This window comes from Acinetobacter sp. Res13-Abat-PEC15-P4-01, assembly GCF_015676285.1.
Lineage (GTDB): Bacteria > Pseudomonadota > Gammaproteobacteria > Pseudomonadales > Moraxellaceae > Acinetobacter > Acinetobacter nematophilus.
On sequence record NZ_JADAIN010000052.1, the window covers coordinates 1 to 57671 of the forward strand.

Sequence of the window (57671 nt, forward strand, 5' to 3'; positions counted from 1 at the left end):
TTATTTTTGATTTTAACGCTTGGTTGTATTTTTATTAACCATATTTTAAAATTTTTATTTAAATTTTGAGCTGTTTATATTTGGATTTTTTCTTTAAACTATTTCAAATGATTTTATCATTAAATAAATTAAGTAGAATATGGCCCTTCTTATAAATAGAAAAACATTCTGTTTAGGAATTTTGCTCTTTTGCTGCAATTATTCCTGGGCCAACTCGTCGCATAATATTTTTGTGATGACCTTATCCATTTTGAGTTATGCAAAGTGGAATACACCCTCACCTGAATTATGTGTTGCAGACAATCCAAATTATGCTACTCAATTTTCCAATTACGCAAAATCAAACAAATCATCTTTTAATGTAAATGCTATTCATGCAACAGATTTAAAAAGTCGTCACTGTGATGCTGTATTCTTTTCCAATATCACCGCACAAGCCGAACAGACACTCATAGATAAATCATTAAACTCCACGATTTTATCATTTAGCTCAAATAATACAGACTGTGAGATAGGAAGTGTTTTTTGTCTGTCCACAAACAAAACAGGGAATACTATTTTTAAAGTTAATTTAGATAGCTTAGCTCGATCTAAAATACATGTTGATCCGCGTGTTTTGTTACTCGCAAAAAATTCGGATTAAGATCATGATCAATAAGTTTTTTAAATCGAGCTCTTTGCAGACATTATTTCGTAAGTCACAGTTTACGACTTTTGCGATTACGCTATTCATTTGTACATCTACTTTTGTCACGATTTCAGTATTTACTGTTGAGTCTTATGCAAAGCAAAACCTATTATTAATTAGCCGCACCGTTTCAGAGCGTGTTCAACCCGCACTTGTCTTTTCAGATAAAATTGCGATTTCACAGATTATCAATGAATATACCTTCCAACATTCCGTTCGCCTTATTGAGGTATACGATGCGCAAGGACATAAAGTTTCAGAAAGTCTAAAAAATGTTGAACATTATTCTTATATTCAAAATATTTTCGACCATATTTTTTTAAAAGATGCAGTTAAGTTAAATGTACAACATCAAGGTCAATTCGTTGGGCAAGTTGTTCTTTATGGCAGCTCTAATGAAATTTTAATGTTTATCTTTAAAATTTTTATAGGATTAGCTTTTGGGATGCTGTTTATGGTTTTCGCAGTATGGTGGTCGGTCAATCTCACCTACCGTCATATCATGGGCTCAATTTCTCCAATTATTCAAATTGCGCAACTGTTAAGGAATCAAAAAGCCTATAACTTGAGATTTCCTAAAAGTGATGTTAAAGAATTTCAAGAGTTAAATAGTGTTTTCAACCAACTCCTTGATGAAATCCAGTCTTGGCATACTCATCTTCAAAATGAAAATAGCGAGCTTTCATATCAAGTTCAGCATGATCATTTAACCGAACTACCCAATCGTAGTTATTTTTATCAAGTTTTATGCAGTCTCTTTGAAGATACTCACCAACGTCAAAATTTAGCTTTACTGTTTATTGATAATAATAATTTTAAAGCCATTAATGACCAATATGGACATCTGGTGGGTGACGAAGTTTTAAAGGAAATGGCTATACGCTTAAGACGCCATATTCGCCAAGATGATTTTGTTGCGCGTCTTGCTGGTGATGAGTTTGCTATTATTTTACGTTCGATTTCTAAAATTGAGCATTTAATTTCCATCGCTGAAAACCTCATTAAATGTTGTGAAGATCCTTTAATTTACAAGGGACAAGAGATTTATTTTAGTTTCAGTCTAGGGATTGCTATTTCAAGTAAAGCCTCTAGTCCAGAAGATTTAATTTCTCAAGCAGATCAAGCGATGTATAAAGCAAAATCGCTGCAACACCATTGGTTTATTTATCATTCTTAATGTTTAGAGGATTATTATGATTACAAAAAATATACGCCTTTCTATCCTTGCTTTCGTCTGCCTAGCGCTCACAGGCTGTATGAACCTAGGTGGTCTAAGCTATAAGCAAGCACGTGTACTCAAGAAAGAAGGTTTTGTATTGACGGATGAAGGTTGGAGCTTAGGCTTACCTGAACGCTTATTGTTTGGCTTTAATGAGTCCAATATTCAACCGGAACATCAAGTTGAGTTGATTCGTTTAGCCAAACAACTCAATAAATATCACTTGGATAAACTAAAAATTGTAGGTCATACTGATAATGTAGGTAATCCTGAATACAATTTAAAATTATCCAAAGAGCGTGCTCAAAATGTCTCTGATATTTTTATTGCAGAAAAATTTAATCCTGCAAATATTCAAATTATTGGTAAAGGATCCGATCAACCCCTTAAATCCAATGATACTGAAGAACATAAGGCTGAAAATCGTCGTGTGGCCGTGATTATTATTCCTTAATCTTCTTCAATTCAAAATAGATCTCTACGGAGGTCTATTTTTTGTCTCCACTTTTAATATGAATTGAAGCAAGATAAATTTCAGGCATAAAAAAACCGCATTTAAGCGGATAATTTATATTTAAGTTTAAACTTAAATGGTCGGAGCAGTAGGATTCGAACCTACGACCCCCTGGTCCCAAACCAGGTGCACTACCAGGCTGTGCTATGCTCCGATTTTACAACAAACTCAATGAATTGGGGTGAATGATGGGGCTCGAACCCACGACAACCGGAATCACAATCCGGGGCTCTACCAACTGAGCTACATCCACCGTCACATTAAGTTTTTTAGGCTCTATAATATCAAGCAACATATGGTGCGCCTGACAGGATTCGAACCTGTGACCATCCGCTTAGAAGGCGGATGCTCTATCCAACTGAGCTACAGGCGCATGACCAATGATACAGATATCACCGTTACCTTGCCTTGAAGAATTGGTCGGAGCAGTAGGATTCGAACCTACGACCCCCTGGTCCCAAACCAGGTGCACTACCAGGCTGTGCTATGCTCCGTTCATCTCAGCTTTAGCGTATCGCACATCGTGCGGTACGGTGTGCATTCTAGGCGTGACTCCACAAGACGTCAACACCTATCTTGAAAAAAAGTTAAAAAAACAAGTCAAATGTATATTAATCAAGCATTTCAGGTGTTTTTTATACAATTTTTACCGTTTCAGTTGTGCGCTGAAGTTCAACATGCGATCTAATGGCAATTTTGCACGTTCTGCTAGAGCAGGATCAACAAATATTTCTTGATCAGCATTTTGTAAAACGGCCAAAATTCCATCGAGCTCATTCATTGCCATCCAAGGACAATGCGCACACGAACGGCATGTTGCCCCTTCACCTGCTGTTGGTGCTTCAATCAATGTTTTATTGGGTACCGCTTGTTGCATTTTATAGAAAATGCCTCGATCTGTCGCCACAATCAAGGTGTCTTGCGGTAGTGTTTGAGCTGCTTTAATTAATTGTGACGTACTGCCTACAGCATCAGCAATATCAATCACCGACTCTGGTGACTCAGGATGCACCAAAACAGCAGCATTTGGATACAGTGCCTTCATCTTGTCTATACCACGCGCACGAAACTCCTCATGCACGATACAGGCACCATCCCACAGCAGCATGTCAGCGCCCGTTTTCTTTTGAATGTAGCGCCCTAAATGTTGGTCTGGCGCCCAAATTATCTTCTCACCGAGACTGTCTAAATGTTCAATAATTTCAACAGCACAACTTGAGGTCACAACCCAATCTGCACGTGCTTTAACAGCAGCTGATGTATTGGCATAAACCACAACGGTATGCTCAGGATGTGCATCACAAAATGCAGTAAACTCGTCCACGGGACAGCCCAAATCGAGTGAGCATGTTGCCTCCAATGTTGGCATGAGCACCCTTTTTTCGGGAGAAAGTATTTTTGAAGTTTCCCCCATAAACTTTACTCCTGCGACCACCAGTGTAGATGCCTCATGATCTCGACCAAAGCGCGCCATTTCCAAGGAATCTGAAACACAACCACCTGTTGCTTCTGCAAGCTCTTGTACATCTGGATCACAGTAATAATGCGCCACTAAAACAGCATTTTGCTTTTCCAGTTCAGCCTTGATTTGATTAAACTTGTGTTGTTTCAGCTCAGGACTTAAACGATTGTCCTTTGGTTCACCTAAACGATCTAAATGCGCTTGCACAATCGATTTTGCTTCGTTGGCAATTAAATTATTCGCATCATTCATAAGAGGTCTTCTCATCCCTTGTCGCTGGCATCATGCTAGCGGTATACCTTTGTGAATTTATTGTACTTTTTACTGCACATAAATTCACCTCGAAAAATGTTTTGTTATAAAAAAGCCTCACGAATGAGGCTCAATTCAAATATCAATGCTTAAGAGCGATAGTCTGCATTAATTTTTACATAGTCATAGGATAAATCACAGGTATAGACGGTATCTTTGGCTTGTCCTCGCCCAAGATCTACACGAATTGTCATCTCAGTTTGTGACATCACGCGCGCGCCTGCTTCTTCTGTATAATCTTCTGCAGCACCACCATCTTTACAAATCTGTACGTCATCCAACCAGACTTGTATTTTTTCGACCTCCAAGTCTTTCACACCGGCATAGCCTATAGCTGCAAGAATACGCCCCCAGTTTGGATCAGATGCAAAAATTGCTGTTTTCACAAGTGGGGAATGCGCAATACTATAAGCAATATCACAACATTCCTGGGTATCATGTCCACCTTCGACAGCAACAGTAATAAACTTTGTTGCTCCCTCTCCATCACGGATGATCAGTTGCGCCAAACGCTTCATCACTCGGGATAAAACATCCAGTACCACAGTATAACGGACATCATCTTCCGTCTTGATTTCTACACCACCGGCACATCCAGTCGCTGCAAAAATACATGAATCATTGGTTGAAGTATCACCATCTACCGTAATACGGTTGAATGACTGGTCTGCACTGACTTTCAACATTTTCTGTACAAGTGTTCGTGCAATAGGCATATCTGTTGCTACAAAGCTCAACATGGTCGCCATATTCGGACGAATCATACCTGCACCTTTAGAAATGCCAGTCATGGTATAAGTAATGCCATCAAGCTCAAATTGCTCTGAAGCACCTTTGGGTGTGGTATCCGTGGTCATGATTCCAGTTGCCGCATCGTTCCAAGCATCATCCCTTAAACTTGTCAAAGCAGGCTGTAAACCCTGAGTTAAACGCTCTATCGGTAATTGCTCACCAATCACGCCTGTGGAAAATGGCAGAACTTCAAATGCTTGTACTTGTGCCAATTCAGCAAGCTTTGAGCAGGTCAATTGAGCATTCTGCATGCCCAACTTTCCCGTGCCCGCATTAGCATTACCAGTATTAATCACAAGATAACGAGGATTCGCCTGCGCCAAATGCGCTTTAGAAACATGAACAGGCGCTGCACAAAATGCATTTTGAGTAAACACTCCTGCAACATTTGTACCTTGTGAAAATTCAAAAATAACTAAATCTCGTCGATTCGGATAACGGACATACGCCTCAGCAGAGCCAATTTTTACACCTTGCACCACATGCATATGCGGCATAGACACGTCACCAACAGCCATTTTTAAATGTCCACATGAATTAAATGAGAACCACAGCTTATTAGAATTCTCGCTAAAAATCGAGCTTATTAAAAAGCTTATTTATTTTTACTATAAGAAATGCTTATTCATTTGAATATAAAATAAAAAAGCCAGTAAATTTACTGGCTTCAAACTCTGCTATCGCTGGTTATTGTTGTACTGGGGCTGTAGTATCCACAGCCAACAACGCTTGTTTTACTTTTTCTTGACTAGATGCTGAAAGTGCTGGATTTGATGCAACAACTCGATTTACTGTCGCTGGTGTTACTGCTGCAATTGCTGCCGTTTTAAGAACAATTGGACGCCCACCCGTATTTCCCAAAGTATAACGAATCCCCGTACGTGGGCTAATCACTGTGGTTGTTTCATTTTTAACTTCTGCTTGTGCTGTTACCGCACCTGTCGCTGCTTGTACTTTTTCTACGGTGGTTGTTTGTGGTGCAGTATCTGCAAATGCCAATACTGGAAGGGCTAGGGCTGCAACAAATAGAGGTTGTAATCGTTTTTTCATTGTCTTTCCGAATATCTATTCAATTGAGCAACTTAATACCATTTTATTATATTTCCTGCAATCAAAATTAACTCACGGTAATAACTTGTAAAAAAAGCAGAACAATTGTTCTGCTTTTTGGTTAATTTTCAGTTGGCTTAATTAATTTTACCGTGACACTGTTTATATTTCAGACCAGAACCACATGGACATGGTGCATTGCGACTTTCAGGCGGTTCGATCACCACATCATCTGCAAATTGTGCATCAACCACATCATGGTTGATGCTTGCACTTAAGCCATCTACATCTTCATGCGCAAAATTAAGACGCATTGCATCTGCTTGTGCTTGTTGTTGAGCTTCCATTTCTGCAAGTTCTTCCGGTGTCGGGATATGAACACGAGAAATATCAGTCACCACATCTGACTTAATCACACCTAACATATTAACGAATAAGTTAAATGCTTCTTTCTTGTATTCCTGCTCAGGATTCTTTTGCGCATAACCACGCAAGTGAATGCCTTGACGTAGATAATCCATCGCTGCCAAATGATCTTTCCAGTGACGATCTAAGGAACCCAACATAAAATGACGTTCTAATGTTGCTGCTGTTTCAGCACCCATTTGCTCACGACGACCACGATAACGCTCTACAATCTCATCCGAAATACGCTCAACCAAAGCTTCTTCATCAAGACGACGGTCTTCTTCCAACCAACGATTAACAGGAAGATCAATACCCAAGTCTTCTTTCAATGCATTTTCCAACCCATCGATATCCCATTGATCGTGGATCGACTCAGGTGGAATATAGGTCTCAATTAAACCTTTTACAACTTCGCGATGCATTTCTTCAATATAATCTTGAAGTGAACTTTCTTCTAAAATCTCATCCCGTTGAGAGTAAATAATCTTACGCTGTTCGTTATTGACATCATCATATTTCAATAAGTTTTTACGAATATCGAAGTTACGTGCTTCAACCTTACGCTGCGCATTTTCAATCGAACGCGATACCATCTTATGTTCAATGGCTTCATTCTCTTGCAGCCCCATTGCACGCATCATTGCAACAACCCGATCACCTGCGAAAATACGCATCAAATCATCTTCTAAAGACAAGAAGAAACGTGAAACACCTGGATCACCTTGACGACCGGAACGACCACGCAACTGATTATCAATACGGCGAGATTCATGACGCTCAGAACCGATGATATGTAAACCACCTGAACTCAACACCATTTCATTGTTGTGTTCCCATTCTGCTTTTAGACGTGCTTCATCTTCAGCAGTAGGGTGTTCAATTTTCGCCAGTTTAGCTTTCCAGTTACCACCCAACAGAATATCTGTACCACGACCTGCCATGTTTGTCGCAATGGTAACAGCGCGTGGTGAACCTGCTTGCGCAATAATGTCCGCCTCACGTTCATGCTGTTTAGCATTCAGCACTTCATGTGCAATGCCTGCTTCTTTCAACTTATCCGATAAAATTTCTGAAGCTTCAATCGTTGCAGTACCGATCAGAATTGGAGCAACACCCGCCTCATGGATCTTTTGAATCTCTTCAATAATCGCGTTGTATTTACCATTACGATTTAAATAAATTAAATCATTTTGGTCATTTCGGATCATTGGACGATGTGTCGGAATAAGTACAACATCCAAGCCGTAAATTTCTTTCATTTCCGCAGCTTCAGTATCAGCGGTACCTGTCATACCTGAAAGCTTTTTGTATAAACGGAAATAGTTCTGGAAAGTTGTAGTCGCTAAAGTCTGGTTTTCAGGTTGAACATCCAAGCCTTCTTTCGCTTCAACTGCCTGATGCAGACCTTCAGACCAACGACGTCCTGGCATGGTACGACCTGTATTCTCATCGACAATAATCACTTCGCCATCATGAACGATGTAGTGAACATTGCGTTGATACAGGAAATGCGCACGAATAGCGGCTGACACATGATGAACAAGATTAAGATTTGATGGTGAATATAAACTTTCACCTTCAGCCAACAAACCCATTTTGATTAATTCATCTTCTACAGTTTCATAACCGACTTCGGTCATTTCTACTTGACGTTGTTTTTCATCAATCCAGAAATGTCCACCATCAGCGACTTTTTCTTCTTTCTGCGCATGGAGTTTGGGTGGAATACTATTGATTGCGACATACAATTGTGACGAGTCATCACTTTGACCAGAAATAATCAACGGGGTACGCGCTTCATCAATCAAGATCGAATCGACCTCATCGATAATCGCATAAATCAAACCACGTTGCTTTTTCTCCGCCATTGAGAAAACCATGTTATCGCGAAGATAATCGAAACCAAATTCGTTATTGGTACCATAGGTAATATCTGAACGATAAGCTTCAGCCTTTTCGATCGGTGATTGCATTGAATAAATCACCCCGACCGTTAAACCGAGGAACTCATAAAGCGGGCGGTTTAATTCAGCATCACGTTGCGCCAAATAATCATTGACCGTAATAACATGTACACCCTGCTCACTAATCGCATTGAGATAGACAGCCAAAGTTCCCATGAGGGTTTTACCTTCACCTGTACGCATCTCTGCAATTTTACCTTCGTGCAAAGTAATACCACCAATGAGCTGCACATCATAATGACGCATGCCCATAACACGCTTTGCTGCTTCTCGACATACAGCAAACGCTTCTGGCATCAATTTATCTAGGCTTTCACCATTCTTATATCTTTGTTTGAATTCTTCAGTTTTTGCAGATAAGTCTGCATCGCTGAGTGCAGATATCGTCGGCTCGAGCGCATTGATCTTATCGACAATTTTACGCATACGTTTTAGTTCGCGCTCGTTTTTAGTACCGAAGATTCCTCCGATCAGACTTGCCAACATATAAACTCTCTAAATCTTGTAAAATAAATTTTTCTCAGACGATATTATGGTGTTAGAAATTTGAAGTACAAGGGTTTTGCACAAATCCTATCAAAAAAATCTGACGACCAGTTCGGTACGCATGAGTTAAAGCGCCTTAATGTAGCAAATTTAACCGATATTTACAGCGCAGTTGTGCGCAATTCCATGTTTTTTTCACATCCTAATTCTTTATATCTATTTTTTTCATAAAGAAATAAAAAAACACTATTTTTAATTATAAAAAAACTGCGCAATAGTATTTTGGACGAGCTAAATAACAGATGACTTTTCTTAATTTTGAGGTTTTATCATGACTCTACGACTAGGTGACATCGCACCAGATTTCACACAAGAATCCAGCGAAGGTCCCATTCATTTCTATGATTATTTGGGCGACAGTTGGGGAATTCTTTTTTCTCATCCAGCGGACTATACACCAGTATGTACCACAGAACTTGGCTATACGGCAAAATTAAAGAATGAGTTTGATAAGCGCGGAGTTAAAGCAATCGCACTTTCAGTAGATGATGTTGAATCTCACCGCGGTTGGATCAATGACATCAATGAAACACAGAACACGCAGGTTAATTTTCCAATTCTGGCCGATAAAGATCGTAAAGTTTCAACACTATATGATTTTATCCACCCCAATGCCAGTGAAACGCTGACTGTACGTTCTTTAATTATCATTGACCCAAATAAGAAAGTCCGCTTAATTATTACTTATCCAGCATCAACAGGACGCAACTTCAATGAAATATTACGTGTGGTTGATTCATTACAACTCACAGATAACTATAAAGTTGCAACACCTGCGAACTGGCAAGATGGGGAGGATGTAGTTATCGTACCATCCCTTAAAGATGAAGCAGAGTTAAAAGAACGCTTCCCAAAAGGCTATACGGCGGTTAAACCCTATCTGCGTCTTACGCCACAACCAAATAAATGAAACGACAAATCCATAAATAATGTGTTGCCATGATTTTTAAAAGATCACATTCGATATGTGGTCTTTTTTCTATACTATTTCACACTTAAAATCCAACACCCTGCACATTGGCAATGGCACTTAAATTTAAAACAAAAAAAGGCACCGAAGTGCCTTTGACTTAATTAACCTTCAATTAGGCTGGAATACGTAAAACCTGCCCTGGGAAAATATCATCTGCGTTTTTCAATAATGGGCGATTGGCTTCAAAAATTTTATTATACTGATTTGGATCACCATAAAATTCTTTTGAAATCTTAGATAAGTTATCACCCGATTTCACCGTATAGAATTTACTTTCCGGTTCTGGTGTGGCAACAGTCATCTGATCATCTACTTGAGCAACATGATCCACATTACCAATCGCAAGCACGATTTTCTCTTTATCTGCTTGGCTTTGCACTTGACCGCGTACTGTCGCTAAATCTGTCTGAGAGTTATAGCTTACAGATAAGCCCTCTATAGATAAGCCCAGGCTTTTAACCAAACCTAATAGTTTATTGGCAACTTCTTGTGCAGAAGGTTCTGCTGGTGTTGCTGGCGCTGCTTGTGGCTCAGCAGGGGCTGTGTTTTTTTTACCAATACCTTTTACAAAATCAAAAAGACCCATTTATGTTCTCCATATTTATTGGAACTTGTTTTACTGTGAACTTTTATAAAAATTTATAAACTCTATTTTTATAACTAAAAAACCGATAAAAAAACGTTGTCATTGGTGACAGAAAAGTAACGGTATGTAACCACTATTTTTTTGATTTTTAAAGTTCTTTACCCATTATTTTATGTATAAAAGATTTCAAAGAAAATCTCCTCCTACTATACATTCACACATAAAAAAACCACCTTTACGGTGGTTTTTACGCATAACAACGACATGTTATACAATCAATGCATTAACCAAGTTTTTTAGTTACATAGTCGATCGCTGATTGAACAGTCGTGATTTCGTTAGAATCTTCATCAGGAATAGTGATGTCGAAGTCATTTTCGAAAGACATAACAAGTTCTACTAAGTCTAGAGAATCAGCACCCAAATCATCCATGAAAGATGCTTCGTTTTTGATTTCTTCAGCTTTGATACCTAATTGTTCTGCAACAGCTTGTTTAATGCGTTGTTCGATATCGCTCACAGGAATTCTCCTCATTGCTTGTGGCGGCTTTTAATTGCCTGATAGTTTAATTGAATATTTACTTTTTTCAAAGTTTATACATCGCATTACGCCATGTATAAACCACCATTTACGTGTAATACTGTGCCTGTAATGTAACTAGCTTTGTCCGAAGCTAAGAAACTCACCGCATCTGCAATATCTTTTGGCTCACCAAAACGACTTAAAGCAACTTGATCACTCATTTTTTTACGAATGTCTTCGCTTAATTGTTCAGTCATTTCAGTCGCGATAAAACCCGGAGCAATGCAATTAACGGTAATCTGACGACTACCCATCTCTTTTGCAAGGCTACGACTAAACGCTTCAATGCCTGCTTTTGCAGCAGAATAGTTGGCTTGACCTGGGTTAGCAAAATGCGCAACCACTGAACTAATATTGATAATACGTCCAAAACGAGCTTTGGTCATACCTTTCAATACCCGTTTAGACAACCGGAAAACAGCTTTTAGATGAATGTTGAGAATATCGTCCCAATCATCTTCCGACATACGCAATAATAAATTATCTTTGGTAATACCCGCATTATTGACCAGCACCATCACTGAACCATATTTTTGCTCAATGTCAGATACCAATGCATCGATGGCTGTACCATCACGTACATCAAGTACTGCACCAACACCCTGCTCAGCAAATGCTGTAGAAAGTTTTTCTGCACCTGCTTCAGATGTTGCCGTACCGACAACAAAATAACCATCTTGAATTAACTGTTGAGCAATGGCTGCCCCAATCCCTCGGCTTGCGCCTGTCACTAATGCGACTTTACGTTCTTGTGTCATGCGATTTTCCCTTCAGCCACTAAGATGGCATTTAGTGCATCTTCCATACGTGCTTGCGTATCAAGTGGAAATGCCTTTTCAATATTAGGTAAACGTTTTGCTAAATTTGCCAGTACATTACCCGGTCCACATTCTGCAACATACTGAATGCCTTGATCTTGTATGAACTGCATGGTTTTGGTCCATTGCACAGATTGGTACAACTGCGCTGTAAGCGCCTGACGCAACTGTGTGGTATCTGTAGCAATTTCAGCGTTGACATTTTGTATTACAGGAATGCTTGGAAGCTCAATGGCAGTTTGTTCCAAAGCTTCTGCAAACTGTTCAGCAGCGGGCTTCATCAACGAACAATGGGAAGGTACGGATACAGGTAATGCGATCGCTTTGCCACCGTTTTCTTTTGCCGCGACCATAACTGCTTCCACCAGCGTCTTATCACCGGCAATCACGACTTGCCCCTGTGCATTGTAGTTTGCCGCTTCAACTGAGCCACGCCCTTGCACATTGGCTTGTTCACACAGTTCAATGACTTTTGCATCATCCAAACCAAGAATCGCAGCCATTGCACCTTGCCCTTGAGGCACTGCTGACTGCATCAACTGACCACGTAGATTGACCAGTTTAACAGCATCGACCAATGTCATTGCATCTGCGGCAACCAACGCGCTGTATTCTCCCAGGGAATGACCTGCAAGATACTTTGGTGCAACACCACCTAAATCCAACCATACGCGCCAGAGCGCAATACTTGCTGTTAACAATACAGGTTGAGTGTTTTCAGTTTGATCTAAACCCTCACCACTTTGCGCAATGTGCCATAAATCAAAACCAATGGCATCTGAAGCTTCAGCAAAGGTTTCTTGTACACCACTAAACTGTTCTGCAAGTTCAGCAAGCATACCTACTTTTTGTGACCCTTGACCTGGAAACAAAAATGCAGTTTTGGTTGCTTGAGCTGCTTGTTCGAGTCGTTTGGCAGACATATAAAAAGTCCCTTATTTAATCTTGATCGTTTCCGATGCGGCAATTTTACAGAAAAAAAAAATTTTATTTAATTGCGAAATACAACAAAAAATACGCATATACAAAACAAAAAAAGGGAGCTTTCGCTCCCATTTTTTCACTAAGCTTACGCCTAATGCGTCAACAATTATTCAGCATCAGCTGCTTTAGCGAATAATTGACGACCACGGTAGAAACCATCTTTAGTCACATGGTGACGGCGGTGAGTTTCACCTGAAGTTTGGTCTACAGTTAATGCATTCTCGGTTAAAGCGTCATGTGAACGGCGCATGTCACGGCGAGAGCGACTTTTACGGTTTTGCTGAACGGCCATGATGGCTCCTTACAAATCGAAAAAATGGATCAGAACAAATTCGGTTGTCTTAACTTAACAGTATAACACAAAATTTAGTTAAGTTTACCCTTCAAACTTGCCAAAACATCAAACGGGTTATCCCGTTTTTCTTCAACAATGTCCTGAACGGCTGGCTGATGCTTATGTTCGCAAGCGTCATGCTTAGGAGACAAAGGCATCAACAATAACAATTCATCTTCTAAAAGTGCAAGTAAATCAACAGTCGCAGGAGTATTGGTTAAATAATCTCCCTTGGTTGTCGCTTCACTTTCACCTAATACGATGAAATCAGCATCCTCATCCAAGCGCTCTATCAGTGACTCATCATCTATTAAAGCCAAATGGAAATCAGAAACCAGAGGAATTTCAACAGAATCCAGACAACGCTGGCACTCCATCGGAACTTTAGTATCTACATGACCATCCAACCATACGATACGATGATACGCATCCATTGATAGCTTACAGTCTATATTGATCAATTGATCATCAATTGATCCAACAGCTTCACGGGAAATACGAACAAAGCGAGACAATGGCAGTGTACCTGACCATGTAAAGCCTTGTTCAGCCCATTTAAACGGCTCTATCTGTGCCGGAAAGGTATTTGCTGACATAATTAAGGCGGCAATTCTACAAATTCATAGGTACTCTGTCAAAGATTAAGATACAATTTTGTACTTATTTAGACAGATCTCTTGAGTAATACAAGCCATGCATCAGTTGCAGCCGCAACCTGAAGTCACTACTTCATTACAGTTTAACACCCGCTTAACCTCTGAAAACACATTGAATGTGACCGATGTGCAACGCTCCCAATGGGAGAATTTACAAACAGAAGCCCAGCAAGTAGATTGGCTTATCTTACACTTTAATCGTTGGTTTTCCCACCTAAATGTGACGCTTGTTCGTGGTGATTTTGAACCTGAATATTTTCCGGCAACAAAAGACCAGCCCGCTCGCATTCAATTTGCACATGGATTTTTCAATAGTGCTTTACATGAAATTAGTCATTGGACCATTGCCGGCGAACAACGTCGATTATTGCCTGATTTAGGCTATTGGTATGCGCCAGACGGTCGTACAGCTCAACAACAAGCATTGTTTGAACAAGTCGAAATCAAACCTCAAGCCATAGAATGGCTATTCTCTAAAGCATTTGGACGCAAGTTTCGAGTCTCACTGGATAATCTCACTGGAGAAGGTGGTGATGGTGCTGCATTTAAAGACCATGTTTACGCTCAGGTGCAACGCTTTTTCTCTGGTGAAAGCAAGCTTCCCCGAGATGCAAAACACTTTATTGAATGTATTTGTGCCTACACTCGAAGTGGCAAAACATTACAAAGTGCTGAATTTAATCGAAAGGATTTAGACAACTAATCCAATACATTGTCTCAACCATCTTCATCAACTCTCTTGACCATCTTGATTTTGTGCTGACGATGTAACTGACAATCATGATTCACTCTTCAGCACCAGATCGAACCCGCTTTTAGTGAATGCCATATTCAGCATACATTCATCATGCATCTAAGATTATTGACTGATGTTATGTAGCTGGTATGAATTGGCTTTACCCATACTGAAAATATAGACGCACACGACAGAGTCTTACACCAAAAGTTTAAGTTTAGAGAATAACCTTCAGTTAGACCTGTTTTTTCAAAATGAGAGCAAAGCTCCGTAAAGGCAACCATCTTGTGCAGCGACATCGCTGTTCACCGCACAACTCGACCATGTCCGTCAAAATATTCTGAGTATCACAGATACTTTAGAAATGAAAAGCAACCCTGCCTCAGACAATTGCAGATGATGTCCGCGTATCTACTTTTTTCAAGAGACAAATATGATTTAGCGTTGCCATATAACATCAGTGATTAAAATACTCATGGATTCAAATAAAATTACAAATAATGGTGTTCTTAACCATTTATTTTCAATACCATATATGAATAGATAATAAATCAGGAGAATAAATATGCTGCATTTAAGAGTACATCCTGACAACCCTCAACCGCGTTTAATCAGTCAAGCTGTCGAAAGAATTCGAGCAGGTGATGTTGTGGTCTATCCAACAGATGCTGCTTATGCCATAGGTTGCCAGATTGGAAATAAAAATGCCATGGAACGTATCACTCAGATTCGTGGTCTGGGGGCTAAACATCAATACGCCATTATTTGTGCAGACTTATCAGATATTGCGACCTATGCCAAAGTAGACAATGCAATGTATCGCCTGCTGAAAGCCAATACACCCGCAGTTACCACTTATATTTTACCGGCAACCAGTGAAGTACCTCGTCGCTTAATGCATCCAAAGAAAAAAACCATTGGTTTACGTGTACCAAGCAATCCCGTCTGTCAAATGTTGTTAAAAGAATTAGGCGAACCCTTATTGACCAGTACATTAGTTTTGCCAGGTCAAGATACACCAATGGATGATCCTTATGATATTGAACAACAACTTGAAAAACGTATTGATGTTTTTATTGATAGTGGTTTAGGTACTTTAACCACAACCAGTATTGTTGACTTGTCAGGTACAAATCCTGAAATTATCCGTCGTGGTGTCGGTGATGTCAGCGCTTTTGAATAAGCGCCGATCATTTTTCCCAAACTTTTTAGAAGTCAGATCAAATGGATCTGTTTACCGCCATACTGAATATTCATAAATTGCAGATTCAGCAAAGTCTATTTGTAGAACAGCCGTGGACGCCAGAATCTCTGGTCAAATTACAGGATATACCGGTCAATAGAAAAATACGGAATGACAATTTCACTTACTTCTTAGATGTTGTGGAAATTAAATCTTTGCTCTTGCGTCTTGAATCTCGAAATACGTGTTTAAGAGATATATGTCATTTAATCATTGAACATGCTATCGAAAACAGTAAATTCATTGAATAACATTAAAACCCAGATTCAACGAAAAGTTGTTGATCACTTTTTGTATATTTTTAGATTGGTATTTTTGCTAATTCAGTTTATAAACAAAGCATAATCCTAAAAACAAAGTGTCATTATGATATACAACATTCATCACTTGCATTGTGGAACGATGTGCCCAATCTGTGCACCACTGTATGGACAAAAAGGTTTACATGCCAAAATGGTCTGTCATTGTCTGTTGGTGGAAACGGATAAGGGATTGGTACTCATCGATACGGGTTTTGGGAGTCAAGATTATCTTCACCCTCAAGCACGTCTAGGTCGATTATTTGCAAAGATGAGTGCAATTCAATTTGATTTCTCACTGACCGCAGTTGCACAAATTCAACAACTCGGTTTCCAGCCTTCTGATGTGAAACATATTTTAGTCAGTCATTTGGATTTGGATCATGCTGGAGGGATTTCAGACTTTCCTCAAGCCACGATTCATATTCTATCCAGTGAGTATAATGCAGCTCAGAACCTCTCGATGATGAATAAATTACGTTATCGCCCACAACAATTTAAAAATCATCGTCACTGGAACTTCCTTGAACCCAAGAATGGAGAATCTTGGTTTAATTTCCACAAGGTTCAGGGTTTTCACATATTTAATGATGAAATTTTACTGATTCCATTACTGGGACATACCACAGGTCATTGTGGCATAGCGATTAAACAACAAAATGGATGGGTTTTCTTTTGTGGTGATGCCTATTACAGTCATTTGGAATTAGATCCAAATCATAAACTTCCACTACTGGATAAGCTGGAACGCTTGTTCGCAGAGAACAATACAGCCCGTTTAAAAACACTTGCTGAAATACAACATCTTGCCCAAAATGAGCCACATATTGAAATAATCTGTGCGCATGACCCAGTTGAACTTGACCGATACCTCGTAAAATAATCATGAGATTGAAATTACTTGCCTCGACCACCTTGATCTGCCTCAGTTTAAATTTGACAGGCTGCATCACCACATCAACACTTCCTGATCATCAACGTCCTCAACAATGGGGCACTGTGGTGAATAAACACTATAATTTCTATCGTATCAGTGACACAGTTTTTCGGAGTGAACAGCCCAGCAAAGAGATTATCCCTGCTTTAGAAGAGCATAATATCACTGTGGTGATCAATTTAAGGAGCCGTGATCGGGATAAAACTGTTTTGGCACAACATGGCTTTGAATTGGTGCATGTTCCAATCAATACTTGGGCAATAGATCGTGATGATTTACTTCAAGTCATGAAAACGATTCAAATCGCACAAAGAAACCATAAAAAAGTCCTGATTCATTGTTATCACGGCTCGGATCGTACTGGGGCAAGTGTTGCCATGTATCGCATTATTTTTGAAAACTGGTCAGTCGATGATGCACTAAAAGAAATGAAACATGGTGGTTATGGCTTTCATCCAATTTGGATCAATATTGAAAAAATTTTTACCCCTGAAAATATAAGATGGATCCGTGAGCAACTCACGAATCCATCTTGAATGACCCCATCCATACCAGTTAACGGCGGTCTAAAGGCACCCATTCAATTACCCATGCAGACTTCATGCCCAAGCTGTCATCTGCATTAATTTTCTTACGTGCCGCATCTGCGCCTTCACGATCTTTGGATGGCCCAACCATGATACGAATCCCTTTTGAAGTTGGGCTCTTGGTCACTTTATAACCTTTGGCACGTAGCTTTGCCGCAACGGCATCCGCATTGGCTTCATTGGCTGCAAGCGCAACTTGCACCATCCATTGCTTATCACCATTTTCCAGTAAATCACGTGCTTTTTCTGCCTCGGCTTTCTTTTTAGCGTCTTCAGCTTTACGCTTTTTCTCTGCTTCTGCTTTCTTCTCTTCAGCTTGTTTTTTCTCAGCGGCAGCTTTCTTTTCAGCTTCTGCTTTACGTTTATCTTCAGCTTTTTGTTGTTCTTCTAGCTTACGTTTTTTCTCCTCAGCTGCCTTACGCTCTGCTTCTGCGGTAGCTTGTCGCTTCTGCTCAGCGAGCTTTTTTTCAGCTTCGGCTTTCTGCTTCAACTGCGCATTTTGTTGCTCAAGCTGCTTCTGCTCAGCGGCTTTCTGCTGCGCTTTGGCTTTCTCGTCTTGCACCAGCTCAGGTGGAATATCTGCACCCTCTTGCGCCGCCGCAGCAGCACCACGTCTTGCATTTGCTGCTGCATATTCTTCGGCAGCCTTGCGTGCAGCATCCGCTTCTGCCTGTTGTTGCATCCGTAAAAACTCAGCAGCTTTGGCTTCTTGCTCAGCCACAGCCTTTTCACGAGCACGTTTTTGCTCTTCCAACAGGCGTTTTTCCGTTGCAACATCCACAGTCAATGGTTGCAATTGCACAGGCTCACCCGCTGGCGTAGTTTTGTTTGGCTGAGTTTGACCCGCAGGTTGTGTTTCAGCCTGTCTTTGGTGGATTTCTTCTTTACCTTTTAGAAGCAATGCCGCCAATAGAACACCACCACTTAATAAAACAACACCGCCCATCCAGCGTTGTTTGTTATTCATTGACATTCTTCTAAATACTCCCAGACCGCTTCTAAGGTATGGAACGAACCACACACCAAAATCAGCTGATTATTATTGGTTTCTGCAAGCGCTGATTGAAATGCGGCTTGTACACAATCAAACTGTTCAACTGTCTCATTCTGCAATGCTGTATGCAACTGTTCCATTGATGCTGCACGCGGCACAGCCAATGGAGCAATTTTCCACTTTAAGACAGTATTTTTCAACAACTTGACCACAGAATCTATATCTTTGTCAGACAACATTGAAAAAATAGAGACAACTTCTGTGTACTGTTTATTGTATTCTAAGAATTTTCGCAATTGCTTTAACAAAAATTCAACACCATGCGGATTATGTCCCGCATCAAAAATGACTGTTTTCTCTTGTATTTTTCTAATTTCAAAACGCCCAGCCAATTGTGCCTTTTCGATTCCTTGAGTAATTGCCTGTTGCGAAACATTTAAATCGCTGAGTAAAACTGCGGCGACAGCAGTAGAAATATTTTCTAAAGCAAGATGCCCTGTAGGAAGTTTTAATGTTGTTCCCGAACTGGCGAAATCCCAAGACTGACCATCTTTAGCTAACTGAAAAAAATAATCACGATTAACCGTAAATAACGTTGCATCACATTGTTGTGCTTTATCCTGAATCGCTTGCGGTAAGGTTTGTACGCCGCCAAATACGACAGGAATATTTGGGCGAATAATCCCTGCTTTTTCGAAAGCAATTTTTTCAATGGTATCGCCCAGCCAATCTGTATGATCTAGCCCAATATTGGTAATCACAGCAACATCAGGATCAATCACATTCACTACATCTAAACGACCACCCAGCCCGACTTCAAGCACCCAGACATCACATTGCTTTTGTTTAAAAATAACGAAGGCAGCCAATGTGGTTGCTTCAAAAAAGGACAATGACAGATTACACATGCGACGTGCTTGGTCAACCTGAACAAAAGCATCAATCAGAGTTTGATCATCAACTTCTTGACCCGCTAATTTAACACGCTCATTAAAACGATAGATATGAGGAGATTGATATAATCCGACATTAAAGCCCTGTGCATTTAGAATTGCGGCGAGGGTTGTGGTGGTTGATCCTTTACCATTGGTCCCAGCAACAGTGATTACTTTCGCATCGGGATGCAGGATTTCGAGTTGTTCAGCGACAGGAAGGACACGCTCTAAGCCTAAATCGATTCCTGTAACGTGAACATGGCTCCAATAATCGAGCCATGTTTGTAATTTATCAGTATTTAAAGGTGCTGTTTCGTTGTTCAAGGCAAGTTCATCAGTTTCGCTACAATACGATATACAGTATCACGTAATGCATGACGATGAACAATTTGATCGACCACCCCATGATCAAGCAAAAATTCCGCGCGCTGGAACGGTTCTTCAAGTTTCTCACGTACGGTTTGTTCGATAACGCGCTTACCTGCAAAGCCAATCATGGCTTTAGGTTCCGCAATCTGTACATCACCCAGCATCGCCAAAGATGCAGTAACGCCACCATAAACAGGATGCGTTAACACCACGATATAAGGTAGATGTGCATCTTTCATTTTTTGAACTGCGGCTGAAGTACGCGCCATTTGCATAAGAGACAGCATGCCTTCTTGCATACGCGCACCGCCAGAAGCTGCAAAACAGATTAATGGCTGTTTGTCTTTGATGGCTTTTTCAGCAGCCTGTACAAAGCGATCCCCCACCACAGTACCCATTGATCCAGCCATAAAGTCGAACTCAAAAGCACAGGCCACCATTGAAATATTTTTCAACTGTCCCTGCATGGCTACCAATGCTTCAGTTTCACCTGTTTTATCCTGTGCTTCTTTCAAACGTGCTGGATAAGGTCTACTGTCGACAAAATGTAGAGGATCTTTCGCAATAAACTCTTGACCAAGTTCATGGTTCACTTGATCAAAGAACCAGTTCAAACGATCACGCGCTTTCATTTTCAAATGTTCATCACATGACGGACAAACATAAGCATTAAAAGACATTGCTGTACGAGTCACGAGTGCATGACATTCAGGGCACTCAATGGTTGGTTCAGTAAACGTCGCTTTGAGTGTTTGTTGTTGATCAGGCACATCAATGCCTGGAACTTTACGATCTGTCCACGGCGTAGTTGCGCTGAGGATTTTCCCTGATTTCACTTCTTGATTCATACTAACTCATCGAGCGCCGCTCGAAGCTCCTTGACTTTATTCACTGCTGCTTCAACAGCTTGTTCTGGTGCAAGATTTGCAAAAGGTTTGACAAAGGCACTTCCGACAATCACAGCATCTGCAACTTGACCAACCGCTTTGGCAGAAGCAGCATCACTGATTCCAAAGCCCACCCCGACAGGAATATCGGTAAAGCTTTTAATTTTTTGAATACGTGTTGCGACTTCGGTCGTGTCCAATGTTGCAGCGCCGGTAACACCTTTTAGAGACACATAGTAAATAAAACCACTGGCTTGATTCACAACATGTTGAATACGCTGTTCTGTAGAGGTTGGTGCAAGCAAAAAGATTTGATCCATATCGTATTTTTGCAATACGTCATCTAGTGTTTTTGCTTCTTCAGGTGGTAAGTCCACCAGCAACACGCCATCTACGCCACATTCATTGGCATAAGACACAAACTTTTCATACCCAATGACCTCAACAGGATTTAAATATCCCATTAAAACCACAGGTGTAGTGGTGTCTTTTTGACGAAATGCTTTGACCATATTCAAAGCGTCAAGTGTGTTGGTGCCGGCAGCCAGAGCGCGCTCTGCTGCAAGTGCGATTACAGGACCATCTGCCATTGGGTCGGAAAATGGTAATCCAAGTTCTACAACATCTACGCCTGCTTCAACCATCTGATGCAACAGAGGTACCGTTACATGAGGTTGTGGATCACCCGCCATCACATAAGAAACCAAAGCCTTACGCTGTTGAGATTTAAGTTGTGCAAAACGAGTGGCTAAACGTGACATAGGATTGTACATTCCTTGAATTGTTCAAACTTGAGGAGTTTTTAGACGATCAGACAACTGAGATGAATTTAAAATTCATTGACTTATTATCTTCCATCATCCAAATGTATAAATACAAGACACTGCATTGTAACGCTATTTTTTACTCAAAGGATAGAGTCACATAGTCGCTCAAACGTATCTTGTTTTATATGACAAATAATAAAACAACCCATGTGTACATTTAGCGCTATTTTCAAATTGAGGACAATGATCAAAGTTACCTATTTTTAATGTAATGAAAATCACGCATATTTTTAAAAAAATAAAAACAAATCATCAATATAGGGTAAGAAAAGCACATTTAGAGCATACACAATCATTTTTCAGAAATTGCAAAAGCTGTTTATACTACGCGGGATTCTGATTTTTTATCTCCTCTTATGACCACATTTCCACAGGCTAAAGTACAAGCCAGTGCGCTTGCGCTATTGCCACTTATTGTATTTTTAGCCATTTTTTTAGGCAGCGGTATTTACCACACCATCATTGGTACTGAGTTTGCTTTTTATCAAGTCAAAGCCCCGATCGCTGCATTGCCTGCGATCATATTGGCCATTCTGCTGTATAAAGGAAAAATAAATTCAGCAATTGAAGCATTTTTAAATGGAGCAAGTCATCCAAACCTGATCCTCATGTTTATGGTTTTCATGTTGGCTGGTGCGTTTGCGAGTGTGACCAGTAACATTGGAAGTGTGGACTCCACTGTTCAATTTGGTTTGTCCATCATCCCACCGACATTTGTCTTGCCAATGCTGTTTGTGATCTCTGCCTTCATTGCAACTGCAATGGGCACATCAATGGGCACTATTGCAGCTTGTGCACCGATTGCTTTTGGATTCTCGCAAGCCACTGCAATTCCGCCCATCTATGCCATAGGAGCTGTCGTCAGTGGAGCAATGTTTGGCGATAATCTATCAATGATTTCAGATACCACCATTGCTGCAACAAGAAGTTTAAATGTAGAACTACGCGACAAATTTCGGGTCAACATTTGGATTGCACTTCCTGCGGCAATCATCACCATCCTAATTTATTTCTTGACCAGCCATCAATCTCAACTCATTGAATATAAAAGCTATAACTTAGGGTTGATTGTGCCGTATCTGGCTGTTTTCTTTTTGGCTTTTACCCGTTTGCATGTGCTTGCAGTGTTAACGATCGGTATTATCCTTTCTATTTCAATCGGTTTGGTGGCAAACCCGGAATTGAATTTACTCAAATTAAATAACGCAATTTATGACGGATTTGTGGGAATGTTTGAAGTTGCGTTACTGTCCATGTTTTTAGGTGGGCTTTCTGCCATTATGCAAAAAGAAGGTGGTTTGGAGTGGTTAATTCAACGCATTTATTCTGCAACTCGACGATTTAATATAGGTCGACAACGTGCAGGCGAAATTGGCATCAGTTTTTTAGTGATTTTCTCTAATTTATTCGTTGCCAATAATACGGTTGCAATTATTTTATCGGGTGACATGGCAAGAGAAGTTGCCAAAGAATATGGTGTAGATCCCAAACGTGCTGCTGCATTCATGGATATTTTTTCATGTGTGATTCAAGGCATTATTCCCTATGGTGCACAACTTCTACTCGCTTGCTCAATCGCTAAACTTTCACCTGTAGAACTCATCGGTTCCATTTATTACTGTTGGGTCTTGGCAATATTTGCAATTTTGGCTATCGCATTTAGATTTCCAAAATTAAAATAGAAATCATCTATATGAATAAAAATTAACTTAGTCCACCATCATATTGACTGAGTTAATTTTTGCAAAGGATTTATAAAGACCGTAAGTCTTTTTTCTTTTTTAACAACGTTTGCCCACTATATGCTTTATAGGCTCGGGCTAAAGCGGACTGATCCGAATAACCTAAACGCATTGCAATTTCAGAAAGCTGCATGTCACCGCTAAGCAAAAATTCACATCGTTTCATGCGTTCACTTTCAACAATTTTTTTAAAAGAACTATCCAACTCGCTGAGTTGACGTTGCAAAGTACGCGTCGATATATGTAGTTCCTGTGCAACATCCTCAATCTTTGGTGCTTGTTCTTTGAGTTTTAAATACTCCGCTACAATAAGATGCAATTGTTGGGCAATGGTTTTATAGCGAGGTTTAGCTGCGATCGCCTCTTCTGCCTGTTTGACCAAAAGTTGCATCAAAGACGGGTCAGCTTGTTGTATTTTCAGTTCCAAGCCATCCATACGCAACACAAAACTATAGTGAGGTTGATTGAATAGTACCTCGCAAGCATAGAACTTTTGATAATGATAGAGCGCCATCTGAGGAGCATGAGCAAAGTGTACTGCTTGCAGGGGAAATTGATTGGGGGGTACGATTTTCCGCGCAAGATGCATCATCAATGCATTGGTAAATTCATTGATTAAAATATATTTATCATGGTGAAATGGCCAAATTAAATGAACATACTGCCCTTTTTGTTGCATCTGCATGGGTATAACTTCATCCCCATCAATCACCAAGCGACTAAAACGCATAATATTTTGCAATGCTTCGGCAACAGTAGTACTTCGTGATGCCATATAACCCAGTACCCCAAAATGTTCAGGTCGAACATATTCCGCCATTTCAAAAACAATTTGGGGGCAATCGAATGCCTGTTTGGTTTTTTCAATCAATTGGTGAAAGAATAGATAAGCCGATTGCGTATCGATAGGCAATGACAGGATATTCAGCAAATGTTTTTTTTCATCCGTTTGCAAAAAATCAAGTGTTGCAACATCCACGCCTCGTTCAGCCAAGTACATCTGCCAGAGATGGAAATAGCCGTTCGGAATCTGAAGGTCTTGCATAGGCTGGCACTCTTTCAATTCTACATATCAACCAATTTGACATTCTAAATTTTCATTCTGTCATAAAATGTATAAAAATTGGCAATATCTGTCAAAACAAAGCTGTAATTTCCCGACATACTGAAAGCATCTAAAGCAATGCAAGTAAAACAAAATGAATGCATTAGTTAAATATCAGGTGGATCCCGTCGTTCGAACCAAACTCGATTTTAAACTTGAAGATGTTCCTCGCTTTTGGTTTGGTGGAGATCCATTCCGTACCCGTTTATTTGATGCTTTGAGCCTTACCTTTCCAGATGGGGAACGCTACTTTATTGAAAGTGTTCGTTTATTCCGAAACAAAATCACCGATCCAGATTTACAGCAACGGGTTGCCGACTTTATTCGTCAAGAAGCTCAACACGGTATGGCACATGACAAAATGAACCGGGTGATGAAAGACCAAGGTATGCCTGTAGATCGATTTATTCAACTTCTACAGAAAATCTTTAAATTTGAACTCAGCCGACGCTCTCCACAGTACAACATCGCCATGACAGCTGCAGCTGAACATTTAACCGCGCTTATGGCAGAAACTTTTTACCGTCACAAAGCAACCTTAGCCGAAGCGCATCCTTATGTGCGTGCTTTATTGGCATGGCATTCCATAGAAGAAATGGAACATCGGGATGTGGCTTTTGATGTGATGAAACAAGTAGGTGAAGTCCCTGATAATTTACGCCGCTTCGCTTTGGCGTTTACGACAATCATGATGTTCAACTTCACGCTGTACCGAGCCAATATCATGTTAAAGCATGATGGTTTCAGCCGTATAGAACGAATCAAAATGATGGCTCAAGGCTTACCGTGGTTTTTGGGTAAACAAGGTATTCTTTCTGCAATGAGAACTGAATATTTGGATTGGTTTAAAAAAGATTTCCATCCTAACCAACATCCAGTGATTCGCCAATATCAAGTTTGGGTCGATAGCATGGCTGCCACCAATGACCCAATTCAGGCAGGCGAAGCATTTTGGCAGGCAGGTTTATAGGTTCGATTTAACTCAACCTGCTTATTTACCCAACCGTTTTGGAACTCAATATTGCGAGAAATAAAACAATGAATGCATATGTGAAACATCAAGTTGACCCTGTAGTCCGGACAAATCTAGACTTTAAATTGAATGAAGTTCCTCGCTTCTGGTTTGCTAACGACCCATTTCGAACACGTATGTTCGATGCATTGAGCCTCACTTTTCCAGTGGGAGAACGCTATTTTATCCAAAGTGTGCGAGCCCTTCGCGATAAAATCACCGATCCAGATTTACAACAACGTGTGACAGATTTCATTAAGCAAGAAGCACAACACGGTCTGGCCCATGACAAAATGAATCAGGAAATGCAACGTCAAGGCATGCCTGTGGATCAGTTTGTTAAATTTATGGGTGAGCATTTTGAATACATCCTCAAACACCGCTCTAAGCAATACAATATTGCCATGACCGCTGCAGCTGAACATCTCACCGCACTTATGGCAGAAACTTTTTATAGTCATAAAGAAACTTTAGCCGATGTACATCCCTTTGTACGTGCACTCTTTGCTTGGCACTCAATTGAAGAAATGGAACATCGTGATGTCGCATTTGATGTGATGAAAGATGTTGGGCAGGTTTCTGAGCCTTTACGTAAGTTTGCGCTGGCTTTTGTGACACTACAGATGTTTGGCTTCACCTTTTACCGTGCCAATGTAATGTTAAAACATGATGGTTTTGGTCGCCTGCAACGCGCCAAATTCGCACTTAAAGGTATCCCCTGGTTCTTTGGTAAATCCGGAAAACTAACTGCCATGCGTCAACAATATCTGGATTGGTTTAAAGCTGATTTCCATCCGAGTCAACATCCAGTCATTCAACAATATCAAGTCTGGGTCGATACTCTGGCTGAAACCAATGATCCAATCCAAGCGGGCGAAGCGTTTTGGCAGGCTGCTCGATAAAACATTAAAACCATTCAGCTGAATTCGCCACCTGATCAATTTTTTCAGCAACATAAGATTTTATCCAAACCCATCTTATGTTGCTTTTTTTCCTAAACACTCACTTCAATATTTGACTTTAAACGAAGTCTTACCACTTTGCATAATGCTGTTCAAGCAAACCATACTCTTGATCAAGCTGAATGATTTCACCTGTTTCTGATTCGATATGTCCACTGATTCGTGATTGCCATTGGCTAAACTGGCTCCCCACCAAACGTAGATTTAAGTTTTCAAATCTTCGCCATCCCGTATCTATCTGGAGATTGAGTTTCTGATCCAGAGAACATACTGACCATACATTGCTATCTATTTTTTCAAATAATACATCCGCAACACTGTACAAAGTCCCGTTGACCCAAAGACAATTTTCATTCCCAAAGCTTTCATTGACACCTGATGCAAGGTTTAAACCAATACGTTTGCCTTGCTGATCCCAAAAATTGCAGGATAACCAAAACCATGCCGTTTCAGGTCTTAAAAATCCACAAGTATCATCTAGGGATGCCAGTGATTGATCATTAAAATCGATCACTTGTTTTCGCTTATTGACAAAAAAACCCTCAACCGCCAATGTTGTTTTCTTTTGGGTATAGGTCCATCCATTAATCCCGTTGGGACTGCATAAGCTTAAAGGTTCGGTGCCAGCACAAAATATTCGTGCCTTTAATTGTTCTTCACCATGACGTGTTGCACGGATATAGCGCACCCCGTTGGCATGTTGCATTTCGAATTCAAATGGTGACTTGCTAAAATGGCTTTGACTATATAAAGGCTGTTCATCAAGCGAAGTGCCACGTCCTAAAATGGTATTTGCATTCCACTCTACAACCTCTTGGTTGGTATGATCATATATGTAGATGAAACCGTGTCCAGCCCAACCAATATCCGCAATCGCAATCCCAATAGAATACGGTCCATGCTGAATACCACAAAATTTAAACTTCTTATATTTTAAATGCTTGCGCCATCCTGTTAGTGTCTTTCCATAGGGTGTTTTATATACGTAATCATGAACATTAATTTTGCTGGGCAACTCTTTAAAGCGCCCATAACGTGGTTGACCGTTGCTTTGTATTAAATCCATGTGAATTCCCAATCCTTTTATAAGGGAAATATTAGACTTTAGTCGATATTTTGATTATTGCTATTTTTCCACATATAGCAACCTGATTGATGTCAAATCGTAAAAATTATCACGCGCATTATATTGAAGAAAAGTGTCATAAATGTATAGTATTTAATCAAAAAAGAGAGAATAAAAAATAGGGCAATTGCCCTATTTTTTAATTCGTTCAATCCATCAGATAATTTTCCCTGATGGTATCTGATCTATCAATTTTTGTGGTGCTTTAAAACGCTCACCATATTTTGCTTCCAGTGAGTTTGCGCGAGCCAGTGCTTTTTCCAGACCGTATTGATTGAGGAATTGAATCGCCCCCCCAGTCCACGGTGCAAAACCTATTCCGAAAATTGAACCAATATTGGCATCGACAACAGACTCCAATACATGCTCTTCATAGCAACGCAAAGTATCCAATGCCTGTACAAACAGGAAGCGATCAATCATTTCTTGCTCAGAAATATCCACATCTTTCTTCCAATGGCTTAATCCCTCCCACAAGTGTTTTTTCCCACCCTCAGGATACTCATAAAAACCTGCACCCGCTGCTTTACCCTTACGTTCAAAAGTGTGAATCATCGTTTCAATCACATCATCTGCACCTGAAAGTGGTAAATCCTTGCCTTCTGCTTGCAATGCTTTACGGGTTTCTTTAGCCACATGTTCAGAAAGTGTTAATGCGACTTCATCCTGAATCGCGAGTGGACCCACTGGCATACCAGCCTTCAATGCAGCCATTTCAATACGTGCCGGGTGAACGCCTTCATGCAACAGACGCAGACCCTCTTGTACAAAGGTGCCAAAAACACGACTGGTGAAGAAACCACGACTATCATTGACAACAATAGGCGTTTTACCAATTTGCTGCACATAGTCATAGGCTTTTGCTAAAGTTTCAGCAGAAGTATTCTTGCCTTTAATGATTTCCACCAATTGCATTTTGTCGACGGGACTAAAGAAATGCAGACCAATAAAATGGGTAGCATCCTTAGATGCTTTGGCTAAGCCCGTAATTGGCAAGGTTGAGGTATTTGATGCCATTACACCACCGTCAACCAGGAACTGTTCAGCTTCTTGAGTCACTTTGGCTTTTAATTCTTGGTTCTCAAAAACTGCTTCGATAATCAAATCACAGCCTTTTAAATCTTCAGCAGAAGCTGTTGCAGTAATCAAACTTAAAATTTGATCACGCTTTTCAGCAGTCATACGTCCCTGGGAAACACGCTTGTCCAAAAGTTTTTGACTGTATGCTTTGCCTTTTTCAGCATTTTCAACAGATATGTCTTTCAGAACAACCTGTATTCCCTTGATTGCCGTTGAATAAGCAATCCCTGCACCCATCATGCCCGCACCCAATACCCCCACCTTGGTCGCCTGCCATTTTGCAATCTCTTTAGGGCGACTCGCTCCAGCTTTAATCGCATTTAAGCCATGCCAGAATGTGCCAATCATATTCTTCGCGACTTGCCCTGTTGCAAGGTAAGTGAAATAACGATTTTCAATGCGAAAAGCTGTATCCACATCAACTTGGGCACCTTCAACTGCGGCAGCCATGATTGCTTCTGGTGCCGGATAGCATCCTTTGGTTTTGTCCCTTAACATGGCAGGGGCAATCGCGAGAATTTGAGCAACAGCTGGCGTTTTGGGATCTCCACCAGGAATCTTATAGCCTTTTACATCATAAGGCTGTTGTGATTTCGGATTCGCTTTGATCCAAGCAATGGCTTTGTCGAGCATGTCTTGCTCGTTCTCAGCGAGTTCATTGACCAAGCCTAGCGATTTCGCTTTATCGACACCAAACTGCTTGCCTTCCATGAGAAATGGAAAGGCATTTTGCAATCCGAGCAGACGTACCATCCGCACCACACCACCACCACCTGGCAATAATCCCAGTGTTACTTCAGGCAGACCCAATTTAATCTTGGGATCGTTGAGCGCAATACGATAGTGACAACTTAAAGCAATTTCCCAACCGCCGCCTAAAGCAGTCCCGTTAATCGCAGCAACCACAGGTACCCCCAAAGTATCAATCGCACGTAGATCGTCTTTGAGTTTTGCTGTCATGTTAAAAAATTCAGTTGCATGCTCAGGTGTTGCTTCGATCAATTCATCCAAATCACCGCCTGCGAAGAAAGTCTTTTTTGCAGAACGGTAAATTACACCTTTGAGATCAGTTTCAGATTTAAGCTTTGAAACAACATTTTCTAAAGCCACACGGAAATCAGCGTTCATGGTGTTGGCAGATTGGTTCGGAGAATCCATCGTTAAAATGACAATGCCATCTGCATTTTTTTCATATTGAATTGCACTCATTATTCTTCTCCTTAAACCAACTCAATAATGGTCGCAATACCCATGCCACCACCCACGCACAAGGTCGCTAAACCACGTTTTTTACCTTGACGCTCCAATTCATCCAACAATGTGCCTAAAATCATTGCACCTGTTGCACCCAGGGGATGCCCCATTGCAATCGCTCCACCATTGACGTTCACTTTTTCAGCAGGAACTTTCAATTCGGTCATAAAGCGCATCACAACAGACGCAAAAGCTTCATTGACTTCAAATAGATCAATATCATCAATCGTCAGACCTGCTTTTGCCAATGCCTTACGTGCAGCGGGAGCGGGTCCTGTCAACATAATCGTGGGATCCGTCCCCACCAAAGCCGTCGCCAGTACTTTGGCACGAGGCTTTAAACCTTGTTCTTTTACTGCTCTTTCAGATGCCAGTAGCACCACAGCGGCCCCATCCACGATTCCTGATGAGTTTCCGGCATGATGTACATGGTTAATTTTCTGCGCTTCCGGATACTGCTGTAAAGCAATTGCATCAAAACCCATGCTGCCCATCATTTCAAAACTTGGATTCAGCTTTGCCAAGCCTTCCGCTGTAGTAAGCGGCTTGATAAATTCATCTTTTTCAAGAATGGTCACACCGGCTTTGTCTTTTACAGCCACCACAGATCGATCAAAATAGCCTGCTGTTTGTGCCGCAGCTGCTTTACGTTGTGAATTTGCAGCAAACTCATCCACATCCGAACGGCTATAACCATCTAGTGTTGCAATTAAATCAGCACCAATCCCTTGAGGTACAAAATGTGATTTCAAGTTGGTTTCAGGATCAAGTGCCCAAGGTCCCCCATCTGAACCCATTGGAATGCGGGACATCGACTCTACGCCACCCGCAACCACAATGTCTTCCCAACCCGAACGGACTTTTTGGGCAGCCATATTCACAGCTTCCAGACCAGATGCACAGAAGCGGTTAATTTGTACGCCTGCCACATCATTATCCCAACCTGCTGCAATCGCGGCAGTTTTGGCAATATCTCCACCCTGATCCGCAATTGGCGTCACACAACCCAATACAATGTCATCAACTTTTGAAGTATCCAATTGATGGCGATCTTTCAACTCATTGAGTAATGTTGTCAATAAAGTGATTGGTTTCACTTCATAGAGTGATCCATCTTTTTTTCCTTTTCCGCGTGGTGTGCGAATGGCATCAATGATGTAAGCCTCGCTCATAGCTGTTCCTTCTTATGACTTCTAGATTGTTATGTGCTTCGAGTGTACTTTATAAAGTCGAGAGATCAATGACGAGAACGGAATAGTCGCTTGATATTTTTTGTCAATTGAAAAAAGCTGCAATTTAAAGAGAATTGAATGCCCATATCTCAGCACCGCACACTCTTCATTACATACTGAAATTCATATAAGCATTACCATCATGTGGTTAAACAAAATCAATATTGAGAATATCACTGAATTTTCTTTTGCCTGTCTGGGCTAGATCAGTTTCATTTCTTGGATAGCTGATTGGTTGATCTTCACTTAAGTCTGAATGTAATGTACCAATTTTTAAGTAGTCGATCTCCACAAATTGAGGAAAATCATGTTCTACTGCTTCTAATTGTTGAATATATGCAATAGCTTCAGTTTGTGTGGGCGTTATCGCTTTTAAAGCTCTTGCAATTTGCCCAAAACTCTCAAGATATTGACTGATTTCAAAGACAATTTCCTCATTTTGAAAATCACCATCCATAGCAGTGATACGGAGATCATCATCTAAAGACGACGCGCGATAAGCTTGATTACGCCAGGGATCATGATCTTTACGGTATGTCATATACTGTGTTTTAGCTTTTTCAGCATCTTCCAAAGTGGTAAAAATACCTAAAATAATGTCGATAAAAGTATAAGCTGAAATTGTTCTCATCAACATCCACATACTGTCCTACACCACATCTTGATTGTTAAATACTGAATAAAGAACAACCAGCAAATCAATCCGTTTTCATCCTGCATCCGCTTTAGATGGATAAAACATCCAATCTCATCGCACAGCGACTTTTTCGATTGAAGCCACATTGGACCTCATGTGCAATTTTCTTTTGCAGATAATCCGGTAAATCATCATCATCCAGCTTTTGAAAACCTAGACTCTCATAAAATGGGCGATTCCAAACCACATCATTAAATGTCGTTAACGTCACATTTGAAAAATCATGTTTGTGGGCATAATCGATTACATACTCAAGCAATTGCCGTCCAATTCCTTGTTTTTGCAACGTACCATCCACATCCAATTCAATAATATATAAATCCTGGTTTTGTTTTTCAGCATATAAAAATCCTGTCGCGTTATTTTCAGGATTTATCGAAACAAAGCCGTATGCTTGGGAAATCAATCGCATGTGGTCATCTATAGACAAAAGCGAGCTGTCTGCCAACCAAGCCAGTTCAGGAATATTTAAAAAAGCTTGTGCTGCCGATTTTTCGATTTCAATTAAACGTGCGATATCTGAAGTCTGGACTCTTCTAATTAAACATGTCATTTATTTATCTAGCCATACATTTAGCGTTAAGTTTGATCAAACTCTACCCTTCAAAAGTTTGAAATTGAGATACCTCTCCACTTTAAATAATATCATGCAATCAATGATGTAACCGACAAGTCTAAATGATAAAACTGATTAAATTCGGTAGCTTGATAATTTGAGAAAGCATCGCCTTTGATGAACCCAAACTTTTTATACAAATGAATTGCTGGTTCAAAAGAAGGATGTGTCCCTGTTTCAAGACTCAATTTTTGATATTTTCTCAACTGTGCAATATGCAAAAGATGTTTTAAAACTGTAGTCGCTGCGCCTTTAGCTAAATGTTGAGGATGAGTCCGCATTGATTTTACTTCAGCATGAATCGGTGACAGTTCTTGAAGGGCGCCGCATGCCAAAAGCTCATCTTGATCCCACAGGGTATAAAAACTGATCTGTGGCTGTTGTAAGGCGAAAAGGTCTAAAGCAAAGCTATTTTCAATCGGTGAATTTTCATGCATGTCCGCCAAATGAATGCGAAGCAAATTTTGTACTTGTATGTCATCAAACTGCCCGAGCTTAATCATCTTTTAATGCCTTATTGTTTAAACCTTTTCCATCATATATTAGAAAAAACATCGACAAAATAATTGGACATAAAAAAAGCCCAAGTTAAACTTGGGCGGAGGATAATCAAAAAATAGTTTTTGATTTCATCATGCATGCATCAGTGATAACCATGTAATTGGCGATATAGTCCTGGTGTAACCCCTGTCCATTTTTTAAATGCTCGATGGAAAGTACTGGTTTCACTGAAACCAACTTGCTGCGCTACATCTTCAAGGGTTAAATCTGGATTTAACAACAAATGAATTGCGGCATCACGACGTAATGCATCTTTAACACCCTGATAGCTCTTACCTTCAGCAGCTAAACGACGTCGCAAAGTTTGCGGAGAGAGATACAGCATGGATGCAACATCATTCAAGGTCGGCATTTCCTCGCCGATTTGACTCTTCAGCACTTCGCGGATACGTGATGTCAATGAATTGGTATTTTTAAATTTCACCAACAGTTGTGCTGGGGCAGCTTTTAAGAATTCTTCTAAACTTGCCTCGTCTTGACGAATTGGTAGGTCTAAATAATCAGCAGCAAAGGTAATTTCTGTACGAGGCATGTCGAACTGCATTACAGGTGCAAAGAACAATGCATCATATTCATCTGCATGATTGGGACGTGGGTAGCCAAAATGTACACGCTCTAAAGGAATACGACGTTCAATTAACCAAGATGCCAGACCATGCCAAATCATCAGCATACTTTCAGTAATGAAGTGGTCAGGATCCATGGTTTTTGGAATCAGAGGCACCAAACGAGCTTCATGTTTATCTCGTTCAACTGCAACGGACCATTCATCACCAAATAATTTATAGAATTGTGATGAAAGCTCTAAAGCGTCACCCAGTGTTTTTGCATGGATGATCAATTGGCACATGATGGCAAAAGAACCCAGACGACGTGGTTGAATATCGAATCCAACATGTTCATCTTGGGTCACCATCCACAACATTTTCACAAAGCGAGTATATTGCTCTGGTGAAATACGTGCTTTTGGCTGACGCAGTAATTCTGCTTCTATGCCGACATGTGAAAGTAAAGTATCAACGTCCATTCCTAAACGTTTTACACCGGTTAAGGCTGCATTCACAAAATGGATACTGATCGTATCACGACTCATGGTAAATCCTTCACTCTCTTTGATGTTCACTAACAATTGACCTAAATGACGCTAAAAAATGTTTTATTGGCGATTTACAACAATGCAGATCACCTTTTTACATCATAAATTGCCGAAATGATCAAGGTAAATGGCTGAACATGACATTGTTTTGTTAATTTTATATTTCTATTATGGACGTAAAATCAACACTATATTGGTAAAAACAATTATGACAAGCGCTTTAAAGGGATTGAAAGTACTCGATTTTTCGACTTTATTACCTGGCCCATTCGCAACTTTATATCTTGCTGACTTAGGTGCAGAAGTGATCCATATCGAGTCACCTACTCGCCCGGATCTGGTGCGTTTGTTTCCTCCCTATGCAAATGGACAAGCGACATCACATAGTTATCTGAACCGTAACAAACAATCTGTCACACTGGATTTAAAAGATCCGGCCAGTATAGCGCAGGTCAAGGAAAAAATTTCCGAATTCGATATTGTGGTCGAGCAATTCCGTCCTGGGGTCATGCAACGCTTGGGTCTAGACTATCAAACCTTGTCTGAAATTAATCCTCGGCTGATTTACTGCTCGATTACGGGTTATGGTCAATCAGGCTCATATAAAGATAAGGCGGGACATGATATTAACTATATCGCTTTGTCCGGAATCGCGGGACATTGTGGTCGTCAAGACAGTGGACCACCACCGATGGGAATTCAGATCGCTGATGTTGCTGGAGGTTCATTACATGCGGTGATTGGAATTCTAGCAGCTGTGGTCGAACGCCAAAATAGCGGGCTTGGACAGTACATTGATATTTCTATGACAGATTGTGTGGTTGGGCTCAACAATATGGCTGCAGCAGCCAATTTGGCAGCTGGTCAGCATCAGCACCGCGAGTTCGAACAACTGAATGGCGGCACGTTCTATGATTATTATGCAACTGCAGATGATCGTTATTTATCGATAGGTAGCCTAGAACCACAATTCATGACAGGTTTAGCAACAGCACTCGAACTGCCAATTCTCTTGGAAAAAGGAACTTCTTTTGATCCTGAAGACCGTCAAATGGTTAAACATGCGATTCGAGAAAAAATTAAAACTCAGACACTTGCAGCATGGAATGATGTATTTAGTCAACTGGATGTTTGTGTGGAACCGGTTTTAAGTTTGGATGAAGCTTTAAACTCCAAAATTTCCAAAGAACGCGGTTGGATCGTTCATGTTCCATTAAAAGCCAATGCAGATCAAACTGAACCTCAATTGGCTTGTCCAATCAAGTTTTCAAGATCACAGATGCGTTATCAATATATCGGTCAGCAACTTGGTGAAGGAGACTGGTAACAACACATCAGTTACATCATCTTTCAAGTTAAATAAAATTACAAATTGGTCATTTTCTTTACAATTTGTATGAATTGTAAGCAGATCATCCTGTGTAATCTTGATACTAATCAATTACACAGGTGTTCTGATGATGCTTCATTATTCCTGCTTCTTACTGACTCAAAAATACGCGCCTCCTACTTTCCATACTGATTTCAATCAACACATACATAAATTTAGTCAAACAAAAACAATAGAATAAATTAACCTAAAAGATACCCTTACTTTAATTATGTATTTTCAGAAATTATCACCATACGATAAACTGTTTACACAAATTACAATTAAAAGTCAAAATCAATAGATTTTTATACAAATATGAGAGTATCATAAATAATTAGTTACAAAGTGTTATCAAGGTCACCAAATATGAATAAATCTAAAGGTTACTTTTATGGGGCGATCAGCCTATTGTCTTTATGCTGTTCTTTTCAAAGTACGCAGGCAGCTGATGCATTTGATCCACAAAGTCCGTGGATGCTAGGCGACTGGAACGGCAAGCGAACCGAGTTGCAACAAAAAGGTTATGACTTCAGTTTTGGTTATACTGGTGAGCTAGCCACATTACTGGATTCAAAAAATCACTCCAGTCATGGTACAGAGTATGCAGATCAGTTTGCAATCGGTACGCATATCGACTTAGAGAAAGTACTGGGTTGGAAAGATACAGAAGCGCAAATCACCATTACTGAACGTAATGGGCGCTCACTTTCACAAACCTCAGATGCACTTGCCGGACAACTCAGTTCCACTCAAGAAGTTTGGGGACGAGGTCAAACTTGGCGCCTCACTGATTTCTGGATCAAGAAAAAATTCCTTGATCAAAATCTAGATATTAAAGTGGGTCGGTTTGGCGAAGGCGAGGATTTTAACAGCTTTGACTGTGATTTTCAAAATCTTGCGCTTTGCGGCTCTCAAGTAGGGAACTGGGTGGGTGATCAATGGTACAACTGGCCGGTGAGTCAATGGGCGATTCGGGCAAAATACAATCTCAACCCAGAACTTTATGCGCAGATTGGTGCTTATGAATACAACCCTGAAAACTTGAAACGGGGCAAAGGTTTCAACCTCAGTACAGATGGTTCTCACGGTGCAATTATTCCAGCGGAAGTGGTTTGGCAACCTAAACTCAGCGCAGCCCATTTACCTGGCGAGTATCGTTTAGGCTACTACTACAGTACAGTAGATGCCCAAACCATCAAAAACCCAAACCAAACAGACCATAAACAAGGGGGATGGGTTGTTGCAAAACAACAACTCACCACCCATCAAGGTGATGTAAATCGCGGTTTAACAGGTTTTGTCAATGTCACTTTTCATGACTCAAAGACCAATACTGTAGACAATATGCAAAATATTGGGCTGGTCTATAAAGGTCCATTTGATGCCCGCCCTCAAGATGACATCGCCATTGGTTTTTCACGCATCAGTATCAATTCTGATGTAAATGATGTTCAGATTCGTCAGCAAAACGAAGAATACAACACCGAACTTTATTATGGTGTCCATGCCACAAACTGGCTCACAGTTCGTCCAAATGTACAATATATCCGCCATGTCGGCGCATATAAAAATGGTGAAAATGCGTGGGTTGGGGGCATTAAACTGCAAACTGCATTTTAGTTTGAAGACGATAAATATTTTGATGCCGGCTCATATATTCTCCCGAGGCATGAAAATATTTAAAGTCTGATTTTTTTAAGTTCTCTGCTTCATCAAACCTTATGGGAATGATCAAGCGTTCAAAATTAATTAAATAGATAGGTGGTCAACATGCAAACTCCATCTTCAGGATTTAGAACATTTACCATTGCGATTGCAATTGTTTTTGGTCTGGTCCTCCTTATTGGTGGCGTATGGCTTGCAGCACTTGGTGGGTCCTGGTACTACATCATTGCAGGTCTACTGTTCATTGCAACAGCAATTTTATTACGTAAATTGAGCAGTTCTGCTTTATATGTCTACGCTGTGCTAGTACTCGGTACTGTAGTCTGGGGGCTTTGGGAAGTTGGTTCTGACTTTTTCGCGCTTGCACCACGTCTAGACATTTTAGGCGTGTTCGGTTTATGGTTGCTTATTCCAGCAGTTACCCGTGGTTTCGATGCCAAAGGCGCTAAAATTGCGCTTTCTGGAACATTGGCAATCACCATTGCCGTGATGGCATATTCGATCTTTAATGACCCTCAAGAAATTCGAGGAACGTTATCAGCGAAACAACCAACACCGGCTCCAATTGACGGAATCGCCGATGCGGATTGGCCTGCATATGGGCGTACCCAATCAGGTTTACGTTATTCACCATTGAACCAGATCAACTCTGACAATGTAAAAAATCTGCAAGTCGCATGGACTTATCATACAGGCGAGTCTAAAACAGAGAATGACTCAGGTGAAACCACCAACCAGGTTACTCCGATTAAAATCGGCAATAATATGTACCTGTGTACAACACACCAAAGATTGGTTTCTCTTGACCCGTCTACAGGCAAGGAAAAGTGGGTATTTGATCCAAAACTTAAGTCTGACAATACCTTCCAACACTTAACCTGTCGTGGTGTTTCTTACTACGATGCAAATAATACTGTAGGTTTTGCAACAAGCCTACAGGCAAAAAAATCGTCGTCTACAGAATGTCCACGTAAAGTTATTTTACCTGTGAATGACGGTCGTATCGTTGCTGTAAATGCGGATACTGGTAAAGCATGTTCTGACTTTGGGCACAACGGTGAAGTCGATTTGCAAAAAGATATGCCGTTTCCTTACCCAGGTGGCTATATTCCAACTTCTCCGCCAGTCGTTACAGGTACAACCATTATCATTGGTGGTTCAACAACCGATAACTACTCTACACAGGAACCGTCTGGTGTAATTCGTGGTTATGACGTCAATACTGGTGCCTTGCTCTGGGTATTCGACACAGGTGCTGAAGATCCAAACCAAATTCCGGGTCCTGGTCAAAAATATGTCAACAACTCACCGAATGCATGGGCACCACTTGCCTATGATGCAAAACTTGATCTTGTTTATGTACCGACTGGTGTAGGTACACCTGATATCTGGGGCGGTAACCGTACTAAACTCCATGAACGTTATGCCAATTCAATGTTAGCGTTGAATGCAACGACAGGTAAATTGGTCTGGAACTTCCAAACCACTCACCATGATTTATGGGATATGGATGTACCGTCTCAACCTACCCTGGCTGATATTAAAGATAAAACTGGACAGACTGTTCCTGCGATCTATGTATTGACCAAAACAGGTAATGCCTTTGTTTTAGACCGTCGTAATGGTCAAGCCATCGTTCCGATCAATGAACGTCCAGTGCCGCAAACTGTAAAACGTGGTCCACAAACCAAAGGCGAGTTCTATTCCCCAACTCAACCATTCTCAGACTTCAACTTAGCACCTAAAGATAAATTGACAGATAAACAAATGTGGGGCGCAACCATGTTTGACCAATTAATCTGTCGTGTCTCATTTCATCGTTTAAATTATGATGGTATTTATACTCCACCTTCAGAAAATGGTACTTTAGTTTTCCCTGGTAATTTGGGTGTATTTGAATGGGGCGGTTTATCACTTAATCCAGATCGTCAAATTGCTGTGATGAATCCAATTGGCTTGCCATTTGTCAGCAAGTTGATCCCAGCTGACCCTAACCGTAAGCAAACGGCGAAAGGTGCAGGTACAGAAGCGGGGGTTCAACCGATGTATGGTGTTCCTTATGGTGTTGAAATCAGTGCTTTCCTTTCACCATTCGGCTTACCATGTAAGCAACCTGCGTGGGGTTATGTTGCTGGTGTAGATTTAAAAACACATGATGTTGCATGGAAGCGTCGTATCGGTACCATCCGTGACAGTATGCCTGGAATTCCATTGCCACCGTTCAAAATGGGTGTACCAATGTTAGGTGGCTCTATTTCAACAGCGGGTAATGTCATGTTCATTGGTGCAACCCAAGATGACTATATTCGTGCAATTAATGTCACCAATGGTGATGAATTATGGAAAGGTCGTTTACCTGCCGGTGGACAGGCGACTCCTATGACCTATGAAAGCAACGGCAAACAATATGTTGTAATCATGGCCGGCGGGCATGGTTCATTTGGGACTAAAATGGGTGACTCTATTGTCGCTTATGCCCTTCCAGACAAATAATGTAATAAACTAAGCAATAAAAAACAGGTCTTCGAGACCTGTTTTTTATTGCTTCAGAAAAAGTGGCATTACCTTAAAATGAGCGACTGATGACCTGACCATTAAAGTTAAAGCAATCTTCTACCCGAATTTTTTGTACGGGAGAAAGCTGATCAAAATCAAACCATTGATATTCAGAATGTTCTTCACTTAAATTGATCTGTTGATCACCAGGCAACGTACATTTAAAAATAAAGGCATGCGAGTTGACTGCAGGGTGATAATAAATACCTGATAGATATTCAATCTTCACATCGCATCCCAGTTCTTCATGACATTCACGAAGTAGCGTTTGATGTACAGTTTCACCTTGATCCAATCCTCCACCAGGTAAGCCCCAAGCACAATCTGCATAGGTTGCCTTCAATAAGAGGACTTGCTGCTGCTCGTTAACAATAACAGCATGTGAACTCATTCGATAAAAATCATGAAATCCCATTTAAGCCCATCCTGATCCAAGCCACTGCTTATCTTGCTAAATAACATTTTGAAAAAATAAGACGTAATGCATAAATGATGGCAATCACAAATACCGCATATCCTGTTTGATGCAATATCATAGGAATACACAGCACAATCACCGCAGTAATTGGATAAAACCATTTCTTTATACCCGATAAATGATGAATATCCTGTAATAACCACAGGCTAGCACTATATACAATTAGAGAGATCGCAATAAAATACGTCACGATTTCCGTTGAAATCTCAGCTTTATGCGTTACAACATCAACAGCAGCAGCCAAACCTGCACCCAATGCGGCAATACTCACGAAAATAAAAAAATGACCATAACCCCATGAGAATGCACGTTTGCGACTATTCAATCTTTCGGCAACATCGTGATCAAAATACGCCCACCACATCGTAAACATGATCAGTAAGCCACCAACTGTTAAAAACATCAATTCTTGGCTTAACAGCTGATTATTTAAAGCATCAGAAATTGCTGCAAAGCACCCGATGATAGATTCACCTAGCACAATGATCGTGAGCAATGCATATCGCTCTGAAATATGATGTGGATGCCACGGCGTCATATTGTGTGCTTCGGCAAAAATTGGTACACCGAGTTCTGCAATCACCAAAAGTACAAATAAATATAAGGTAAAATTAATCGGGGAAAAATGAAAAAGTAACCATCCAATTTGTACAATAATGATGCCAAAAGCATATCTTAAGGCTGTTTGCTTACGTTCAGGATCATTTTTCGCAACTCGAAACCATTGCGTCACCAGCCCAAGACGCATAATGACATAGCCAATGATAATCACATCAAAATCTTGCTGCTGAAAAGCACTCGGAATTCCAGCCGCCATAACCAAAGAACCGATGATTTGTACAAAAGTCATGATGCGATAAAACACATCATCATTATCATAAGCCGAGGCAAACCAGCTAAAATTCATCCACGCCCACCACAGCGCGAAAAACACCATAAAATAAAGCAATAAACCATGTGAAAGATGGTTTTCGATCATACTGTGATGTAATTGCTGTCCTGCTGTTGCGATCGCCACCACAAAAATCAAATCAAACAATAATTCTAAAGATGTTGCCACTCGATGTGGCTCATGGGGGTTACGGGGAGTTAAGGGTTTTAACCAACCATATTTTTCAAACAATGAATTTGGCATTATTTTTCACATTTTGAGATTATTTTCATGATTTTTTCAAAACTCGATCTATGATTCAAGTGGCAACGCCACAAGCACTGAAAAATCTTTTTTGTCGCTTCAAATGTTTTAATTTCAACTGAAAATAAACGCCCGAAAAAGGGCGTGTTTTTTACCACAATTTATTTATACCACTAATCTCAATTTTGCCTTGTCTTTTAACATAATGGCTTTGCCAGTCATCATATCAATTGGCATTGAGATATGTTGATGTACCACCAACCATTGCCCCTCTTTCTTCTGGAGACACAATGTGGTGCGACACCAAGGCATTTGTAATTTATCTTTCAGTGCCGTATTTTCCACTTTAGAATGACAATGCAGGATGGCCAAATCATTAGATGCATATATTTTCATATTACGTCGAACAATTTTAATATTCTCGCTAAAATAATGGCTGAACTTTTCCCATTCCTGTTTATAGGCGTGAATGCCATCCATTTGAGTACTGACGTCAAACATACTGACATCTTGTGCGCATTGATCTAAGAGGTGTTCAAGACTGTTACCAACAACAGCAGCATCCCAGATTTTAATTTGGGAAATAACCTCAGCAGCAATTTGTGAATTACCAGCGATTTCTATTTTCATCGAGAAACCTCACTTATTTGTGACCAATTTAACACTTAATAAATATTATGTGAATTATATTAATGTTTATTTAAGTGACTGCTCAATCTAAATCGAATCTATCCCTTGTGATTATTCCAATATGATTATTTTATGGAACATCTCCTATAATCTAGATACATTCACCCAATTCCATGGATATAATCCTTCATTACATTAGCAATATTTAAAAATACTCATTTAATCCACATATTTTCCGACAGGCATTTGATTAAATATTCAAACATACCTATCGCAAATTATTTACCAAAACTCAATAATACCAAACTGATACAACGAACTTAATTTGATAATAAATTGACCATAACATATTTAAATTTTAAAAATGCTTAAAAATAGTCATATAAATTTATGATAAAAACTCAATTAAGATTTACAGGTGATTACAAAGCCAACAAATATAATACTCTTGATATTTTTATATTCTATCTTTTTAAAATATGTCCAGCGATTTATGTCAAAATTGTAATCTTAAACTTAACAATTTAATTAAAATTTATTTAAATAATTTCATTAAATTGATCAATTCTGATAAATAATGGTATTTTTTCTCAACTTAATATTGCCATAAAAAAAGCATGTGAATAACATGCTTTTTTAGAAAAATTTAACAGTTGTTTATGCTTGCTCAGTTAGATCTTTAACTTTCTCAGAAGGACCATTTTTCTTTACAGACTCAATCCCATTATCGCGAGCTGCATCACCCGAATAAAATTGGCTCGTACCAATAATCTGATGATTTGCGGCTTTTAAATTGAAGTAGGGCTTCCCATTTTTGGCTTCGAGACGATCATAACGGGCATCATCAGGGCTATTTTTTTGTACAGACGCAATACCGTTCTGGGCTGAAGCTTTTGCCTTATACAATTCACTGGTAAGGATAATTTCTCCATTTCCTGCTTTCAATACAAAGCGATATTGACCATCTTTTGCTTGACTAATTTCATACCATCCTGACATGGCTCACCTCTTGATTATTTTCAGTTTATTTTATTACACAGCGTTTATTGAGTATAAATTACGCCACTGATATGAAATATAAATGACTTTTGATTTTTTAAAAAGACTAATTTGTTATCACTTTATGCTTTGTGTAAGGTCTGTGAGCGGCGATCTAATCCGAATAAAAATATTTTTAATTATCAATCACAAATAGGTATGCAAACCAAGTTTATCGCTCAAACTCGTTGCTGGGTCCCTTATTTATCATATGGGTCTGTATGGGCGTAGCTTTTATATTTTATCTTGAGTAGCCGTTCAATTTCAGAGTCATTGCCACGCAAAAACTTTTCCAAACAATCACGGAATACCTCAAAAGGCAGATTATCATTGTCAAAGCTTGGCATGCTTTCAGATTTAAATAAACCAAAAAAATGTGACTTTTGCTGTTTTTGATACAGTTCTGCATGAACATTAAAATTATATCGATTATGGCTGTAGGCAATAAAAAGACCACCAAACTTACGCCCACTGCGTATGTGCTCAACTTGAAAAAAAGGAAAGTCACCTTGGTGTTGCGCTAACATCGCCCAAACAGCTTGTTGCAACCAGCCAATTTGATCAAAGCTATTTAAAATTTGAGTGGACGCATTACTTTCAAAATCCAAGGAAGAGAGGTCAGACTCATTCAATAATTCGATTTGAATTTTAAAACTCATCAGTAGCATCCTCTCTGTTGCAGTTTTTCCAAGTAAAAACACCTACACAGGTAAAACATATGTATTGCGATACATCCATCAAGCATTTTATACCGTGCTTGATGATGAGATTACTGGAATATCGATCCAGATACTGTTCGGAAAATGTTTCCTCAAATAGGCTTTCAAGTATTCAGCGGTATCTTTTGAAATCAGTTCATCCTGCGATTCATCGTTTAAGTTATAGGCAAGCGCATACAACTCTAAATCACGACTTTTCAACGCTTCTAAACTTAAAATCGTATGATTGATACTTCCCAAACGTCCAGAACTGACCAAAATAACAGGCAATTTTTTGTTGGCGACATAATCAATCGTCAACAGTTCTGTCGTCAGTGGTACCATCAAGCCGCCTGCACCCTCCAACAATACAGCTTCATAGTTTTGTGCAAGTTGTTGTGTGGCAGATTCGATTTTTTGGAAATCGATTTCACGTCCATCTATTTGAGTTGCCAAATGTGGTGATGCAGGATAAGTAAAAATTTCAGGCATGGTCAGTTTACTTCCATCTTCAGGAAACCAGCCCATGCCCATAATTTCACGATGTTGTTGAATATCTTCTGAAATATCGCTGTTACCAGTTTGAATCAACTTTTGGGTAATGGTTTTGCGCCCTTGGGCATTCCACAGTTTTGCCAAATATCCTGTCGTGTAAGTCTTGCCAATCCCCGTATCTATTCCACTAATAAAGTAAACTGATCCTGTCATGGCATTCTCCGAGCGATACAATAAATAGGATGATAAGTCAGGCGATACTGAAGTATTCCTGTCTCATCAACATATGAAAACTGTTGGTAATTCTGATAAAAATCAATAAGACTTTGCTTTGTCCAACGGAAATATGCAGCCGTTGCCGTTACACCCGTAGCTTTTAAATGTTGTAACACTTGTTTGGGATGGGTAAAAGTCATCTGTTCAATCTGCTCAGATAAATGCAGAATTTCAAAACCATTCTTCTGCAACTTAGCCTGTAAGTCATCGATAGATAAATAGTTCAATCCCTGTCCTGTTAAGCTTTTAATTTCTCGTAAATTATGTGGACCAAAACTCGAAAAACACAATTCAGCTTGCGGGGTTAAATGACGGAAAGCCTGATCCAAAATCGCATCCAGATCATTTACCCACTGTAGTACAGAGCTTGAAGCAATCATGTTGAGATTGTTGGGAAACTCAAGTTGTTCAATATCACCGATTAGCCAGTTTATCTGAGGTTTGTTGACCGCATTTGTTAGGCTAAAATGCTGCTGCACATCCATATAGAGATCATTCAGAATCAAATCCTTGATGTGCAGTTTTTGCATTAAAAGTTGGGTTAAATTTCCCGAACCACAACCAATTTCAAATACTTTGTCATGCTGATCAACAGTATATTGAGCGATTAAATCAGACAAGTGCCGGGCAATTTTTCTTTGCACAATTGCTTGTTCTGGATAACTCTGTCCTGCCTGCGCAAATCGCAAAGCAATCTGCGACTTATCAAGTTTTAAAGATTTCACATTCAGCTCACAATACTTTCTGCTTACAATAAGAGAATCAGCTGATCTAGATCAGCTTGAGATATTTGCGCAGTTAGAGAAATGCGTAATCGTGAACTCTGTTGCGGAACAGTCGGCGGACGCACAGGCATAATATAAAACCCTGCCTCTTGTAAAGTTTTTGCCTTCGTTACCGTTTGGCTTGAGTCACCGATAATCACTGGAACAATATGTGATGTGGAAGGGCAATCAAAGCCTTTACTTTGCACAGCCTGCTGTAAATACGCACTGGTATTGTGTAAATGTTGGCGCAATTGATTGAAGCCTAGAACTTTCTGAAAGATAAAATTCGTCCAAGCCATACAAATCGGAGGCTGAGCCGTACTAAAAATCAAAGGACGCATTGAATTAATCAGAAACGCTCGAATCACGGGGTGGCAAACTAAATAGCCACCAACAGATGCGATTGCCTTACCGAAGGTTCCGACCAGAAAATCAATATCTTCGATCACCTGATATTGCTCTGCACACCCCAATCCTTGCTCACCTCGAACACCGATTGCATGGGCCTCGTCTACATATAACATGACTTTGTAAAATTGCTTTTTAATTCCAACCAATTTAGTTAAGTCTGTTTCATCACCATCCATACTAAAAATGGATTCAGTGACCACAATAATCCGTTCAAAAGCATCATCGTCATGGTATTTATGCAACAACTGAGCCAAATGCTCGAGATCGTTATGTCGATAACGTACATATTTTGCAGATGACAGACGAATGCCGTCTATCATACTGGCATGAATTAATTTATCGGCAAGAATCAGTGTTTTGCTGTCAGCAAGTGCAGGCAAAATACCGATATTCATATGATAGCCACTGTTAAACAGCAACGCTGCACGACCTTGAAAAGCCTCAGTTAAACTATTTTCAAGCAATTCATATTCTGGAAAATTCCCCGTTAACAAGCGTGAAGACGAAGAACTCATTCGGCGTTGTGCATTTGGGGTTTCATCAAAAAACTGCATCCTAAGCTCAAGGTCTGAAGCCAAGCCCAAATAATCATTTGAAGCTAAATTCAACATCTGCTGATCATGAATATAAATATCACGGCCTTGCTGAATGTTTGAACTGAATTGCCGCAAGTTTCCCTGCTGCTTCAAATCATCTAATTGTTGGGCATAAAATTCAAGTAATGTATTGCTCAGACTCATTTAGGTTGCTCCATACCACTGACAACTTCGACCAATTGTGTCAGTAAAATATTGAGTTCACTGTCCAGGATCACATAAGGCGGCATTAGATAAACCAACTTACCAAAGGGGCGAATCCAAATGCCGCGCCGAACAAATTCTTGTTGCAATGCCTTCATATCCACATTCACCGTAAGTTCAACCACACCAATGGCCCCCAATATACGTACATCAGCAACATGTTTGAGGGATTGTAAAGGTTTTAGATAGCGTTGGAGCTGGGCTTCGATACGTTGAATATTGTTTTGCCAATCTTGACTGATTAACAGTTGCGTACTTTTGACCGCCACCGCACAGGCTAAAGGATTCGCCATAAAGGTAGGACCATGCATAAATACACCTGCCTCCCCTTGACTAATCATTTCAGCGACATGCTTTGACGTGATCGTCGCAGAAAGGGTCATGTAGCCACCCGTCAAGCCTTTCCCTATACACATAATATCAGGCTCGACCTGTGCATGTTCCCATGCAAATAGTTTTCCTGTGCGTCCAAAGCCTGTTGCAATTTCATCAAAAATTAATAAAACATCATATTGCTTACAGAGCAATTTGGCTTGCCGTAAATATTCAGGATGATAAAAACGCATCCCACCCGCGCCCTGTACAATCGGCTCAAGAATCAAACCTGCGATACTGGCATGATGTAATGCCAAAGTTTCCTCAAGCACCGCTATATCTTGTTGATTCCATTCTTCATAAAAACCGATTTGGGGAGCAGGAACAAAAAAACGGTTGGGTAAACTTGATCCAAAAATTTGATGCATACCGGTTACTGGATCGCAGACAGACATCGCATTCCATGTATCGCCATGATAACCGGAGCGGGGCGTGACAAAATTGGTTTTTAGACAGTTGCCTTGAGAAGACCAATATTGCACAGCCATTTTGAGTGCGACTTCAACGGCAACAGAACCAGAATCTGCAAAGAAAATTTTATCGAGACTGGGTGGGGTAATTTCCAGCAGCAACTTTCCCAGCTGTATTGCCGGATCATGCGTAAATCCACCAAACATGATATGAGACATATTCTGGAGTTGATCGATAACAGCTTGATTCAATTCAGGATGGTTATAGCCATGAATTGCACACCACCATGAGGACATGCCATCAATCAGCTGACGTCCATCCTCCAGCTCAATTGTGGCACCAAAAGCCTTTTTGACTTTAAAACTGGGTAAGGGCTGTGTCATGGACGTATAAGGATGCCAAAGATGTTCACGATCAAAACTCAGATCATCCTTTACCAATTCAGCCATGTGCGTGTTGAAATCGGTCATCCATTTACTCCAGTATCCATAGGTAAAGCAGTTACAGCAAAAACAGTGTAGCGATGTTAAACCTACAGGGAATAAAAATAAATTGCGAGATTTGCCACTCGTCCCATGATTTATTCTATTTTTTGTAAATATTGGCAGATTTTGTCAGTTACCAATTCAAAATGAAAAACTGGAAGTCCGTGGGAGCCTTTTAATAGTTCAGCATTCAAAAACTTTGCATTGAATTTTTGAAAATTTTCGAAAACTTTGTGACTAACTAAAAAATCTTGTTGCGCAAACAAATGAAATTGCCTTCCAGTATAATTTTTTAAGATCTCAACATTGTTTAATAACTCTAGACACAATAAACCCTGTTTTAATAATTCTATATTCTGTGGTTGAATCAAACTTTGCAATTTTACAAAATCTGCTTTGCTGGTTTCACTCCCCTGACACACCATAAAACCAAACTTCTTCAGCGTTGCAATTGCATCGTGTGCAAAGGATTGTTTGAAGTTTTGAAATGTGGTTTGACTCATTGCCGTTTGCCATTCGGTATTTGCGACAAAACATGGATTAGAAGCCAATGTGATCAATATTTTCTGTTGCTGATATTGTCGTTCAATTTGATCGACCAACAAGGTTGCCAATTGCCCACCTAAAGACCACCCGCAAATCACATCAAAGGATTGGGCTTTTTCAACATTGTGTTGTAAGACTTGTTGATCTAAAGCATTAAAAATATTAATCAGCTCAACTGTATGACCTTGTTGTTCTAAGCGTTGTTGTAATGTCATGAGCAGCTTTGTTCCACCGCCCCAGCCAGTAATCAGCAAAATACGTTGATTCAATTCAAATCACTATTAAAAATCATCAGAAGCGTTGATTAGAGCATGCTTAAAATAATAGAACAACAGACCTGATTATGCTTTCAAAAACAGTATTTTAAAATCAATATCTTAGAGTCACTATTTTTAATGACTGTTGTTTAATTTCAGTGTCAGCCAATACACTTGCTGGAATCACGTTCGCCCATGTACTTTTAAATTATTGATGGATTTACTCTAGTGCAAATTGACTGTTTCTCAAAGTTTCATACGCTTGGCAAATATTTTCAGCACAGGTATCAGCAGTTCCACATGAAACCATGATTCTGCATGCGCATCTTCAGGGAGAAGCATCTGTATTGTATCTGTTGCTCTGCTATTTCATTTTTTCTGCGACCTCCACATCCGCTTGCTTATCCTTTTTCAATTGGATGAATACTGCACCGACATCCCTATTGTTCTGAGGATGATATACAACATTAAAATTCATAGATATGTTTCAAATAAAAGCCAACATTTCTCCACGCGCGCCACAGCTAAACTTTGTTAGTATGGACTCAGGCTCAATGCAGCAAAGGATATACAATGAAACCACTTAAAATATTAGGTATAGGGTTACTCTCCGTTTCCACACTGTTCATGTTGAATCGCATCGGCCATGCTGAAAATTCAATTTTTTCTTCTTATGAATCAGAGCGGCAATGGGTTGGGAAACCTGCACCCAGTTTTAAATTACAAGATCAAAACTCAAAATGGCACGAACTCAGTCAATACAAAGGCAAATGGGTTGTTCTGTATTTTTATCCAAAGGATGATTCACCGGGCTGTACGCAAGAAGCCAATCAATTCAAATCACTGTATCCACAATTCATTAAGAACAATGCTGTGGTGCTGGGTGTGAGCTTGGATGATGTAAAATCTCATCAGAAGTTTTCAGAAAAATTGGGGCTCAATTTCCCGATTCTTGCAGATACCAATCACCAATTGGCAAACCAGTTTGGGATTGTACGTAATCTGGGAATTACCAAAATTGCAAAACGAGAAACCTTTTTAATCGATCCTCAAGGCTCGATTGTATATCATTACAGCAGCGTAAATACTCAAACGCATGCAAATCAGGTCCTTGCAGATATTCAAAAATTTTCAAAAAAATAATCTTATGAAGCGACAGCATCGTTTGAATGGTCTTTGGACAGCGTATAAAGCTCGAACAAATGATTGAGCCTGTCGAGTCCCAAAATAGATTAACAGCGATAAAAAAGCCTATAGATAATAAAATCTAAAGGCTTTTATCTATCTTATACAGCCTATATTACATTTGAGACTGAATATAATTTTGTAAACCAATCAATTCAATCAAACGCAATTGTTTTTCCAACCAATAGGTATGGTCTTCTTCTGTGTCATTCATTTGCTGACGAAGCATATCACGGGTAACGTAGTCACCTTTTTCTTCACACAGTTTTACGCCCTGTGCAAGTTTTTCACGCACATGATATTCCAACGCCAAATCAGCTTTTAGGCAGCTGACAACATCCTCGCCAGTGACAATATCATCTCGATTCATATTCGGTGTACCTTCAAGGAAAAGTACACGACGGATTAAAGCATCAGCATGAGAAGCTTCTTCTTGCATTTCATGATCGATACGTTCATAAATTTTGCTTAAGCCCCAGTCCTCGTACATACGAGAATGAATGAGGTATTGATCACGAGCAGCCAGTTCGCCACCGATCAACATATTTAGATAGTCTATGACTTCTGGATTGCCACGCATTTCAATTACTCCGCTTTCTTTTGCAATAGTATGGACAAGTTTTATAAAATTTGCAAAAGACAAAATGTGTAAGTTTATGATTTTTATAAAATTAAAATGAGAAACATACGCATTTGCAATTCAAATAAGTAATTTTTCATATATAAAATAACCTCTTGCAAGACTTGATTGCACTTTTCAAGTGGAATAAGTTTCAACATTGCGAATGATTTATTTTGTAACCATTAAAAATGCTTCTTATTTGCCATCATGATTTTATTTTCCATTAAATTTTAATGACTAAACTCAAGTGATCACTTTTTTAGTTTTTTTAGTGCTAATATTTCAAGACAACGTTCGCCTTAATATTTATGATATTGAATATTAAAAATAGAAGGAAAAAAATAATGGTTCAGGGAAATCTTTCAGCCCCAATTCTGGTCACAGGTGCAACAGGCTATATTGCCAGTTGGGTGATCAAAAAACTACTGGAACAAGGTTATACCGTACATGCAACCGTACGCGATTTAAATAAAAAACAAAGCTTTGCCCATCTTGAAAAAATTGCACAACAAACACCGGGAACACTTAAACTGTTCAAAGCCAATCTGTTGGAAAATGGTTCTTTCGATGAAGCGATGCAAGGTTGTGAAATCGTATTACATATGGCATCACCCTTTGTCGTCACCAACTATAAAGATGCCGTTAAAGATATTATTGAACCCGCCGTCTTAGGAACAGAAAACGTTCTCAACAGTGTCAATAAAACGGATTCTGTCAAACGCGTTATCGTGACTTCAAGCATTGCTTCAACCTATGGCGATGCGGTCGATATATTAAACACCAAACATAATCAGTTTGATGAGTCTCACTGGAATACAACCAGTTCAACCACCCATCAACCCTATCCGTATTCCAAAGTGATGGCTGAGCGGAAAGCATGGGAAATGGCAGAAGCACAAGACCGCTGGACACTCATTTGCGTGAATCCTGCCCTCGTACTTGGTCCATCACTGACCGCCAGCACTCAGTCTGGAAGTGTTGAAGTACTCGAGCAGTTTGCAAATGGAATGACCTTATTCGGTGTTCCACCGATGTGGAATGGTATAGTCGACGTTCGTGATGTAGCGGATGCACATATTTTGGCTGCATTTAGCCCACAAGCTTCTGGTCGTTACATCATCAGTGGTGGCTCCCTCAGCCTCTTGGAAATGGGAAAAATTTTGCGTCAACATTTTGGACAGAAATTTCCTTTTCCACGCAATCAAGTGCCTAAAAAAGCGTTTAAATTTATTGGACCTGTTTTTGGTTATTCTCGTGACTTTATTGAAAAGAATATGGGTTATCCGATCTTCTTTAATGCTGATAAAAGTATCAAGGAATTAGGCATTCACTATCGTGACATTGAAACCAGTTTAGTGGAACATTTTCAACAATTACTTGATGATGGTGTGGTGAAAAAATATATCTAGAGATTGTTGATACATCTCCTCCATAAATATTTTTTAGACAAAAGCCTCTTTCACATATGAAAAAGGCTTTTGTCTTATCAAGATCAACTAAGGCTTAAAAGTCAAAAGTCACACCTGCTTTATAAGTTCGTGCACCCCCCACGACCGCATAGTTTTGGTTAAACATTCCTTCCCAATATTTTTTATTGGCGACATTGTCTATATTGAACAAGAATGTCGTATTTACCCCACCAAGTTTAGTTTTATAACGGGCACCCAAATCAACTATTGTATAATCAGGGAGTTCAAGTGTATTGGCATCATTCATATATTGTTTACCCACATAGTTTGTGCGGGCATTTACATTTAATCCATCAAGCAGAGGAATTGCATAATCTAAACCTAATGATGCAGTCCATTCAGGCACACCAAAAACAGTATTTCCTTGATTGGATACACCTTTATTCACGGCAGCTTTGGTTAATTCAGCATCTGTATAAGAAAGATTCCCAAGCAGATTTAAACCTTCAAATATTTCCCCAGAGAATGCCCATTCCACACCACGAGAGCGTGTTTCTGCATTGTCAGTCGTCATCTGAATGTTTCCATTCGCATCTGCTTGGCTAAATGTGGTAACCATCGTACTCGGTTTTTCTATTTGATAAAGCGCCAGTGTATTTAACCAAGAACCTACCTGATATTTCGCGCCTACCTCATATTGTTGAGTTTGAAATGGTGCAAATGTCTTTCCTGCATTTACATCTTTTAAGGTTGAGTCAACAGTCGACCCTTCAACTAAACCTTCGACATAACTTGCATAAAGTGAAAGATTTTCACCAAATGGTTTGACCACAATCCCAAAACTTGGTGAAACCTTACCATCACTATAAGCCGTTTTTTTCTGACGATTTTTGGTATCTATATCTTGATAACGTGCGCCTAAAATGAGTTGCAGTTTATCGTCTAACATCGAGAGTTGATCCGTTAAGGTATAACTCAAATATTTATTATCCCCCAAAGGTAGAATCGTAGGATTCGCTAAAGGCATATTTCCTTTATCAGAAGGATCATAGATATTGGTGTCGAAAGTCACAGGGGTGGCACCTTGACCCTTATGTTGATTATATTTACGTGTGAGATAATCTGCACGTAAGCCTAAAGTATGTTTGATTAAACCTGTATCAAAGTTTGCCTCAAAGCCTACATTTGCAGCCGTATTATGTTCTTGTGAACCCACACGATAATATTGTGATGTTGCTGATCCATTTAGATTGGTGACAATCATGCGAGTACCAAATAAATGCCCTGCATATTGCTTCTCGACATAACCAATACCCGCAAATGCTTTTAGATCTGGAGTAAATTTATATTCTCCTGATAGTCCCACAAAATTACTTTTGGTATTCCCTTCTAAATGTGGAAAATAATTCAAATCTCCAGCAGGTGCCGATAGTACTTGGTTCACTCCATTTCCTTTGGAGTCTTTAACTCCCATTGCAATCATCGCTGGAGAACCGCCTTTACGATTGTCATGGATGGCATAGGAATCAAAATTAATTTTGACTTTGTCTGTCGTGTAATCCGCAGCGACTGCGCCTGAAATATGGCGATCATCCATACCATCAACGATATGTTCACCCTGACCATAAACACCATTTACACGAACGCCAAATTCTTTGTTTTCACCAAAACGACGTGAAACATCAAAACCAGATTGATAGTAGCCTTCATCTTGAAAAGATGTAGATAGTTGAGTGAGGTCTCGATCTGCACGTTTAGAATTCGCAATCACTACAGCCCCGATACTGCCTGTGGGCGCAACACCTGTTATCAATGCATTTGGCCCTTTTAGCACTGTCACTGATTCTAAAAATTCTGTTGGAATACGCCCATAGGGAGCAACACCAAAAAATCCGTTGTAGTTCATGTCTTCATGATTGACGTCAAAACCACGGATTTTAAAGTTTTCATTGAGATGTCCCTGATTTGTCGTAATTCGAATTGCAGGATCGTTTTTTAAAACTTCAGCCACAGTTTTCGCTTGTTGGTTTTCGATCAACTGTTCAGAATAACTATTGATACTAAATGGCGTATCAATAATTTGCTTATTGCCCAAGGGGCCTAGATTGGTATTTTTTTTCAATACCCCATTGGCAAAAGTTGCTGTCTCTTGTTGTTTTTCAGCAGCAACTTCAATTGTCGGTAAAGTTGAAACTTCAGTATCCGCCAAAGTTGTTTGTATAGCGCCCCCGCCAAAAAGAACGACTGTAATAGAATGAACGAGAAGTGTTTGGGAAAAAATTTTCATATTCAACAAATTATTTTTCAATTGATAATGATTATTATATACACTATCACTATTGTTACATATTGTAATTTCTCATCTAAAATTTTTTTTAATGGAAAAATCTAATAAATAAGAATGATTATCATCTAAAGTATTTAACTTTTTAGCCCCCTCAAAATGGGGATTCCTTACCTATAAATATTCATAAAACATCAATAATTTTTTTCTCCAGATAAGCATGCTAGCTATAGTAATGTAAATTTTTCATATAAAGCCTGATGTTGCAAAGGCAAGTCTTTCAGATTCATTTCTATGTCATGGTAAATGTTTGATGTTTGATGTTTGATGTTTGATGTTTGATGTTTGATGTTTGATGTTTGATGTTTGATCAGGCTTAAACATCATCCACAGGTTACTTGCGCAAGCATTGTGAACTGATTATTGCAAGATCAGGTAATGCCCAATATCTTCATATTCGACATTCTGCTTATTCAGTTTAAATTGAGCTGGCATTAACCGCACTTCTGTCTCATTGACAAATTGACCGATCGTATATCGTAACATCACACTTTTTTGTGGGTTTAACATCAGCGTCATCTGACAATAGGAAATACTTTTGTCCCGATCATTTTCCAGATCTATTGTTTTGATTTCTGTAAATTTAAAATGAAAGTTTTGTTGGATCTGCTGTTTTAATAATTTGTTCTCTTGAATATCATACTTAAAGAATTCATTGACAGCTTGATCTTTCTGACCATTATAAATCATCAAAAGCTGCTTTTGTTGTTCTTCTAATTGCGTGGCTAAATTAGGTTCCAGTAAATTTTCATAATTGGCATTATAGTGATAAACATCATCTAATTCTGTTTCAGTCACATGTTGTTGGGCAATTTTGACAAACTGAGTATTCAAATCTGAGTAGATGTTTTGGTTTTTTTGTATCATCTTTGAGTAGATTTGAGCTTGTGTATATTGTTTTGATCCAATCAACTCATCCACCCATTGTTGATTCTGTGCGAAGTATGTGGTCATGAATTCATCAAAATATTTGAGCCGCAGCTGAGAATAACGAGATAAATGATCTGTTATGGATTGATTTATATGCTCATCCAACTGACTTAAAACACTCGGCCTCCCACAATCGGTGCCGGCAAAAATTGAAGTTGTCGACAATAACACTAAGAAGCAAACAACACATTGTTTTGTTATTTTCATGGCTAAAACGCTATTGTAAAGACACACAGAGTGTATCTTTACAATAGCTTAGAAATTTGTTCAAGCCTATTTTATGCTTGACCATAATCAGCCATCAGCGCCAAAAAGGCTTGTTCATCCAATACTGGTATGCCCAATTTTTCTGCTTTTTCCAGTTTAGAACCTGCCTTTTCTCCTGCGACAACACATTTGGTTTTACTTGAGACACTGCCACTCACGCGTGCACCTAAGGCTTGCAGCATCTGAGTCGCATCATCGCGCCCCATGGTTGCCAAGGTTCCTGTGATGACCCAACTCTCACCATTTAGAGGCTGACGTGTTGGAGCGATTGGCGCATCCCAGTGAATCCCAGCCGCCAGTAAGCGATCAATGACTTCTAAATTATGTGGGGCTTGGAAGAAATCCACAATCCATTCAGCCGTAATCCCCCCCACATCAGGGGTCTTTTTCAAGGCTTCGAGATCAGCATGGCGAATTGCATCAAAAGTTTGGAATGTATTGGCAAGCATACGTGCCGTCGTTTCACCCACTCCACGAATTCCAAGCGCATAGATGAATGCAGCCAGTGTCGTTTTCTTACTATTTTCAATAGCATCCAGTAAATTCTGAACAGACTTCTCACCCATTTTTTCAATGGTCAATAGTTGTTCACGGTGCTCATGTAAGTGATAAATATCGGCTACATCTTTTAATAAATCAAGATGGAGCAATGATTCGACCCAGCGATCGCCTAGACCCTCAATGTCCATTGCTTTACGTGACACAAAGTGCCGAATAGCTTCAATACGTTGTGCAGAACAATATAGACCACCCGAACAACGCGCCAAAGCCTCACCTTCTGGCATCACCACTGGCGAGGAACATACAGGACAATTTTCTGGTAAGTGCACTTCAACCACATTGTCTGGGCGAAACTCCATCCATACTTTCTCGACTTTTGGAATCACATCGCCACTGCGATAGACACTTACCGTATCGCCAATTCGGACATCCAAACGATGGATTTCGCCAATATTATGCAAAGTTACATTTGAAACGGTCACCCCGCCCACAGCCACAGGGTTTAAACGGGCCACAGGGGTCAATGTACCTGTTCGTCCCACTTGCCAATCAATGTTTTCAACTGTCGTCAGCGCAGCAATTGCAGGAAATTTATAGGCTGTTGCCCAACGAGGTTCACGGCTTAAAAAACCGAGCTTCTGTTGTTGCTGCAAATCATCCACCTTAATCACCATACCATCAATTTCAACGGCTAGATTGGGACGCTCTTGATTGATTTGCTGATATTTTTCCTGTACGTCCTGAATACTGTCACAAATAAAATGACGCTCACCCACGGCAAAGCCAAAGTTGGTCAACCATTCAAGGCTTGCTGACATGGAGCTTAATCCATGATTGGGCTCACACTGTGCAATGCCATACGCATAGAATGCTAACGGGCGTGATGCAGCAATACTTGGATCAAGCTGACGCAAACTCCCTGCTGCAGCATTGCGAGGGTTGGCAAATGTTTTTTCACCTTTGGCTTCATTTTCAGCATTCAATCGCTCAAAACCTGCTTTAGGCATGAGCACTTCACCACGCACTTCTAGCAAACGAGGCACTGCAACCTTGTCTGAAGACAGTACTTTGGGTAAGTTGCGAATCGTTTTGACATTTTGAGTAATCACTTCACCTGTTTCACCGTCTCCACGGGTTACACCCCGGGTCAATATCCCGTTTTCATACCAGAGCGAAATAGCCAATCCATCGAATTTCAACTCAACATCGTACTGAATTTTCTGGTTTGGAAGTCGCTCTTCAATACGGCGGGCAAAAGCAAACAGTTCTTCCTGATTAAACACATTGCCCAATGACAACATGGGTACAGTATGCGTAATGGTTTCAAATTTAGACAGCGGTTTGCCACCGACTTTATTCACAGGACTATCTGCCTGAATTAAATCTGGATATTGCTGTTCTAATGCTTTGAGTTGATGAAATAGCTGATCATATTCACTGTCTTCGATAGTTGGTTGATCCATCACATAATAAGCATGATTATGTTTGGCTATGAGCTGAATCAATTGACGCATTTGCGTCACGACAGGATTATTTTCCATAAATTATTTCACCATCTAAAAAGGCGGATAACTCCGCCTAAAATTTTGAATACCAATTATAAAGTAAATAAAAGCTTATGCTAAGCGTCATGGCCTGAGCGATAATCAATCGCCTTATGACGCCAGTGCTCTTTCAACTGTGGCGTAAACTCAAGATTATTTTCGTCATAGACCGTACCATCAATTTCACGGGCGATTAACCCAGCAATACTGACCATGGTATCAAAACCTTTTTGCACATCCGAATGGGGCAATGCCAAAAAGAACGCTAATCCCTGCACTTGCTCAGTG

General features: G+C 39.9%; 54 protein-coding genes and 4 tRNA genes (1 of these 58 running past the window's edge). 17 read left to right on the forward strand and 41 right to left on the reverse strand.

The genetic code is table 11. The features are described from left to right. Nucleotides 1-139: 139 nt before the first annotated feature. From IMO47_RS18505 to IMO47_RS18515, 3 genes are read left to right on the forward strand one after another with little or no spacing between them, the layout of a single operon-like run. Complete coding sequence (locus IMO47_RS18505; RefSeq protein ID WP_196077340.1) at nt 140-643, forward strand: YfiR family protein; 504 nt, start codon at nt 140-142, stop codon at nt 641-643. A 4-nt stretch (nt 644-647) separates the two neighbouring features. After that, nucleotides 648-1865, forward strand: coding sequence for a sensor domain-containing diguanylate cyclase (locus tag IMO47_RS18510; protein ID WP_196077341.1), 1218 nt, complete (start codon nt 648-650; stop codon nt 1863-1865). 16 nt (nt 1866-1881) lie between these two features. Next, nucleotides 1882-2361, forward strand: a complete 480-nt coding sequence (locus IMO47_RS18515) for an OmpA family protein (RefSeq protein ID WP_196077342.1) — start codon at nt 1882-1884, stop codon at nt 2359-2361. 137 nt (nt 2362-2498) lie between these two features. On the opposite strand, the gene IMO47_RS18520 is transcribed toward IMO47_RS18515, so the two are convergent. The 8 genes from IMO47_RS18520 to secA form a co-directional block, all read right to left on the reverse strand. Further along, nucleotides 2499-2575 (reverse strand) — tRNA-Pro (locus IMO47_RS18520). 23 nt (nt 2576-2598) lie between these two features. Beyond that, nucleotides 2599-2674: transfer RNA gene (locus tag IMO47_RS18525), tRNA-His, on the reverse strand. Nucleotides 2675-2717: 43 nt separating this feature from the next. Further along, nucleotides 2718-2794: transfer RNA gene (locus tag IMO47_RS18530), tRNA-Arg, on the reverse strand. Between the two features lie 44 nt (nt 2795-2838). Continuing rightward, nucleotides 2839-2915, reverse strand: a tRNA-Pro gene (locus IMO47_RS18535). Between the two features lie 152 nt (nt 2916-3067). Continuing rightward, nucleotides 3068-4135 (reverse strand): quinolinate synthase NadA, encoded by a 1068-nt coding sequence (nadA, locus tag IMO47_RS18540; RefSeq protein ID WP_196077343.1) that lies wholly within the window; start codon nt 4133-4135, stop codon nt 3068-3070. A 149-nt stretch (nt 4136-4284) separates the two neighbouring features. After that, a complete protein-coding gene (gene argJ / locus IMO47_RS18545) occupies nt 4285-5505 on the reverse strand; it encodes a bifunctional glutamate N-acetyltransferase/amino-acid acetyltransferase ArgJ (RefSeq protein ID WP_196077344.1) in 1221 nt (406 codons plus the stop codon). A gap of 169 nt (nt 5506-5674) precedes the next feature. Continuing rightward, a complete protein-coding gene (locus IMO47_RS18550; protein WP_196077345.1) occupies nt 5675-6037 on the reverse strand; it encodes a hypothetical protein in 363 nt (120 codons plus the stop codon). A gap of 137 nt (nt 6038-6174) precedes the next feature. Then, nucleotides 6175-8895 carry a preprotein translocase subunit SecA gene (gene secA, locus IMO47_RS18555; protein WP_196077346.1) on the reverse strand — a complete coding sequence of 907 codons (2721 nt, stop codon included), beginning with the start codon at nt 8893-8895 and terminating at the stop codon, nt 6175-6177. Nucleotides 8896-9226: 331 nt separating this feature from the next. On the opposite strand from secA, the gene IMO47_RS18560 reads away from it, so the two are divergent. Beyond that, on the forward strand, nt 9227-9865 hold the full coding sequence (locus IMO47_RS18560) for a peroxiredoxin (protein ID WP_196077505.1): 639 nt from the start codon (nt 9227-9229) through the stop codon (nt 9863-9865). Nucleotides 9866-10040: 175 nt separating this feature from the next. On the opposite strand, the gene lysM is transcribed toward IMO47_RS18560, so the two are convergent. The 6 genes from lysM to IMO47_RS18590 all read right to left on the reverse strand — a co-directional run bounded on the left by lysM (nt 10041) and on the right by IMO47_RS18590 (nt 13829). After that, the gene (gene lysM, locus IMO47_RS18565) at nt 10041-10514 is read right to left on the reverse strand and encodes a peptidoglycan-binding protein LysM (protein ID WP_196077506.1); all 474 of its coding nucleotides are present in this window, start codon (nt 10512-10514) and stop codon (nt 10041-10043) included. A gap of 283 nt (nt 10515-10797) precedes the next feature. Then, on the reverse strand, nt 10798-11034 hold the full coding sequence (acpP, locus tag IMO47_RS18570) for an acyl carrier protein (RefSeq protein WP_004723957.1): 237 nt from the start codon (nt 11032-11034) through the stop codon (nt 10798-10800). An 86-nt stretch (nt 11035-11120) separates the two neighbouring features. Next, on the reverse strand, nt 11121-11855 hold the full coding sequence (fabG, locus tag IMO47_RS18575) for a 3-oxoacyl-ACP reductase FabG (RefSeq protein WP_196077507.1): 735 nt from the start codon (nt 11853-11855) through the stop codon (nt 11121-11123). Continuing rightward, entirely contained in the window at nt 11852-12838 is a 987-nt protein-coding gene (fabD, locus tag IMO47_RS18580) for an ACP S-malonyltransferase (protein WP_196077508.1), read from the reverse strand. The genes fabG and fabD overlap by 4 nt, the downstream gene beginning before the upstream one ends. Nucleotides 12839-13005: 167 nt before the next feature. Beyond that, nucleotides 13006-13191, reverse strand: coding sequence for a 50S ribosomal protein L32 (gene rpmF, locus IMO47_RS18585; protein WP_004830240.1), 186 nt, complete (start codon nt 13189-13191; stop codon nt 13006-13008). A gap of 74 nt (nt 13192-13265) precedes the next feature. Next, nucleotides 13266-13829, reverse strand: a complete 564-nt coding sequence (locus IMO47_RS18590; protein WP_005031131.1) for a YceD family protein — start codon at nt 13827-13829, stop codon at nt 13266-13268. Nucleotides 13830-13926: 97 nt separating this feature from the next. Here IMO47_RS18590 and IMO47_RS18595 point away from each other — a divergent pair, with 97 nt between their 5' ends. The 5 genes from IMO47_RS18595 (at nt 13927) to IMO47_RS18615 (ending at nt 17640) form a co-directional block, all read left to right on the forward strand. Next, the gene (locus IMO47_RS18595; protein ID WP_196077509.1) at nt 13927-14592 is read left to right on the forward strand and encodes an elongation factor P hydroxylase; all 666 of its coding nucleotides are present in this window, start codon (nt 13927-13929) and stop codon (nt 14590-14592) included. A 598-nt stretch (nt 14593-15190) separates the two neighbouring features. Beyond that, nucleotides 15191-15808, forward strand: a complete 618-nt coding sequence (locus tag IMO47_RS18600; RefSeq protein ID WP_196077510.1) for an L-threonylcarbamoyladenylate synthase — start codon at nt 15191-15193, stop codon at nt 15806-15808. A gap of 41 nt (nt 15809-15849) precedes the next feature. Continuing rightward, nucleotides 15850-16119, forward strand: coding sequence for a hypothetical protein (locus IMO47_RS18605; protein ID WP_196077511.1), 270 nt, complete (start codon nt 15850-15852; stop codon nt 16117-16119). Between the two features lie 115 nt (nt 16120-16234). Next, entirely contained in the window at nt 16235-17050 is an 816-nt protein-coding gene (locus IMO47_RS18610) for an MBL fold metallo-hydrolase (protein ID WP_196077512.1), read from the forward strand. Nucleotides 17051-17052: 2 nt separating this feature from the next. Beyond that, entirely contained in the window at nt 17053-17640 is a 588-nt protein-coding gene (locus IMO47_RS18615; protein ID WP_196077513.1) for a dual specificity protein phosphatase family protein, read from the forward strand. A gap of 19 nt (nt 17641-17659) precedes the next feature. On the opposite strand, the gene IMO47_RS18620 is transcribed toward IMO47_RS18615, so the two are convergent. The 4 genes from IMO47_RS18620 to trpA are packed head-to-tail and all read right to left on the reverse strand — an operon-like array spanning nt 17660 to nt 21637. Further along, the gene (locus tag IMO47_RS18620) at nt 17660-18664 is read right to left on the reverse strand and encodes an SPOR domain-containing protein (RefSeq protein WP_196077514.1); all 1005 of its coding nucleotides are present in this window, start codon (nt 18662-18664) and stop codon (nt 17660-17662) included. Beyond that, entirely contained in the window at nt 18655-19944 is a 1290-nt protein-coding gene (gene folC / locus IMO47_RS18625) for a bifunctional tetrahydrofolate synthase/dihydrofolate synthase (RefSeq protein ID WP_196077515.1), read from the reverse strand. The genes IMO47_RS18620 and folC overlap by 10 nt, the downstream gene beginning before the upstream one ends. Beyond that, complete coding sequence (accD, locus tag IMO47_RS18630) at nt 19941-20837, reverse strand: acetyl-CoA carboxylase, carboxyltransferase subunit beta (protein WP_196077516.1); 897 nt, start codon at nt 20835-20837, stop codon at nt 19941-19943. The genes folC and accD overlap by 4 nt, the downstream gene beginning before the upstream one ends. Continuing rightward, entirely contained in the window at nt 20834-21637 is an 804-nt protein-coding gene (gene trpA / locus IMO47_RS18635) for a tryptophan synthase subunit alpha (RefSeq protein WP_196077517.1), read from the reverse strand. The genes accD and trpA overlap by 4 nt, the downstream gene beginning before the upstream one ends. Nucleotides 21638-22059: 422 nt before the next feature. On the opposite strand from trpA, the gene IMO47_RS18640 reads away from it, so the two are divergent. Beyond that, nucleotides 22060-23385 (forward strand): Na+/H+ antiporter NhaC family protein, encoded by a 1326-nt coding sequence (locus IMO47_RS18640; protein ID WP_196077518.1) that lies wholly within the window; start codon nt 22060-22062, stop codon nt 23383-23385. Between the two features lie 70 nt (nt 23386-23455). On the opposite strand, the gene IMO47_RS18645 is transcribed toward IMO47_RS18640, so the two are convergent. Beyond that, nucleotides 23456-24490: an AraC family transcriptional regulator gene (locus tag IMO47_RS18645; protein WP_196077519.1), complete on the reverse strand. Its 1035-nt coding sequence runs from the start codon at nt 24488-24490 to the stop codon at nt 23456-23458. 154 nt (nt 24491-24644) lie between these two features. Between IMO47_RS18645 and IMO47_RS18650 the strand changes: the two genes are divergently transcribed. Both IMO47_RS18650 and IMO47_RS18655 read left to right on the forward strand, forming a co-directional pair. Further along, on the forward strand, nt 24645-25520 hold the full coding sequence (locus tag IMO47_RS18650; RefSeq protein WP_196077520.1) for a metal-dependent hydrolase: 876 nt from the start codon (nt 24645-24647) through the stop codon (nt 25518-25520). A gap of 68 nt (nt 25521-25588) precedes the next feature. Beyond that, nucleotides 25589-26464: a metal-dependent hydrolase gene (locus IMO47_RS18655; RefSeq protein WP_196077521.1), complete on the forward strand. Its 876-nt coding sequence runs from the start codon at nt 25589-25591 to the stop codon at nt 26462-26464. Between the two features lie 130 nt (nt 26465-26594). On the opposite strand, the gene IMO47_RS18660 is transcribed toward IMO47_RS18655, so the two are convergent. The 7 genes from IMO47_RS18660 to IMO47_RS18690 all read right to left on the reverse strand — a co-directional run bounded on the left by IMO47_RS18660 (nt 26595) and on the right by IMO47_RS18690 (nt 34183). Beyond that, nucleotides 26595-27590 carry a DUF2804 domain-containing protein gene (locus tag IMO47_RS18660; protein WP_196077522.1) on the reverse strand — a complete coding sequence of 332 codons (996 nt, stop codon included), beginning with the start codon at nt 27588-27590 and terminating at the stop codon, nt 26595-26597. A gap of 216 nt (nt 27591-27806) precedes the next feature. Beyond that, a complete protein-coding gene (locus IMO47_RS18665) occupies nt 27807-29939 on the reverse strand; it encodes a 3-hydroxyacyl-CoA dehydrogenase NAD-binding domain-containing protein (protein ID WP_196077523.1) in 2133 nt (710 codons plus the stop codon). A gap of 11 nt (nt 29940-29950) precedes the next feature. Then, the gene (locus tag IMO47_RS18670) at nt 29951-31156 is read right to left on the reverse strand and encodes an acetyl-CoA C-acetyltransferase (RefSeq protein ID WP_196077524.1); all 1206 of its coding nucleotides are present in this window, start codon (nt 31154-31156) and stop codon (nt 29951-29953) included. 208 nt (nt 31157-31364) lie between these two features. Beyond that, nucleotides 31365-31847: a hypothetical protein gene (locus IMO47_RS18675; protein WP_227552332.1), complete on the reverse strand. Its 483-nt coding sequence runs from the start codon at nt 31845-31847 to the stop codon at nt 31365-31367. Nucleotides 31848-31941: 94 nt separating this feature from the next. Continuing rightward, the gene (locus IMO47_RS18680; protein WP_196077526.1) at nt 31942-32466 is read right to left on the reverse strand and encodes a GNAT family N-acetyltransferase; all 525 of its coding nucleotides are present in this window, start codon (nt 32464-32466) and stop codon (nt 31942-31944) included. 92 nt (nt 32467-32558) lie between these two features. Continuing rightward, nucleotides 32559-33032: a GNAT family N-acetyltransferase gene (locus tag IMO47_RS18685; RefSeq protein WP_196077527.1), complete on the reverse strand. Its 474-nt coding sequence runs from the start codon at nt 33030-33032 to the stop codon at nt 32559-32561. 140 nt (nt 33033-33172) lie between these two features. Continuing rightward, nucleotides 33173-34183 carry an AraC family transcriptional regulator gene (locus IMO47_RS18690; protein WP_004724010.1) on the reverse strand — a complete coding sequence of 337 codons (1011 nt, stop codon included), beginning with the start codon at nt 34181-34183 and terminating at the stop codon, nt 33173-33175. 211 nt (nt 34184-34394) lie between these two features. Here IMO47_RS18690 and IMO47_RS18695 point away from each other — a divergent pair, with 211 nt between their 5' ends. The 3 genes from IMO47_RS18695 (at nt 34395) to IMO47_RS18705 (ending at nt 39716) form a co-directional block, all read left to right on the forward strand. Next, nucleotides 34395-35513, forward strand: coding sequence for a CaiB/BaiF CoA-transferase family protein (locus IMO47_RS18695; RefSeq protein ID WP_196077528.1), 1119 nt, complete (start codon nt 34395-34397; stop codon nt 35511-35513). A gap of 411 nt (nt 35514-35924) precedes the next feature. Next, on the forward strand, nt 35925-37178 hold the full coding sequence (locus tag IMO47_RS18700; RefSeq protein WP_196077529.1) for a carbohydrate porin: 1254 nt from the start codon (nt 35925-35927) through the stop codon (nt 37176-37178). Nucleotides 37179-37328: 150 nt separating this feature from the next. After that, the gene (locus IMO47_RS18705; RefSeq protein WP_196077530.1) at nt 37329-39716 is read left to right on the forward strand and encodes a glucose/quinate/shikimate family membrane-bound PQQ-dependent dehydrogenase; all 2388 of its coding nucleotides are present in this window, start codon (nt 37329-37331) and stop codon (nt 39714-39716) included. A 73-nt stretch (nt 39717-39789) separates the two neighbouring features. Here the strand turns inward: IMO47_RS18705 and IMO47_RS18710 are convergent, their stop codons facing one another. From IMO47_RS18710 to IMO47_RS18755, 10 genes are all read right to left on the reverse strand, one after another. Further along, nucleotides 39790-40194 carry an NUDIX domain-containing protein gene (locus IMO47_RS18710; protein WP_196077531.1) on the reverse strand — a complete coding sequence of 135 codons (405 nt, stop codon included), beginning with the start codon at nt 40192-40194 and terminating at the stop codon, nt 39790-39792. A gap of 28 nt (nt 40195-40222) precedes the next feature. After that, entirely contained in the window at nt 40223-41392 is a 1170-nt protein-coding gene (locus tag IMO47_RS18715; RefSeq protein ID WP_196077532.1) for a low temperature requirement protein A, read from the reverse strand. Between the two features lie 165 nt (nt 41393-41557). Beyond that, nucleotides 41558-42022, reverse strand: a complete 465-nt coding sequence (locus tag IMO47_RS18720) for a nuclear transport factor 2 family protein (RefSeq protein ID WP_196077533.1) — start codon at nt 42020-42022, stop codon at nt 41558-41560. A gap of 657 nt (nt 42023-42679) precedes the next feature. After that, entirely contained in the window at nt 42680-43021 is a 342-nt protein-coding gene (locus IMO47_RS18725) for a YegP family protein (protein ID WP_196075978.1), read from the reverse strand. A 239-nt stretch (nt 43022-43260) separates the two neighbouring features. After that, complete coding sequence (locus tag IMO47_RS18730; RefSeq protein WP_196075979.1) at nt 43261-43719, reverse strand: hypothetical protein; 459 nt, start codon at nt 43717-43719, stop codon at nt 43261-43263. A gap of 87 nt (nt 43720-43806) precedes the next feature. Continuing rightward, a complete protein-coding gene (gene bioD, locus IMO47_RS18735; RefSeq protein WP_196075980.1) occupies nt 43807-44466 on the reverse strand; it encodes a dethiobiotin synthase in 660 nt (219 codons plus the stop codon). Continuing rightward, nucleotides 44463-45254: a malonyl-ACP O-methyltransferase BioC gene (bioC, locus tag IMO47_RS18740; RefSeq protein WP_196075981.1), complete on the reverse strand. Its 792-nt coding sequence runs from the start codon at nt 45252-45254 to the stop codon at nt 44463-44465. Before bioC ends, bioD begins: the two co-directional genes overlap by 4 nt. A gap of 23 nt (nt 45255-45277) precedes the next feature. Beyond that, on the reverse strand, nt 45278-46447 hold the full coding sequence (locus tag IMO47_RS18745; protein WP_196075982.1) for an 8-amino-7-oxononanoate synthase: 1170 nt from the start codon (nt 46445-46447) through the stop codon (nt 45278-45280). Then, the gene (gene bioA / locus IMO47_RS18750) at nt 46444-47742 is read right to left on the reverse strand and encodes an adenosylmethionine--8-amino-7-oxononanoate transaminase (protein ID WP_196075986.1); all 1299 of its coding nucleotides are present in this window, start codon (nt 47740-47742) and stop codon (nt 46444-46446) included. The genes IMO47_RS18745 and bioA overlap by 4 nt, the downstream gene beginning before the upstream one ends. Before the next feature lie 131 nt (nt 47743-47873). Then, nucleotides 47874-48593: a hydrolase gene (locus tag IMO47_RS18755; RefSeq protein ID WP_196075983.1), complete on the reverse strand. Its 720-nt coding sequence runs from the start codon at nt 48591-48593 to the stop codon at nt 47874-47876. A 561-nt stretch (nt 48594-49154) separates the two neighbouring features. On the opposite strand from IMO47_RS18755, the gene IMO47_RS18760 reads away from it, so the two are divergent. Beyond that, nucleotides 49155-49724: a peroxiredoxin gene (locus IMO47_RS18760; RefSeq protein ID WP_196075984.1), complete on the forward strand. Its 570-nt coding sequence runs from the start codon at nt 49155-49157 to the stop codon at nt 49722-49724. A gap of 157 nt (nt 49725-49881) precedes the next feature. Here IMO47_RS18760 and bfr read toward each other — a convergent pair whose 3' ends face one another. Beyond that, nucleotides 49882-50346, reverse strand: coding sequence for a bacterioferritin (gene bfr / locus IMO47_RS18765; RefSeq protein ID WP_196075985.1), 465 nt, complete (start codon nt 50344-50346; stop codon nt 49882-49884). A 386-nt stretch (nt 50347-50732) separates the two neighbouring features. On the opposite strand from bfr, the gene IMO47_RS18770 reads away from it, so the two are divergent. Further along, nucleotides 50733-51797 carry an aldehyde reductase gene (locus IMO47_RS18770; protein ID WP_196077688.1) on the forward strand — a complete coding sequence of 355 codons (1065 nt, stop codon included), beginning with the start codon at nt 50733-50735 and terminating at the stop codon, nt 51795-51797. Between the two features lie 94 nt (nt 51798-51891). On the opposite strand, the gene IMO47_RS18775 is transcribed toward IMO47_RS18770, so the two are convergent. The 4 genes from IMO47_RS18775 to IMO47_RS18790 form a co-directional block, all read right to left on the reverse strand. Further along, complete coding sequence (locus tag IMO47_RS18775; RefSeq protein WP_196077689.1) at nt 51892-54084, reverse strand: TonB-dependent receptor; 2193 nt, start codon at nt 54082-54084, stop codon at nt 51892-51894. A gap of 417 nt (nt 54085-54501) precedes the next feature. Next, on the reverse strand, nt 54502-55095 hold the full coding sequence (locus tag IMO47_RS18780) for a hypothetical protein (protein ID WP_227552360.1): 594 nt from the start codon (nt 55093-55095) through the stop codon (nt 54502-54504). A 254-nt stretch (nt 55096-55349) separates the two neighbouring features. Further along, nucleotides 55350-57380 (reverse strand): NAD-dependent DNA ligase LigA, encoded by a 2031-nt coding sequence (gene ligA / locus IMO47_RS18785; RefSeq protein ID WP_196077691.1) that lies wholly within the window; start codon nt 57378-57380, stop codon nt 55350-55352. An 80-nt stretch (nt 57381-57460) separates the two neighbouring features. Further along, nucleotides 57461-57671 carry the end of a cell division protein ZipA C-terminal FtsZ-binding domain-containing protein gene (locus IMO47_RS18790; protein WP_196077692.1) on the reverse strand. It continues 827 nt past the right edge of the window, so 211 of the gene's 1038 nt are visible here — the last part of the coding sequence; its start codon lies beyond the right edge, outside the window; the stop codon is at nt 57461-57463.

Bases quoted from the DNA above. Each gene is read 5' to 3' on its own strand.
- IMO47_RS18505 (WP_196077340.1), top strand. From the start codon at position 140: ATGGCCCTTCTTATAAATAGAAAAACATTCTGTTTAGGAATTTTGCTC.
- IMO47_RS18510 (WP_196077341.1), top strand. From the start codon at position 648: ATGATCAATAAGTTTTTTAAATCGAGCTCTTTGCAGACATTATTTCGT.
- IMO47_RS18515 (WP_196077342.1), top strand. From the start codon at position 1,882: ATGATTACAAAAAATATACGCCTTTCTATCCTTGCTTTCGTCTGCCTA.
- nadA (WP_196077343.1), bottom strand. From the start codon at position 4,135: ATGAATGATGCGAATAATTTAATTGCCAACGAAGCAAAATCGATTGTG.
- argJ (WP_196077344.1), bottom strand. From the start codon at position 5,505: ATGGCTGTTGGTGACGTGTCTATGCCGCATATGCATGTGGTGCAAGGT.
- IMO47_RS18550 (WP_196077345.1), bottom strand. From the start codon at position 6,037: ATGAAAAAACGATTACAACCTCTATTTGTTGCAGCCCTAGCCCTTCCA.
- secA (WP_196077346.1), bottom strand. From the start codon at position 8,895: ATGTTGGCAAGTCTGATCGGAGGAATCTTCGGTACTAAAAACGAGCGC.
- IMO47_RS18560 (WP_196077505.1), top strand. From the start codon at position 9,227: ATGACTCTACGACTAGGTGACATCGCACCAGATTTCACACAAGAATCC.
- lysM (WP_196077506.1), bottom strand. From the start codon at position 10,514: ATGGGTCTTTTTGATTTTGTAAAAGGTATTGGTAAAAAAAACACAGCC.
- fabG (WP_196077507.1), bottom strand. From the start codon at position 11,855: ATGACACAAGAACGTAAAGTCGCATTAGTGACAGGCGCAAGCCGAGGG.
- fabD (WP_196077508.1), bottom strand. From the start codon at position 12,838: ATGTCTGCCAAACGACTCGAACAAGCAGCTCAAGCAACCAAAACTGCA.
- rpmF (WP_004830240.1), bottom strand. From the start codon at position 13,191: ATGGCCGTTCAGCAAAACCGTAAAAGTCGCTCTCGCCGTGACATGCGC.
- IMO47_RS18590 (WP_005031131.1), bottom strand. From the start codon at position 13,829: ATGTCAGCAAATACCTTTCCGGCACAGATAGAGCCGTTTAAATGGGCT.
- IMO47_RS18595 (WP_196077509.1), top strand. From the start codon at position 13,927: ATGCATCAGTTGCAGCCGCAACCTGAAGTCACTACTTCATTACAGTTT.
- IMO47_RS18600 (WP_196077510.1), top strand. From the start codon at position 15,191: ATGCTGCATTTAAGAGTACATCCTGACAACCCTCAACCGCGTTTAATC.
- IMO47_RS18605 (WP_196077511.1), top strand. From the start codon at position 15,850: ATGGATCTGTTTACCGCCATACTGAATATTCATAAATTGCAGATTCAG.
- IMO47_RS18610 (WP_196077512.1), top strand. From the start codon at position 16,235: ATGATATACAACATTCATCACTTGCATTGTGGAACGATGTGCCCAATC.
- IMO47_RS18615 (WP_196077513.1), top strand. From the start codon at position 17,053: ATGAGATTGAAATTACTTGCCTCGACCACCTTGATCTGCCTCAGTTTA.
- IMO47_RS18620 (WP_196077514.1), bottom strand. From the start codon at position 18,664: ATGTCAATGAATAACAAACAACGCTGGATGGGCGGTGTTGTTTTATTA.
- accD (WP_196077516.1), bottom strand. From the start codon at position 20,837: ATGAATCAAGAAGTGAAATCAGGGAAAATCCTCAGCGCAACTACGCCG.
- trpA (WP_196077517.1), bottom strand. From the start codon at position 21,637: ATGTCACGTTTAGCCACTCGTTTTGCACAACTTAAATCTCAACAGCGT.
- IMO47_RS18640 (WP_196077518.1), top strand. From the start codon at position 22,060: ATGACCACATTTCCACAGGCTAAAGTACAAGCCAGTGCGCTTGCGCTA.
- IMO47_RS18645 (WP_196077519.1), bottom strand. From the start codon at position 24,490: ATGCAAGACCTTCAGATTCCGAACGGCTATTTCCATCTCTGGCAGATG.
- IMO47_RS18650 (WP_196077520.1), top strand. From the start codon at position 24,645: ATGAATGCATTAGTTAAATATCAGGTGGATCCCGTCGTTCGAACCAAA.
- IMO47_RS18655 (WP_196077521.1), top strand. From the start codon at position 25,589: ATGAATGCATATGTGAAACATCAAGTTGACCCTGTAGTCCGGACAAAT.
- IMO47_RS18660 (WP_196077522.1), bottom strand. From the start codon at position 27,590: ATGGATTTAATACAAAGCAACGGTCAACCACGTTATGGGCGCTTTAAA.
- IMO47_RS18665 (WP_196077523.1), bottom strand. From the start codon at position 29,939: ATGAGTGCAATTCAATATGAAAAAAATGCAGATGGCATTGTCATTTTA.
- IMO47_RS18670 (WP_196077524.1), bottom strand. From the start codon at position 31,156: ATGAGCGAGGCTTACATCATTGATGCCATTCGCACACCACGCGGAAAA.
- IMO47_RS18675 (WP_227552332.1), bottom strand. From the start codon at position 31,847: ATGAGAACAATTTCAGCTTATACTTTTATCGACATTATTTTAGGTATT.
- IMO47_RS18680 (WP_196077526.1), bottom strand. From the start codon at position 32,466: ATGACATGTTTAATTAGAAGAGTCCAGACTTCAGATATCGCACGTTTA.
- IMO47_RS18685 (WP_196077527.1), bottom strand. From the start codon at position 33,032: ATGATTAAGCTCGGGCAGTTTGATGACATACAAGTACAAAATTTGCTT.
- IMO47_RS18690 (WP_004724010.1), bottom strand. From the start codon at position 34,183: ATGAGTCGTGATACGATCAGTATCCATTTTGTGAATGCAGCCTTAACC.
- IMO47_RS18695 (WP_196077528.1), top strand. From the start codon at position 34,395: ATGACAAGCGCTTTAAAGGGATTGAAAGTACTCGATTTTTCGACTTTA.
- IMO47_RS18700 (WP_196077529.1), top strand. From the start codon at position 35,925: ATGAATAAATCTAAAGGTTACTTTTATGGGGCGATCAGCCTATTGTCT.
- IMO47_RS18705 (WP_196077530.1), top strand. From the start codon at position 37,329: ATGCAAACTCCATCTTCAGGATTTAGAACATTTACCATTGCGATTGCA.
- IMO47_RS18710 (WP_196077531.1), bottom strand. From the start codon at position 40,194: ATGGGATTTCATGATTTTTATCGAATGAGTTCACATGCTGTTATTGTT.
- IMO47_RS18715 (WP_196077532.1), bottom strand. From the start codon at position 41,392: ATGCCAAATTCATTGTTTGAAAAATATGGTTGGTTAAAACCCTTAACT.
- IMO47_RS18720 (WP_196077533.1), bottom strand. From the start codon at position 42,022: ATGAAAATAGAAATCGCTGGTAATTCACAAATTGCTGCTGAGGTTATT.
- IMO47_RS18725 (WP_196075978.1), bottom strand. From the start codon at position 43,021: ATGTCAGGATGGTATGAAATTAGTCAAGCAAAAGATGGTCAATATCGC.
- IMO47_RS18730 (WP_196075979.1), bottom strand. From the start codon at position 43,719: ATGAGTTTTAAAATTCAAATCGAATTATTGAATGAGTCTGACCTCTCT.
- bioD (WP_196075980.1), bottom strand. From the start codon at position 44,466: ATGACAGGATCAGTTTACTTTATTAGTGGAATAGATACGGGGATTGGC.
- IMO47_RS18745 (WP_196075982.1), bottom strand. From the start codon at position 46,447: ATGAGTCTGAGCAATACATTACTTGAATTTTATGCCCAACAATTAGAT.
- bioA (WP_196075986.1), bottom strand. From the start codon at position 47,742: ATGGCTGAATTGGTAAAGGATGATCTGAGTTTTGATCGTGAACATCTT.
- IMO47_RS18760 (WP_196075984.1), top strand. From the start codon at position 49,155: ATGAAACCACTTAAAATATTAGGTATAGGGTTACTCTCCGTTTCCACA.
- bfr (WP_196075985.1), bottom strand. From the start codon at position 50,346: ATGCGTGGCAATCCAGAAGTCATAGACTATCTAAATATGTTGATCGGT.
- IMO47_RS18770 (WP_196077688.1), top strand. From the start codon at position 50,733: ATGGTTCAGGGAAATCTTTCAGCCCCAATTCTGGTCACAGGTGCAACA.
- IMO47_RS18775 (WP_196077689.1), bottom strand. From the start codon at position 54,084: ATGAAAATTTTTTCCCAAACACTTCTCGTTCATTCTATTACAGTCGTT.
- IMO47_RS18780 (WP_227552360.1), bottom strand. From the start codon at position 55,095: ATGACCACATACTTCGCACAGAATCAACAATGGGTGGATGAGTTGATT.
- ligA (WP_196077691.1), bottom strand. From the start codon at position 57,380: ATGGAAAATAATCCTGTCGTGACGCAAATGCGTCAATTGATTCAGCTC.